Annotated in this window: 54 protein-coding genes (2 of these 54 only partly in view); 27 read left to right on the top strand and 27 right to left on the bottom strand. The window is 73.0% G+C overall.

The genetic code is table 11. The features are described from left to right. Positions 1-1,117, bottom strand: the beginning of a protein-coding gene (locus P3T37_RS22365) for an ATP-dependent DNA helicase (protein ID WP_280725556.1). 2,183 nt of this gene lie to the left of the window's left edge; the window shows 1,117 of its 3,300 coding nt (coding positions 1-1,117); it begins with the start codon at positions 1,115-1,117; its stop codon lies beyond the left edge, outside the window. 137 nt (positions 1,118-1,254) lie between these two features. Beyond that, positions 1,255-1,623 (bottom strand): MGMT family protein, encoded by a 369-nt coding sequence (locus tag P3T37_RS22360; RefSeq protein ID WP_280725555.1) that lies wholly within the window; start codon positions 1,621-1,623, stop codon positions 1,255-1,257. Between the two features lie 144 nt (positions 1,624-1,767). Between P3T37_RS22360 and P3T37_RS22355 the strand changes: the two genes are divergently transcribed. After that, positions 1,768-4,440: a lysylphosphatidylglycerol synthase transmembrane domain-containing protein gene (locus tag P3T37_RS22355; RefSeq protein WP_280725554.1), complete on the top strand. Its 2,673-nt coding sequence runs from the start codon at positions 1,768-1,770 to the stop codon at positions 4,438-4,440. A gap of 73 nt (positions 4,441-4,513) precedes the next feature. Here the strand turns inward: P3T37_RS22355 and moeZ are convergent, their stop codons facing one another. The 5 genes from moeZ to P3T37_RS22330 form a co-directional block, all read right to left on the bottom strand. Further along, a complete protein-coding gene (gene moeZ / locus P3T37_RS22350) occupies positions 4,514-5,692 on the bottom strand; it encodes an adenylyltransferase/sulfurtransferase MoeZ (RefSeq protein ID WP_280725553.1) in 1,179 nt (392 codons plus the stop codon). Positions 5,693-5,855: 163 nt separating this feature from the next. Next, positions 5,856-6,809, bottom strand: a complete 954-nt coding sequence (locus P3T37_RS22345) for an NAD(P)-dependent oxidoreductase (RefSeq protein ID WP_280725552.1) — start codon at positions 6,807-6,809, stop codon at positions 5,856-5,858. 79 nt (positions 6,810-6,888) lie between these two features. Further along, positions 6,889-7,779 (bottom strand): hypothetical protein, encoded by an 891-nt coding sequence (locus tag P3T37_RS22340; protein ID WP_280725550.1) that lies wholly within the window; start codon positions 7,777-7,779, stop codon positions 6,889-6,891. Beyond that, positions 7,779-9,452, bottom strand: coding sequence for a DUF3492 domain-containing protein (locus P3T37_RS22335; RefSeq protein WP_280725549.1), 1,674 nt, complete (start codon positions 9,450-9,452; stop codon positions 7,779-7,781). The genes P3T37_RS22340 and P3T37_RS22335 overlap by 1 nt, the downstream gene beginning before the upstream one ends. Before the next feature lie 438 nt (positions 9,453-9,890). Continuing rightward, complete coding sequence (locus P3T37_RS22330; protein WP_280725548.1) at positions 9,891-10,886, bottom strand: alpha/beta hydrolase; 996 nt, start codon at positions 10,884-10,886, stop codon at positions 9,891-9,893. A 224-nt stretch (positions 10,887-11,110) separates the two neighbouring features. Between P3T37_RS22330 and P3T37_RS22325 the strand changes: the two genes are divergently transcribed. From P3T37_RS22325 to P3T37_RS22315, 3 genes are all read left to right on the top strand, one after another. Continuing rightward, the gene (locus P3T37_RS22325) at positions 11,111-11,791 is read left to right on the top strand and encodes a TetR/AcrR family transcriptional regulator (RefSeq protein WP_280725547.1); all 681 of its coding nucleotides are present in this window, start codon (positions 11,111-11,113) and stop codon (positions 11,789-11,791) included. A 122-nt stretch (positions 11,792-11,913) separates the two neighbouring features. Next, a complete protein-coding gene (locus P3T37_RS22320; protein ID WP_280725546.1) occupies positions 11,914-12,141 on the top strand; it encodes a DUF3107 domain-containing protein in 228 nt (75 codons plus the stop codon). A 148-nt stretch (positions 12,142-12,289) separates the two neighbouring features. Then, positions 12,290-12,586, top strand: coding sequence for a hypothetical protein (locus tag P3T37_RS22315; protein WP_280725545.1), 297 nt, complete (start codon positions 12,290-12,292; stop codon positions 12,584-12,586). 10 nt (positions 12,587-12,596) lie between these two features. Here P3T37_RS22315 and P3T37_RS22310 read toward each other — a convergent pair whose 3' ends face one another. Further along, positions 12,597-13,328, bottom strand: a complete 732-nt coding sequence (locus tag P3T37_RS22310) for a ferritin-like fold-containing protein (protein WP_280725544.1) — start codon at positions 13,326-13,328, stop codon at positions 12,597-12,599. A 635-nt stretch (positions 13,329-13,963) separates the two neighbouring features. On the opposite strand from P3T37_RS22310, the gene P3T37_RS22305 reads away from it, so the two are divergent. The 6 genes from P3T37_RS22305 (at position 13,964) to P3T37_RS22280 (ending at position 20,161) form a co-directional block, all read left to right on the top strand. Next, positions 13,964-16,210 carry a DEAD/DEAH box helicase gene (locus P3T37_RS22305; RefSeq protein ID WP_280725585.1) on the top strand — a complete coding sequence of 749 codons (2,247 nt, stop codon included), beginning with the start codon at positions 13,964-13,966 and terminating at the stop codon, positions 16,208-16,210. Between the two features lie 131 nt (positions 16,211-16,341). After that, positions 16,342-17,220, top strand: a complete 879-nt coding sequence (locus P3T37_RS22300) for an alpha/beta fold hydrolase (protein ID WP_280725543.1) — start codon at positions 16,342-16,344, stop codon at positions 17,218-17,220. Positions 17,221-17,558: 338 nt separating this feature from the next. Then, entirely contained in the window at positions 17,559-17,705 is a 147-nt protein-coding gene (locus tag P3T37_RS22295) for a hypothetical protein (protein ID WP_280725542.1), read from the top strand. Positions 17,706-17,954: 249 nt separating this feature from the next. After that, positions 17,955-18,593 (top strand): DUF6758 family protein, encoded by a 639-nt coding sequence (locus tag P3T37_RS22290; protein ID WP_280725541.1) that lies wholly within the window; start codon positions 17,955-17,957, stop codon positions 18,591-18,593. 52 nt (positions 18,594-18,645) lie between these two features. Further along, positions 18,646-19,530, top strand: coding sequence for a PHP domain-containing protein (locus P3T37_RS22285; protein WP_280725540.1), 885 nt, complete (start codon positions 18,646-18,648; stop codon positions 19,528-19,530). A gap of 16 nt (positions 19,531-19,546) precedes the next feature. Next, entirely contained in the window at positions 19,547-20,161 is a 615-nt protein-coding gene (locus P3T37_RS22280) for a MarC family protein (protein WP_280725539.1), read from the top strand. A 6-nt stretch (positions 20,162-20,167) separates the two neighbouring features. Here P3T37_RS22280 and P3T37_RS22275 read toward each other — a convergent pair whose 3' ends face one another. From P3T37_RS22275 to P3T37_RS22265, 3 genes are all read right to left on the bottom strand, one after another. Beyond that, a complete protein-coding gene (locus tag P3T37_RS22275; protein ID WP_280725538.1) occupies positions 20,168-20,815 on the bottom strand; it encodes a suppressor of fused domain protein in 648 nt (215 codons plus the stop codon). A gap of 20 nt (positions 20,816-20,835) precedes the next feature. After that, positions 20,836-21,681 (bottom strand): DMT family transporter, encoded by an 846-nt coding sequence (locus tag P3T37_RS22270; RefSeq protein ID WP_280725584.1) that lies wholly within the window; start codon positions 21,679-21,681, stop codon positions 20,836-20,838. A gap of 221 nt (positions 21,682-21,902) precedes the next feature. After that, on the bottom strand, positions 21,903-22,448 hold the full coding sequence (locus P3T37_RS22265) for a hypothetical protein (protein WP_280725537.1): 546 nt from the start codon (positions 22,446-22,448) through the stop codon (positions 21,903-21,905). Positions 22,449-22,564: 116 nt separating this feature from the next. Between P3T37_RS22265 and P3T37_RS22260 the strand changes: the two genes are divergently transcribed. Genes P3T37_RS22260 through P3T37_RS22250 form a run of 3 tightly spaced genes read left to right on the top strand, consistent with a single transcriptional unit; the run spans position 22,565 to position 25,751 of the window. After that, on the top strand, positions 22,565-23,875 hold the full coding sequence (locus P3T37_RS22260; RefSeq protein WP_280725536.1) for a CBS domain-containing protein: 1,311 nt from the start codon (positions 22,565-22,567) through the stop codon (positions 23,873-23,875). Then, positions 23,865-24,533 (top strand): DUF1003 domain-containing protein, encoded by a 669-nt coding sequence (locus P3T37_RS22255; protein ID WP_280725535.1) that lies wholly within the window; start codon positions 23,865-23,867, stop codon positions 24,531-24,533. The genes P3T37_RS22260 and P3T37_RS22255 overlap by 11 nt, the downstream gene beginning before the upstream one ends. Before the next feature lie 57 nt (positions 24,534-24,590). Further along, on the top strand, positions 24,591-25,751 hold the full coding sequence (locus tag P3T37_RS22250) for an Mrp/NBP35 family ATP-binding protein (protein ID WP_280725534.1): 1,161 nt from the start codon (positions 24,591-24,593) through the stop codon (positions 25,749-25,751). 51 nt (positions 25,752-25,802) lie between these two features. On the opposite strand, the gene P3T37_RS22245 is transcribed toward P3T37_RS22250, so the two are convergent. The 4 genes from P3T37_RS22245 to sigE form a co-directional block, all read right to left on the bottom strand. Beyond that, entirely contained in the window at positions 25,803-26,501 is a 699-nt protein-coding gene (locus tag P3T37_RS22245) for a hypothetical protein (protein WP_280725533.1), read from the bottom strand. A 136-nt stretch (positions 26,502-26,637) separates the two neighbouring features. Next, positions 26,638-27,078, bottom strand: coding sequence for a sec-independent translocase (locus P3T37_RS22240; RefSeq protein ID WP_280725583.1), 441 nt, complete (start codon positions 27,076-27,078; stop codon positions 26,638-26,640). 198 nt (positions 27,079-27,276) lie between these two features. Then, positions 27,277-28,134, bottom strand: a complete 858-nt coding sequence (locus P3T37_RS22235) for a zf-HC2 domain-containing protein (RefSeq protein ID WP_280725532.1) — start codon at positions 28,132-28,134, stop codon at positions 27,277-27,279. A 113-nt stretch (positions 28,135-28,247) separates the two neighbouring features. After that, positions 28,248-28,985 carry an RNA polymerase sigma factor SigE gene (gene sigE, locus P3T37_RS22230; protein WP_280725582.1) on the bottom strand — a complete coding sequence of 246 codons (738 nt, stop codon included), beginning with the start codon at positions 28,983-28,985 and terminating at the stop codon, positions 28,248-28,250. A 341-nt stretch (positions 28,986-29,326) separates the two neighbouring features. Here sigE and P3T37_RS22225 point away from each other — a divergent pair, with 341 nt between their 5' ends. Further along, complete coding sequence (locus tag P3T37_RS22225; protein WP_280725581.1) at positions 29,327-29,971, top strand: class I SAM-dependent methyltransferase; 645 nt, start codon at positions 29,327-29,329, stop codon at positions 29,969-29,971. Positions 29,972-30,081: 110 nt separating this feature from the next. Here P3T37_RS22225 and P3T37_RS22220 read toward each other — a convergent pair whose 3' ends face one another. Next, positions 30,082-30,249 (bottom strand): DUF3117 domain-containing protein, encoded by a 168-nt coding sequence (locus tag P3T37_RS22220; RefSeq protein ID WP_083976644.1) that lies wholly within the window; start codon positions 30,247-30,249, stop codon positions 30,082-30,084. 371 nt (positions 30,250-30,620) lie between these two features. Here P3T37_RS22220 and P3T37_RS22215 point away from each other — a divergent pair, with 371 nt between their 5' ends. Next, positions 30,621-31,421, top strand: coding sequence for an enoyl-CoA hydratase-related protein (locus P3T37_RS22215; RefSeq protein ID WP_280725531.1), 801 nt, complete (start codon positions 30,621-30,623; stop codon positions 31,419-31,421). Positions 31,422-31,454: 33 nt separating this feature from the next. On the opposite strand, the gene P3T37_RS22210 is transcribed toward P3T37_RS22215, so the two are convergent. Continuing rightward, positions 31,455-32,021: a DNA-3-methyladenine glycosylase I gene (locus tag P3T37_RS22210; protein WP_280725530.1), complete on the bottom strand. Its 567-nt coding sequence runs from the start codon at positions 32,019-32,021 to the stop codon at positions 31,455-31,457. Further along, positions 32,018-32,467, bottom strand: a complete 450-nt coding sequence (locus P3T37_RS22205) for a DivIVA domain-containing protein (protein WP_280725529.1) — start codon at positions 32,465-32,467, stop codon at positions 32,018-32,020. The genes P3T37_RS22210 and P3T37_RS22205 overlap by 4 nt, the downstream gene beginning before the upstream one ends. A 169-nt stretch (positions 32,468-32,636) precedes the next feature. On the opposite strand from P3T37_RS22205, the gene folP reads away from it, so the two are divergent. Further along, positions 32,637-33,449, top strand: coding sequence for a dihydropteroate synthase (gene folP / locus P3T37_RS22200; RefSeq protein ID WP_280725580.1), 813 nt, complete (start codon positions 32,637-32,639; stop codon positions 33,447-33,449). 4 nt (positions 33,450-33,453) lie between these two features. Here folP and P3T37_RS22195 read toward each other — a convergent pair whose 3' ends face one another. Both P3T37_RS22195 and dapE read right to left on the bottom strand, forming a co-directional pair. Next, positions 33,454-34,293 (bottom strand): TIGR00730 family Rossman fold protein, encoded by an 840-nt coding sequence (locus tag P3T37_RS22195; RefSeq protein WP_280725528.1) that lies wholly within the window; start codon positions 34,291-34,293, stop codon positions 33,454-33,456. Between the two features lie 79 nt (positions 34,294-34,372). Further along, a complete protein-coding gene (gene dapE, locus P3T37_RS22190; protein WP_280725527.1) occupies positions 34,373-35,461 on the bottom strand; it encodes a succinyl-diaminopimelate desuccinylase in 1,089 nt (362 codons plus the stop codon). 144 nt (positions 35,462-35,605) lie between these two features. Between dapE and P3T37_RS22185 the strand changes: the two genes are divergently transcribed. Further along, the gene (locus tag P3T37_RS22185) at positions 35,606-36,637 is read left to right on the top strand and encodes a hypothetical protein (RefSeq protein WP_280725526.1); all 1,032 of its coding nucleotides are present in this window, start codon (positions 35,606-35,608) and stop codon (positions 36,635-36,637) included. A 332-nt stretch (positions 36,638-36,969) separates the two neighbouring features. After that, positions 36,970-37,812 (top strand): hypothetical protein, encoded by an 843-nt coding sequence (locus P3T37_RS22180; protein WP_280725525.1) that lies wholly within the window; start codon positions 36,970-36,972, stop codon positions 37,810-37,812. Between the two features lie 73 nt (positions 37,813-37,885). Here the strand turns inward: P3T37_RS22180 and dapC are convergent, their stop codons facing one another. Beyond that, the gene (dapC, locus tag P3T37_RS22175; RefSeq protein ID WP_280725523.1) at positions 37,886-39,031 is read right to left on the bottom strand and encodes a succinyldiaminopimelate transaminase; all 1,146 of its coding nucleotides are present in this window, start codon (positions 39,029-39,031) and stop codon (positions 37,886-37,888) included. A 20-nt stretch (positions 39,032-39,051) separates the two neighbouring features. Further along, positions 39,052-39,381: a ferredoxin gene (fdxA, locus tag P3T37_RS22170; RefSeq protein ID WP_280725522.1), complete on the bottom strand. Its 330-nt coding sequence runs from the start codon at positions 39,379-39,381 to the stop codon at positions 39,052-39,054. A gap of 126 nt (positions 39,382-39,507) precedes the next feature. Here fdxA and P3T37_RS22165 point away from each other — a divergent pair, with 126 nt between their 5' ends. Next, the gene (locus P3T37_RS22165; RefSeq protein ID WP_280725521.1) at positions 39,508-40,536 is read left to right on the top strand and encodes a GNAT family N-acetyltransferase; all 1,029 of its coding nucleotides are present in this window, start codon (positions 39,508-39,510) and stop codon (positions 40,534-40,536) included. Between the two features lie 93 nt (positions 40,537-40,629). Next, on the top strand, positions 40,630-41,514 hold the full coding sequence (locus tag P3T37_RS22160) for a transglutaminase-like domain-containing protein (RefSeq protein WP_280725520.1): 885 nt from the start codon (positions 40,630-40,632) through the stop codon (positions 41,512-41,514). 18 nt (positions 41,515-41,532) lie between these two features. Here P3T37_RS22160 and P3T37_RS22155 read toward each other — a convergent pair whose 3' ends face one another. The 5 genes from P3T37_RS22155 to P3T37_RS22135 form a co-directional block, all read right to left on the bottom strand. Next, positions 41,533-42,162 carry a response regulator transcription factor gene (locus P3T37_RS22155; RefSeq protein WP_280725519.1) on the bottom strand — a complete coding sequence of 210 codons (630 nt, stop codon included), beginning with the start codon at positions 42,160-42,162 and terminating at the stop codon, positions 41,533-41,535. Further along, complete coding sequence (locus tag P3T37_RS22150) at positions 42,159-43,430, bottom strand: histidine kinase (protein ID WP_280725518.1); 1,272 nt, start codon at positions 43,428-43,430, stop codon at positions 42,159-42,161. The genes P3T37_RS22155 and P3T37_RS22150 overlap by 4 nt, the downstream gene beginning before the upstream one ends. Positions 43,431-43,438: 8 nt before the next feature. Beyond that, positions 43,439-44,161, bottom strand: coding sequence for an ABC transporter permease (locus tag P3T37_RS22145; protein ID WP_280725517.1), 723 nt, complete (start codon positions 44,159-44,161; stop codon positions 43,439-43,441). Then, positions 44,158-45,096: an ABC transporter ATP-binding protein gene (locus P3T37_RS22140; RefSeq protein ID WP_280725516.1), complete on the bottom strand. Its 939-nt coding sequence runs from the start codon at positions 45,094-45,096 to the stop codon at positions 44,158-44,160. The genes P3T37_RS22145 and P3T37_RS22140 overlap by 4 nt, the downstream gene beginning before the upstream one ends. A gap of 116 nt (positions 45,097-45,212) precedes the next feature. Further along, positions 45,213-47,348, bottom strand: a complete 2,136-nt coding sequence (locus P3T37_RS22135; RefSeq protein WP_280725515.1) for an alpha/beta fold hydrolase — start codon at positions 47,346-47,348, stop codon at positions 45,213-45,215. Between the two features lie 282 nt (positions 47,349-47,630). On the opposite strand from P3T37_RS22135, the gene P3T37_RS22130 reads away from it, so the two are divergent. The 7 genes from P3T37_RS22130 to P3T37_RS22100 all read left to right on the top strand — a co-directional run. Continuing rightward, complete coding sequence (locus P3T37_RS22130) at positions 47,631-47,825, top strand: DUF2304 family protein (RefSeq protein WP_035798256.1); 195 nt, start codon at positions 47,631-47,633, stop codon at positions 47,823-47,825. 223 nt (positions 47,826-48,048) lie between these two features. Further along, positions 48,049-48,927, top strand: coding sequence for an N-acetyl-1-D-myo-inositol-2-amino-2-deoxy-alpha-D-glucopyranoside deacetylase (gene mshB / locus P3T37_RS22125; RefSeq protein ID WP_280725513.1), 879 nt, complete (start codon positions 48,049-48,051; stop codon positions 48,925-48,927). Then, the gene (locus tag P3T37_RS22120) at positions 48,924-49,355 is read left to right on the top strand and encodes a DUF6113 family protein (RefSeq protein WP_280725512.1); all 432 of its coding nucleotides are present in this window, start codon (positions 48,924-48,926) and stop codon (positions 49,353-49,355) included. Before mshB ends, P3T37_RS22120 begins: the two co-directional genes overlap by 4 nt. A gap of 230 nt (positions 49,356-49,585) precedes the next feature. Next, a complete protein-coding gene (locus P3T37_RS22115) occupies positions 49,586-52,039 on the top strand; it encodes a hypothetical protein (RefSeq protein WP_280725511.1) in 2,454 nt (817 codons plus the stop codon). A 561-nt stretch (positions 52,040-52,600) separates the two neighbouring features. Further along, a complete protein-coding gene (locus P3T37_RS22110) occupies positions 52,601-53,626 on the top strand; it encodes an ABC transporter permease (RefSeq protein ID WP_280725510.1) in 1,026 nt (341 codons plus the stop codon). A 130-nt stretch (positions 53,627-53,756) separates the two neighbouring features. Continuing rightward, entirely contained in the window at positions 53,757-55,523 is a 1,767-nt protein-coding gene (locus P3T37_RS22105; protein ID WP_280725509.1) for an ABC transporter substrate-binding protein, read from the top strand. Between the two features lie 159 nt (positions 55,524-55,682). Next, positions 55,683-56,039, top strand: the 5' portion of a protein-coding gene (locus tag P3T37_RS22100; RefSeq protein WP_280725508.1) for an ABC transporter permease. It continues 627 nt past the right edge of the window; only the first 357 of its 984 coding nucleotides appear in the window; its start codon is at positions 55,683-55,685; the stop codon falls past the right edge of the window.

The following is a 56,039-nucleotide window of genomic DNA, read 5'->3' as shown; positions in this document are numbered from 1 at the left end:
CGGCGATGCTCTCCAGCTCGGTGCCGGGCGTGGGGTAGCTGTAGACCTCGACCCGGCCGCCGCCCTCGCGGGCCGGCAGCAGCGCCCGGTGCTGCGCCAGCTTGTCCGAGGGCAGCCGGCCCATCGGCATCCGGCGGGCCAGCTCGCGGGAGGCCGCCAGCAGCACGGGCGCCGAGCGCCGCGAGACCCGCAGCACCTTCACCTCGGCCGGACGGCCGTCCGCCTGCCGGAACTGGTCGGGGAAGTCCAGGATCCCGTTGATGTCCGCGCCGCGGAAGGCGTAGATCGACTGGTCCGGGTCGCCGACCGCCACCAGGTCGCGCCCGCCGCCGGCCAGCTGGTGCAGCAGCCGCACCTGGGCCGGGTCGGTGTCCTGGTACTCGTCCACGAAGACCACGTCGTAGCGGTCGCGCAGGTCCACCTCGGGACGCTCGGCGAGCAGCACCGCCCGGTGCACCAGCTCCGCGTAGTCCAGCACCCCGCGCAGGTCCAGCACGTCCAGGTAGTCGGCCAGGAAGTGCGCGGCGGCGGCCCAGTCCGGACGCTGCACGCCGTCCGCGAACCGGGCGAGCTCGGCCTCCCCCAGGCCCAGCTCCCGGCTGCGCGCCAGCACCGCGCGGACCTCGTCGGCGAAGCCGCGGGTGGTCAGGCAGGCTCGCAGGTCGAGCGGCCAGCTGATCCTCCCCACACCCAGCGCGGCGTCCTCGGCGTCACCCGCCAGCAGCTCGCGGACCATCACGTCCTGCTCGGGACCGGAGAGCAGCCGCAGCGGCTCGGCGTACTGCTCCGGCTCCTGGTGCGCGCGCAGCAGGGCGTAGCAGAAGGAGTGGAAGGTGGTGGTCTGCGGAGCGCTGCCGAGCCGGACGGCCATCCGGTCGCGCAGCTCCATGGCGGCCTTGCGGCTGAAGGTCAGCACCAGGATCCGCTCCGGGTCGGTGCCGCGCTCGATCCGCCGGGCGACCGACTCCACCAGCGTGGTGGTCTTGCCGGTGCCCGGCCCGGCCAGCACCAGCAGCGGCCCGCCCACGTGCTCGGCCACGGCCTGCTGGTACGGATCCAGCACGGGCGGGGCGGGCGGCGTGAGCGGGCTGCGCACCAAACGGTAGGGAGAGGTCACCGGGGTCCTGGGGGAGAGTTCGGACCACCGAGCCTACGAGACCAACCGGCGTGCGCCGGACGGGGTGCGCCCGGTCACACGAATGAGTGCACTCTGACCGGCGCAGGATACGCACTGTGTCCGTGCAACTACTTCCGTTACCGCCCGTCCCAGCGGGCCAGTTTGAGATCGACCCGCGGCAGGCTCTCGGCCGCCCGCGATCCGGCGGCGGGGCCCCGGCCGACGCGCAGCGGCGTACCCTCGACCCGGTAGGCGGCCAGCGCCCGCTGTTCGTGACCCGGCAGCAGCGCACCGTCCGCACGCACCACGCGCCACCAGGCCACCGCGCCGCCGTACAGGGCCAGCACCCGCCCGACCTGGCGCGGGCCACCCTGCTCCAGGTACTCGGCGACATCCCCGTAGGTCATCACCCGGCCCGGCGGGATGCGCTCGATCAGGTCGAGCACCAGCTCGGCGAACGGGGGCAGCTCACCGCCCGGGACACGGTCCTCGTTGGTCGACGTCACCTCCGGCATTCTTCCGCATCCGGTCGGGCGGCGGGCCCGCGAGGGCCGGATTCGCCGCGCCCAGTACGGCCCCTGTCCAGCAGCGGGCGACCCGGCATGCCACCATCTTCGAGGCGGTGAGTGGTGATACGAGGACAAGACCAGATGACCGGGACGGCTGACGTGGACGTGGACGAGGGCTCAGAGGAGCCCACCACCGCTCTACCCGTCGTCGGCGAGCCGAAGGTCTCCCTGGTGAAGCCGGTCCGGTCGGCCGTGCCCGCACCGAGCGCCCCCGAACCGAGCCCCCCCGAGCCCAGCACCCCCGAGCCGAGCCACCCGCACTGGGAGCCCGAGCCCGAGGGCGAGGACCTCGCCGTCGACGAGCCGCTGCTCGCGGCGCGCGCCCACCGCCCCTCCGACCTGATCCGCCTGCTGGCCGGCCTGCTCGGCATCATCGCCCTGTTCGTCCTGGCCGGCATCGCCAAGTCGACCACCAGCGGCATCGCCAGCGACATCAACGTCAACATCAAGCACATCCCGGCCTGGCTGAGCACGGTCGGCAGCCTGGTCTCCAGCATCGCCGTGCTGGCCGTGCCGGTGGCCTTCGCGGTCGAGCGGCTGATCAAGCGCGACGGACTGCGGGTCGCCGACGGCGTGCTCGCCTCGGTGCTCGCCTACGGTGTCTCGCTGGCCGTCGACTGGTGGGTGGCCGAGGGTGCCTCGAACGCCATCAGAACCGCGCTGACCCGGCTCCCGGAGACCGGCAACGGCTCGCTCACCGATCCGGTGCACGGCTACCTCGCGCCGGTGATCGCCTATATGACGGCGGTCGGGATGGTCAGTAGACCGCGCTGGCGGGTCGCCCTGTGGATAGTGGTCGTCCTCAGCGGCGCCACCGAGCTGATCAGCGGCTACACCACCCCGCTCTCCCTCCTGCTGACCGTGCTGATCGGCTGGTCGGTGGCGTACGGGACGCTGTACGCGATCGGCTCGCCCAACATCCGCCCAACCGGCCAGCACCTGATGCTGGGCCTGCGCAAGGTCGGCTTCGCGCCCAGCGGCGCGCACCGCGCCCCCGACGCCCCCGGCGGGACGCGGCGCTACTACGTCAACCAGAACGAGGGCCCGACCCTCGACGTCCACATCATCGACCGCGAGCAGCAGGCCTCCGGCTTCTTCTACCGGGTCTGGCGTCGGCTGCTGCTGCGCTCGGTGGCCGTGCGGCGCAGCCCGCAGTCGCTGCGCCAGGCGCTGGAGCAGGAGGCCCTGATCGCCTACGCGGCGGCGGCGGCCGGCGCGCACGCCCCGCAGCTGGTGGCCACCTCCGAGCTCGGCCCGGACGCGGCCGTCCTGGTCTACGAGAAGGTCGAGGGCCGCACCCTCGACGAGCTGCCGGACAGCGAGATCACCGACGAGGTGATGGCCTCCTTCTGGCAGTCGATGGCCGTGCTGCACCAGCGCCGGATCGCGCACCGCCGGCTGACGGGCGAGTCCCTGCTGGTCGTGGACGAGAAGACCGGCGCGCTGGTCAACCTCTCCGGCGGCGACATCGCGGCCGGCGACCTGACCCTGCGGATCGACACCGCCCAGCTGCTCACCACCTTCGCGCTGCGGATCGGCCCGGAACGGACGGTGGCCACCGCCAACCGGGTGCTGGGCCCGGACCGGGTGGCTGTGGCGCTGCCGCTGCTGCAGCCGGTCGGGCTGAGCCGGCAGACCCGTGCGGACCTGGTGCGGCTGACCAAGGAGCGCAAGGCCGCGGCCCAGGCGCTCGCGCTGGAGCAGGTGGCGGCCGGCGAGCGCACCCAGGAGGAGGCCGAGGAGGACATCGCCGCGGCCGGCGAGGACCTGCTCAGCCGGATCCGCGCGCAGATCCTGGAGATCGTGCCGGAGGCGCCGCTCGCTCCGGCCAAGCTGGAACGGCTCAAGCCGAAGAGCCTGATCATGGTGATCGCGCTGGCCTTCGCGGCCTACCTCGCGGTGACCACCATCCAGCCCGGCCAGCTCAAGCTGTCCCAGATGAACTGGGGCTGGGCCTCGGTCGCGCTGGCCGCCGCTGCTGCCAGCTACGGCGCCGCGGCGATGAGCCTGACCGGATTCGTCCCCGAGAAGCTGCCGTTCGGCCGGACGGTCGCCGCCCAGCTGGCCGGCTCCTTCGTGAAGCTGGTGGCTCCGGCGGCGATCGGCGGCATCGCGCTGAACACCCGCTACCTGCAGAAGTCCGGCATCCGACCGGGCCAGGCGGTGGCCAGCGTGGGCGCCTCGCAGCTGGCCGGCCTCGGCGGCCACCTGCTGCTGCTCTTCGGCTTCGGCCTGATCACCGGCAGCCAGGCCAACGGCGACCTCGGCAGCCAGCGGGCGGTGATCATCGGCGTGCTGACGGCCGCCGTGCTGGCGCTGGTGATCGCGGCGGTCGCGCCGCTGCGCCGCTTCGTGGTGACCCGGGTCCGCTCGCTCTTCTTCGGCGTGGTGCCCCGGATGCTCGACCTGATGCAGACACCCAGCAAGCTGGTCACCGGCTTCGGCGGCATCCTGCTGCTGACCCTGGCCTTCACCGCCTGCCTGGACGCCTCGGTGCGGGCCTTCGGCGGGTCGATGAGCTACGCGACCGTCGCGGTGATCTTCCTGACCGCGAACGCGGCCGGCTCGGCCGTGCCGACCCCGGGCGGGATCGGGCCGGTCGAGATCGCCCTGATCGGTGCGCTGGGCCTGGGCGGGCTGCCGGCGGCGACCGCGACCTCGGCCGTCTTCCTCTACCGGGCGCTCACCTTCTGGCTCCCGGTGCTGCCGGGCTGGATCGCCTACACCTTCCTGCAGCGCAAAGGCGCGATGTAGCCGGACGCCGAACGGCCGCGGGCCGGGCCCCCGCGAAGGGGCCCGGCCCGCGGCCGTCGTACTGCGGAAACGCTTAGTAGACCGGCTTGTGCGGCTCGATCTGGTTGACCCAGCCGACCACACCGCTGCCCACGTGCACGGCGTCGGAGAAGCCCGCCGCCTTCAGCACGGCCAGCACCTCGGCCGAGCGGACGCCCGTCTTGCAGTGCAGGACGATCTTCCGGTCCTGCGGCATCCGCTCCAGCGCGTCACCCATCAGGAACTCGTTCTTGGGGATCAGCGTGGCACCGGGGATGTTGACGATCTCGTACTCGCCGGGCTCGCGGACGTCGATCAGGAAGATCTTCTCGTCGTTGTCGAGCATCTCCTTGAGCGCCCGGGGCGTGATGGTCGACCCCATGGCGGCCTCCTGGGCCTCCTCCGAGATCGCGCCGCAGAACGCCTCGTAGTCGATCAGGCCGGTGACCGTCGGGTTCTCGCCGCAGAGCGCGCAGTCCGGGTCCTTGCGGACCTTGACCTGGCGGTAGTTCATCTCCAGGGCGTCGTAGATCATCAGACGGCCGACCAGCGGCTCGCCGATGCCGGCCAGCAGCTTGATCGCCTCGGTGACCTGGATCGAGCCGATCGAGGCGCAGAGCACCCCGAGCACGCCGCCCTCGGCGCAGGAGGGGACCATGCCTGGCGGCGGGGCCTCCGGGTAGAGGCAGCGGTAGCAGGGACCGTGCTCGGCCCAGAAGACGCTGGCCTGGCCGTCGAAGCGGTAGATCGAGCCCCACACGTAGGGCTTGCCGAGCAGCACCGCGGCGTCGTTCACCAGGTACCGGGTGGCGAAGTTGTCGGTGCCGTCCACGATCAGGTCGTAGCCGGCGAAGATCTCCATGACGTTGTCGTTGTCGAGACGCTCGTCATGCAGGATCACGTTGACGTAGGGGTTGATCTCCTTGACCGAGTCACGCGCGGACTCGCCCTTGGAACGGCCGATGTCGGACTGGCCGTGGATGATCTGGCGCTGGAGGTTGGACTCGTCGACGGTGTCGAACTCCACGATGCCCAGCGTGCCCACGCCGGCCGCAGCCAGGTACATCAGCGCCGGGGACCCGAGGCCGCCGGCGCCGACACAGAGCACCTTGGCGTTCTTCAGCCGCTTCTGCCCGGCCATCCCGACATCCGGGATGATCAGGTGGCGGGAGTACCGGCGGACCTCGTCGACGGTGAGCTCGGCAGCCGGCTCGACCAGGGGTGGCAGCGACACGGGGACTCCGATGGTCGTCAGTTCGGTGGTGACTACTACGCCAACAGTGTCACGCGCTCGCGTTATTCCGAGACAGCAGGTCCGACAGGCGAGACGCGTCGCGCCGGATCGTGGGACCTGCGGAGACGGACCGCAGCCGCCACCGGTCGCCCGCCCCGGTGGCTCACACCCGGCAGGCCGTCTCCAGCCAGACGTCGCCGAGCGATTCCTCCAGTGGCGTGCAGGCCCGCCAGCCGAGCCGCTCGCGCGCCGTACGGACGTCGGCCTGCCGCCAGGGCACCGGCTCGGCGAGCGGCCGGGGCTCGGCGGGCACCCGCTCGGAGCCGCCGAGATCGCCGACCGGCTGGGCCGGCAGCAGCACCGTCCTGGTCTCCTCGGCCAGCGTCCCCTCGAAGCCCGAGGCCCGGACCAGCAGGTACGCCGCGTCCCTGGAGCGGACGGCGTGGCCGCTGCCGATGTTGATCACTCCGGTGGCCGCCGAGACCGCCGCCGCCCGGACCGCCAGCGCGACGTCCCGGACGTCCACGAAATCGCGGAACGCCGAGAGGTCCGGCATCCGGACCTGGTTCTCCTGCTGCTCCAGCGCCCGGCGCAGCCCCTCGGCCAGCCGGCCGAAGAGCGAGGCCGCCGGAGCGCCGGGGCCGACCACGTCGAAGACCCGCAGCACTGCGGCGTCCAGCCCGGAGGAGGTCACCAGCTCCGTCCCGGTCAGCTTGGAGACGCCGTAGGGCCCGACCGGGCGCGGCTCAACGGTCTCCGAGATCGGCGCGCCGGGCTGGACCGGGCCGTACTCCGCCGCGGACCCGACGTGCACCAGCCGGGCCGGCTGCCGGCTGCGCCGGATCGCCTCGCAGACCGTCGCCACCGCAAGGGCGTTGGCGCGGATCAGCGCCCGGGAGGTGCCGTAGGTCGCACCGGCGCAGTTGATCACCACCTGCGGCGCCACCGCGTCCAGGAAGCGGGCCAGCGCCCCCGGGCTGCCGGCCGACAGGTCGAACCGGATGTCGGCCGAGTCGCGTCGGCCGAGCACCGTGACCTGGAGGTCCTGGTCCAGCAGCAGACGGTCGGCGACCCGACGGCCGATATAGCCGTCGGCACCCAGCAGCAGCACCCTCATCGGGGGTGTCCTTCCACGAGACGGGGAACGAGATGCGGAACGAGACAGGGAACACGGGAGTGGCACAGCTCGGCGGACCTCATGGGTAGCCGCCGGGTCGGCCGAGGACGATCCAGGCGTACGGCAGCAGCACGGCGGCCACGGCACCGGCCGCGTACGCGCTCGCCGCGCCGGGCGCCACCGCCCAGCCGGGCAGCAGACCGCCCGCGCGCAGCAGCACCCCAGCCGCCGACAGCGCGTCGGCTGCCAGCAGCCCGGCCAGCGCCGCGCCGCCCTGGCCGCAGCAGCGCAGCACCGCGGTCGGCCCGAGCAGCAGCCCGAGCGCGGCCTGCGCGCACCACTGCGCGACCCCGGCCTGCTGGAGGACGACGTGCAGCAGACCGCCCGCGACGGCCGGACCCGGGCGCGGGGCCACCGCGGTGAGCACGGCCAGCGCGGCGAAACTCGTCACCGCGAGCAGCACGAGGTAGAGGCCGAGCGCGACCGGCAGGACCGGCCGCATCCTGGCCCGGAACTCGGCGATCGTCACGGCGGTCCGCAGCTGGACCCGCCCGGTGTGCCGCACCCAGCGCGCCGGGTAGCGCGCCGCTCCGCTCGCGGCGCCCGCCGCCAGCACCAGGGCGACGGCGGAGCCGCCGGGCCCGGCCGGTGCGGCGCCGGCCAGCGGCAGGAGCAGCACCCCGAGCAGCGCCAGCGCGGGTTTCAGGCGGGCGGCCGCCGACGCGGGCGGGGCCGCCGGGCCCACCGGGAGCCTGCGGTCAGTGGCCGGCGGGCCGTCGCCCGGCCTGCGGGGCACCCGGGCGAACATCTCCTCGGCGAGCGAGAAGACGTCGCCGTGCCGGTAGCGGCCGGCGGTGGCCGCACCGATGCCGGCCTCCTCCAGTGCCGCCGCGATCTCCAGCGGGTGGCACGCCTGCTCACAGACCGCCTGGTGAGCGGCCATCAGCTCGCGCACCGGATCCCCGGCCATCAGAGGGCCTGCGCCATGGCCTCGGCCGGCGCTCGGTCGCCGCCCGACTCGGTGTCCGCCCCCGGCTCGGCAGCGGCCTCCGCCGCGCCCTCCGGTCCCTCCGCGCCCTCGGCGGCCGCCGCAGCTTTCGCGACCGACCGGCCCGCGACCCAGAACTCGGCGGGCCGGGCGAAGGGCCGCGGCACGGCGCCCGCTCGCCGGACGGCGGCCGGGAAGGCCGGCCAGCGCGAGACCACCTCCAGGTAGATCTCCCGAAACGCCGTCACCGCAGGTTCCACCGCGAATCGTTCCTGCACTCGCAGCCGGCCCGCCAGGCCGAGCCGTGAGCGCCGCTCCTCGTCCCCCAGCAGGGCCAGGCAGGCCACCGCGAGGCCCTGCGGGTCGCCGGGCGGGAGCACCAGCCCGGCCGGCCCGACCACCTCGCGCAGCACTCCGACGTCGGTGGCCAGCACCGCGCGGCCGCTGAGCATCGCGTCGACCGGCAGCCGGGGCCCGCGGTGCGCCCGGGCCGAGAAGACCACCAGCGTGCCGCTCGCCCAGGCCTCGGCCGGGGAGGCCGGACGCCCGGCGAACAGCACCGCGGGATCCTCGCCGCCCGCCGGCGGGACTTGCCCGGGCCGAACCGCCGTGCTCAGCCCCAACCGCCTGGCGACCGCCAGGCAGTGGTCGCGGTAGCCGGGCGGACCCTCGACCCCGTACATCCGCAGGCGGGCCTGCGGCAGCTCGGCCCGCACCCGCGCGAACGCGTGCAGCATCAACTCCGGGTCGCTCCCGGGCTCCAGCGTCCCGGCCCAGACCAGGGTGGGGTGCTCCGGCTCCGGCCCGGCCGGCGGTCTGTCCACCGCGGCGGTGCCCTCGTAGACCACCCGGATCCGCTCCGGGGCGGCGCCGCAGCGGCGCTGCCACTCCTGGTCGTAGGAGCTGCCCGGGGTGAGCACCGCGGCCTGCCGGTAGGTCTCCTCCGTCAGGAGCCGGAAGAACGCGAGGAGCAGGGCACGCACCGGCCAGCGGTAGGGCGCCTGCCGGTAGCCGAGATACTGCTCGCGCAGGTGCAGGCCGCGCTCGGTGAGCACGAACGGCACCCCGTACAGCCGCTTGGCCAGCAGCGCGGGCAGCGCGGCCGGGCCGCCGCCCAGCACGTGGCACAGGTCGACGTCGCCGAGCCCGCCGGGGCCGGCGGCGTACCAGGCGGCCGACAGCGGGCGCAGGCACTGCTCCAGCAGATCGCCGGCCACCAGGACGTCCCGGACCAGGGGTTGGCCGGCCGCGGTGTCGGCGCCGGGCGAGCGCCAGGCCTTCTCCAGCACCCGCTGGGCGGCCCCGGAGGCCAGGAAGGCCGGCAGCGCGCCGTCCTCCCGGGCCAGCTCGGCCAGCCGGTACAGCCCGACCGTGAACGAGGCCCGGTCGCGCGGCACGACCAGCGAGCGGACCAGCTGCTCGTACGCCGTGACGTACTGCCGCCGGCGCACCGCGCCGGGCCCGCGCCCGGCCGGCCGCGGGCCGCGCAGAGCCAGCGTGCGCACCCCCGGCTCCTCCTGCGCCGGCGGCGGTCCGGAGAGCAGGGCGTAGCGCTGGAACTCGTGCTCCGGCAGCCCCTCGGCCAGCCGACCGGGCCAGCCGCCGGCACGCTGCGCGTACGATTGAGTGCCCTCGGTGAGCAGAGCGATGCGCACGACGACCTCCAGAAGCAGAGTGAACGGAACAATCCGATACGAGTCCCGGACCGGAGCAGAGCTGAGCTGACCTGAAGAAGCGGCGCCGCACCGACCGCGACCTGCGCGGATCGCGCCACGGTCAGGCCGGTCGAGCAGCCCGCACGGAGTTCACGGGGCGCCCCCGCGCCCCGCCGTGCGGCCGACCCCCCGGACCTGTCGGTCCACGCTCCGGCCGCACCACCGGGTGATCACCCGGCCTCGACGGGACGACCCCGCCCAACGCGCACATCTCACACACCCCTGGGCACCCGCCCCGGCACGCGGCGGTCACGCCCCCACATCTGTTCGGTCCGACACCACGAAGGTAGGGCCGAATCCGCGCCGCCATCGCTCACATGCCTGCCTGCCACCTGAACGAGTGAACCCCCGTAACCTCGGGAATCCCCCGCCGTTGCGTCACTGCTCGGCGAGCGGCTCCCGCGCCGACCCCTCCAGCTCGCGCAGGAACTCCCGCACCGAGCGCGCGACCTGCTGCGGGTGCTCCATCATCGCCACGTGCCCGGACTCCGGCAGCACCAGCAGCCGGGCGTCCCGGAAGGCCGCGCAGGCCCGCGCCGCCGAGCGGTAGGACACCAGCTTGTCGCGCAGCCCGTAGACCAGCAGCACCGGCACCTCGACCCGCGCCGCCTGGCACCAGAGCGCCTGGTCGCCGCGCTCGGTGTACGCCGAGACGATCCCGCGCGCCGACCCGACCAGCACCTGCAGCGCGTACGGCAGCGCCATCCGCCGCCGGTACTCGGCGACCGCCTGCTCGCGGCGCGCGGCGGAGACCGCCCGGGCGTTTCCGTAGACCAGGTCGAGCAGTCCGTCGGTGGCCTGTTCGACGCTGCGCCCGCCGGACGGGATGCGCTGGATCAGCCGGGTCGCGCCGGGCACCGCCAGCAGTCCGGTGGGCAGCGCGGTGCGCTGCGGCGGCAGCTCGGGCAGCGCCGGGGAGATCAGCGTGAGGCTGCGCACCAGGTCGGGGCGGAGCGCGGCGAGCCGGACGGCGACGGCGCCGCCGAGGGAGTTGCCGAACAGGTGCACCGGCCCGCGACCGCTCGACTCCAGGTAGCCGATCACGGCCCTGACGTGCCCGGACACCGAGAGGTTGCCGTCCACCGGCGGCGCCGACCAGCCGAAACCGGGCAGGTCGAGGGCCTCCCCGCGGACCTCGCCGGCCAGCTCCTCCATCAGCTCGGCCCAGTTGTCCGAGGAGCCGCCGAGCCCGTGCACGAAGAGCGCCTCGGGCAGCCCGGCGGACCCGTCGGCGGTCGGACCGGTGACCGCGAGGACGGCTCCCGGGACCTGGACCGTGCGGGTGTCCCAGCGTCCGGCCGGCCGCGCAGCGGGCCCCTCGGCCGTCTCGGCCCGCTGCCCCGACCCGGCCGTCTCCTGCTGCTCAGTGCTCATGGGAGAAGATGGTAATGAGACTCTGGCCTCCGGACGGGCCGCGCGCCGTATTGTGGGCACCCGACAACCCGAGAGCTGCGGTTTTTCTCGGCTCAGCCGGGCGCAGACGGGGTTACCCGAAAGTAGAATCAGTCCCCTTGCCAGCCATGCACGGTCCCGCCCGCGGGACGCCGACCGGACCCGGTCGGGGCCCCCGTGCAGCCGACCGTGAAGTGAGGAGCGCCGTGACGGCCATCCAGGAGGCGCAGGACCGCCCACGCGGCGCCCGTCTGCCGCGAAGCGCCCGCCGTGAGCAGCTGCTCGGCGCCGCGCAGGAGGTATTCGTCGCCCAGGGCTACCACGCTGCGGCGATGGACGACATCGCCGAGCGGGCCGGGGTCAGCAAGCCGGTGCTCTACCAGCACTTCCCCGGAAAGCTGGAGCTGTACCTCGCACTGCTGGACAAGCACTGCGACGCACTGGTCGAGGCCACCCGGGCCGCGCTGGACGCGACCGTGGACAACAAGCAGCGCGTGGCCGCCACCATGGAGGCCTACTTCCGGTACGTCACCGGCGAGTCCGGCGCGTTCCGGCTGGTGTTCGAGTCCGACCTGACCAACGAGCCCGCGGTGCGGGAGCGCGTGGAGCGGGCCGCCGACCTGAGCGCCACCCTGGTCAGCAAGGTGATCGCGGAGGACACCGACCTGCCCGAGGCGGAGGCCAAGCTGCTCGCGGCGGGCGTCTGCGGGCTGGCCCAGATCACCGCCCGCTACTGGCTGTCGCAGGGCAGCGACATCCCGCGCGACGAGGCGGTCCGGCTGGTCGCCAGCCTGGCCTGGCGCGGCCTCAAGGGCTTCCCGATGCACCCGGGCGAGCAGGCCCAGGGGCAGGAGAACGACCAGGACCAGGCCCCGGCTACCGACTGATCCGCCGCGCACACGGGTCGTTGCTCTATGGTGAAGCCGTACGGTGCGGTAGCCGCGAACGCCTGTTCCCAGGTGGGCCGGATGCCGCACACGGAGAGCTGCAACCCGGAGGGACGGAAGCCGTGGAGGTCAAGATCGGCGTGCAGAACGCGCCTCGAGAGATCGTTCTCGAGAGCCCGCAGACTGCCGATGAGGTCGAGAGCGCGGTCGCCAAGGCGCTGGAGGGCACCTCGAAGCTCTTCTCGCTGACCGATGAGCACGGCCGCCGCGTCATCGTCCCGGCCGAGCGCCTGGCGTACGTGGAGATCGGCGAGCCGAGCCAGCGCAAGGTCGGCTTCGGCACCATCTGACGCTCAGGCGTCCGAGACCGGTCGGTCCGAATGCCCACCGCTCCCCCGGGAGCGGTGGGCATCGCCGTGTCCAGGCGTAGAGCCGCAGCCCTGCGGGTATGCAGCTGCCACAGCGGATCACGCGTGGACCCACCCCGGGAGGCCGGCCGTGCCTTTGCCCGTCGCAGCGATCGTCTTCGCGTTGATCGGCCTGCTCGTCGGCTACGGCGCGCTCACGGTGCTGCCCGAGTACTTCCCGATGGCGCGCGGCCTGACCATCGGCACGGCGCTGGTGTCCGCCCAGCTCAGCGGCCTGATCACGCGGTACGCGCTGAACACCGTGACGCCGGCTGTCTGCGTGGGGCTGACCATCCTGTGCACCGGGCTGATCACCTCGGTGCTGGCCCGGCCGGACCTGGCCGCGGCCCGGCACGGCAGCCATCGCCGCCGCCACCGGTCCGCCTGACGCCGGTCGCTCAGGAGGCCAGACCGAGCGCGGCCATCCGCCGGGTGTGCGCCTCGGTGATCCGGTTGAACATCTTGCCGACCTCGACCAGGTCGAAGCCGCGCACCTCGGCGCCGCCGACCAGCAGGTTGGACAGCGCGTCGCGCTCGGCGACCACCCGCTGGGCCTGGCTGAGCGCCTCGCCCATCAGACGCCGCCCCCAGAGCGCGAGCCGCCCGCCCACCCGCGGGTTCTCCTCGATCGCCTGGCGCACCTTGTCCACCGCGAACTGCGCGTGGCCGGTGTCGCTCATCACACGCAGCACCAGGTCCCGGGTGTCGTCGTCGAGCCGGACCGCCACCTCGCGGTAGAAGTCCGTGGCGATCGAGTCACCGACGTACGCCTTGACCAGGCCCTCCAGCCAGTCGGACGGCGCGGTCATCCGGTGGAAGAACTCCAGCGGCTCGACGAACGGGGTCATCGACTCGGTCGGGTCGGCGCCGATCTCGGCCAGCCGGTCGTGCAGCAGCTGGTAGTGCTGGAACTCGGCGGAGGCCATCCGGGCCAGCGCGGCCTTGTCGGCCAGGCCCGGCGCGAACTTGGCGTCGTCGGCGAGCCGCTCGAACGCGCTGAGCTCGCCGTACGCGAGGGCTCCGAGCAGGTCCAGCACCGCGGCCCGGTAGTCCGGGTCGGCCGAGCAGGTCGTCCAGTCGCCGATCGAGCCGATCGCTTCGACCTCGCCGGCGTCGCCATGAGTCTCCATGGACCGTCACTCTAGACCGCGTCGCCGCAGCCCGGCGGACCCGAGCCGCAGCGGGCCCGGGGACGGAGTCACACGCGTCACGTGTTCGAGTGGTCGGCTGACTGTACAGTGGTACAGAGGCCCGTAGTGCCCGCACGGTTCGCAGACCGCGCGGGTTCGGTTCGTCCGGACGATTCCGGCGCGAAACACAGGCGCTCAGTACGCGGATGCCCGGTCGGAGACCCGATCGGCTCCGACCTTGGCTTGGACCTCAAGCCAGGCACCGCATCAGTGGCCGAGCGAGGGCCGCCGCGGACCGCGCCGCACGGCGCCGGTCCCGCGCCGAACCCCTCACGGGACATCTCCCCCACGCCACGGGACGACGCCGCCCATCCGGGCCGGCCCTCCCGGACGCCGCAGGGACCGGCGCGGTCGTGCACGACCACGCAGCTGTCGACAGGGCCGATCCGGCCCGGGCGCGGCCGCGAGGCTGCCCGCCCGTCCTCTCGCTCTCGGCCCGCCCACATGGAAGAGGCAGCACCCTGTCCACCACGACTGAACCGACGAAGACCACCTTCCGCGAACTCGGGATCCTCCCGGAGACCGCCGAGGCGCTGGAAGCGGTCGGCATCATCCACCCGTTCCCGATCCAGGAGATGACCCTCCCGGTCGCGATGACCGGGCACGACGTCATCGGCCAGGCGAAGACCGGCACCGGCAAGACCCTCGGCTTCGGCCTCCCGCTGATCGAGCGGGTCGTCGTGCGCGCCGACATCGACGCCGGCCGGGCCACCGAGGCGCAGCTCTGCGAGAGCCCGCAGGCCCTGATCGTCGTCCCCACCCGCGAGCTCTGCACCCAGGTCACCAACGACCTGCAGACCGCCGGCAAGGTCCGCGACGTACGGGTACTGGCCATCTACGGCGGCCGGGCCTACGAGCCGCAGGTCGAGGCGCTGAAGAAGGGCGTCGACATCGTCGTCGGCACCCCCGGCCGCCTGCTCGACCTGGCCGGGCAGAAGAAGCTCGACCTGTCGCGGGTCAAGGCCCTGGTGCTCGACGAGGCCGACGAGATGCTCGACCTTGGCTTCCTGCCCGACGTCGAGAAGATCCTCACCATGCTGCCCGCCAAGCGGCAGACCCTGCTCTTCTCGGCCACCATGCCGGGCCAGGTGATCAGCCTCGCCCGCCGCTACATGAGCCAGCCGACCCACATCCGGGCCGCCGCACCGGACGACACCGGCCACACCGTCGCCTCGGTCAAGCAGCACATCTTCCGCGCGCACTCGCTCGACAAGGTCGAGATGGTCTCGCGGATCCTGCAGTCCGAGGGCCGCGGCCTGGCGATGATCTTCTGCCGCACCAAGCGCACCGCCGCCGACGTCGCCGACCAGCTCACCCAGCGCGGCTTCGCGGCCGGCGCGGTGCACGGCGACCTCGGCCAGGGCGCCCGCGAGCAGGCGCTGCGGGCGTTCCGCGCCGGCAAGGTCGACGTGCTGGTCTGCACCGACGTCGCGGCCCGCGGCATCGACGTCGAGGGCGTCACGCACGTCATGAACTACCAGTGCCCCGAGGACGAGAAGACCTACCTCCACCGGATCGGCCGCACCGGCCGGGCCGGCGCGTCCGGCACCGCCGTGACGCTGGTGGACTGGGACGACATCCCGCGCTGGGCGCTGATCAACAAGGCGCTGGAGCTCGGCTTCGGCGAGCCGGAGGAGACCTACTCGACCTCCGCGCACCTGTACGAGCTGCTGAACATCGCGCCCGGGACGACCGGCGTGCTGCCGCGCTCCGAGCGCACCCGGGCCGGCCTGGGCGCCGAGGCGGTCGAGGACCTCGGCGAGACCGGCGGACGCGGTTCGCGCTCCGGCGGCCGGGGTGCCGAGCGGGGCGGCGAGCGCGGCGCAGACCGTGCGCGCGGCGGACGGGCCGGGGCCGAGCGTCCCGCCGGCCGGCGCGGCGCTCCGGCCGGCGAGGCCGTCGAGGCGGTCGCGGAGGAGCGTGCGCCGCGCGAGCCGCGGGCGCGTCGCCGCACCCGCGGGGGCTCGGCCGGGGCGGACGCTCCGGCGGTCGCCCAGACGGTCGCGCCCACCGGCGCACCGGCCGACGCCGCACCGAGCGGCGAGGGCGAGGGCGCACCGCGCCGTCGCCGTCGTCGGCCGCGCAGCGGCGGTGCGGGTGGCGAAGGCGCCGCGGTCGTGGCGAGCCCGGTCGAGAGCGCCGCTCCGGCGGTGGCCCAGGCTGCCGCACCGGTCGCCGCCGAGCTGCCGACGGTCGCCGTCGTGCCGGCCCAGGCGACGAAGCCGGTCTCGGACGGCCCGGTGACCACGCAGCGCAAGCCCGTCCAGCGCGCGCCCCGGAAGATCCCGGACATCACGGCCGCCTACGTCCCGGTGACCGAGGCTCCGGCCGTCGAGGTCGTCGCGCCGGCTCCGGTCGTCGCGCCGGTCGCACCGGTGGTCGAGGTCGTCGCACCCGTCGAGGAGGCGCCGGTCGCCAAGGCGCCGCGCAAGACGGCTGCCAAGCGCACCACCAAGAAGGCCGCCGCCAAGGCTCCGGTCGAGACGCCCGCCGAGGCACCGGTCGCAGTCGAGCCGGCCGCCGAGGAGGCACCGGTCAAGGCTCCGCGCAAGGCCGCTGCCAAGCGCACCACCAAGAAGGCTGCTGCCGCCGCCGTCGCCACCGAGGCGCCGACCGAGGCACCGGCCGTGGTCGAGGAGGCGCCGGTCGCCAAGGCGCCGCGGGTCCGCAAGACCGCCGCCAAGAAGACCGCCGCCAAGGCCCCGGTCGAGACGCCCGCCGAGGCGCCCGCCGCCGAGGCCGACGGTGCCGAGGCCCCGCGCCGCCGCACCCGCGCCCGCCGCCCGGCCGCCACGGCCGAGGAGGCCCCCGCGGTCGGCTGACGATCAGCCAGCCAGCAGCCCGAGGGCCGGTCCGACGCACCAGCGTCGCGCCGGCCCTCGGGCGTTTCACCTCTGCCACGCCCTAGGCTCGGAATCGATCACGTCCCAGCACCCCCGGAGGAGTTCCCCCGATGAGCACGCCCCGCTTCCTGACCCTCCCCGGCTGTGCCCGCGCCGAGCGGCTGCACACCGCGCGCGGCGACTTCGCCGCGCTGGTCGCCGAGCCGGCCGGGCCGGCCCGCGGCACCGCGCTGCTGGTGCCCGGGTTCACCGGCAGCAAGGAGGACTTCGTCGCCCTGCTGGAGCCGCTGGCCGCCGCCGGGTACCGGGTGGTCGCGGTGGACCAGCGCGGCCAGTACGAGAGCGGCGGCCCGGCGGACCCCGCCGCGTACGCGCTGCCCGAGCTCGGCCGGGACGTCCTGGAACTCACCCGGACGCTGGGCGGCGACGGCACCCCCGTCCACCTGCTGGGGCACTCGTTCGGGGGTTTGGTGGCCCGTGAGGCGGTGCTGGCCGCCGGGCCCGTGCTGCCCTGGGCCTCGCTCACGCTGCTCTCCAGCGGGCCCGGCCCGATCGATCCCGCCGAGGCCGCCAAGACGAAGCTGCTGATGGACGCCCTGGGCTCGATGGACCTGCAGTCCATCTGGGAGGTCATGCAGGCCATGGCGGCCGAGAGCGAGGACCCGGCCGAGGCGCTGGCACCCGAGATCGCCGACTTCCTGCACCGGCGCTGGCTGGCCAACGTCCCCGTGGCGCTGATCGCGATGGGCGAGCGGCTGCTCGGTGAGCCCGACCGGACCGAGCAGCTGGCCGCGGCCAGCCTGCCGATCCTCGCCGTCTCCGGCGTGCGGGACTACGCCTGGCCGGTCGAGGAACAGGCCGCCACTGCCCAGCGGCTGGGCGCCCGCTACCTGGCGGTGGACGGCGCCGGGCACTCCCCCAACGCCGAGGAGCCCGCCGCGACGGCTGCCGCCCTCACGGAGTTCTGGTCCTCGGTGGCGCTCGGCTGACCCGCTCGACCCCGACGGCACCTGGACAACGCCTGGCCATCATGTGGACACGCACCGGCAAAAAATCGTTAGCTCGGGTAATATTTGATTCAGACCGGGAATGAACGACCCCACGAGCGCGGTTCAACCCCGAGAGCGCCGAAAACGGAAACCTGGACTTCACGGGCGGGCAACCGCAGGGAATCAGCCCGGCGCCACGCTGGTGATCGAGGGCCCCTGCGGCCCCGCGCCTCGGCCGCAGGGGGGGAACCGTGACACAGACAGACGTACCGGGACCGGTACAGACGAGCAGCACCCCGCAGCCTCAGCAGCGCCTGAGGACAGAAAGGGAGACGCCCATGCGTTTCGAGATCCAGCGACTTGACCACCACCAGGACCCCGCCACCGACCCGCTGATCGCCGACGCGGAGACCGTCCGCGCACTCGTGGAGGCCGCCGCCCGCACCGGCGAGCGCCTCTACATCCGCCCGTGTCCGATCGCCTGACGGCCCGCCGGGCCGCGCACCCCGGCCGCCGCGACGCCCGCGACGGCGACTGACGCCCTGTCACCGACTTCTCGGCGACGGGGCGTCAGCATGTCCGGCGCGCCCCCGCCGACGTTTGCCGCAGACCTGAGCGGGACATCCCCTAGCCGGGGCCACCGCCGCCGCCCGGCTCTGCCGGCGGCACCCGACGCACTCCGAACGGGTGATCGTCCTTGACGCGGCGCTCCAGAGGGAGGAGCGTTGTCGGCTATGAGGGGCGAGCCAAGTTGTCCGAGGTGCGCCGGTCGGGTGCGTGCCCCCGGTCTCTTCTCCGACACCTGGCAATGCGATCGGCATGGCGCCGTCCACCCGATGCAGCCGGTACTGCCGCCGAGTGTCGAGGCGCTGACGGTCGCGGTGGCGCGCTCCCAGGTGCCGGTCTGGCTGCCCTGGCCGCTGCCGGTCAGCTGGCTCTACACCGGAATCGCCCACGTGGGCGATGACGTCTCGGGCGCCCGCGCCACCGCGGTAGCCTGTTCCGGGCCGGCCCCGCTGGGTGGCTTCGGAGAGCTGATCCTGGTCGCCGAGGAACTCGGCGTCGGCCTTGGCGCGCGGTACGCGGGCCTGCCCGGGCCCGACCCCGGTGAGTCGATCTCGCTGCACAAGCCCGCCGACACCAAGCTGCTGGCCGCCGGTCGGCCGACCCCGATGTGGCATGTCGCCAGCGCCCCGGACGACCGTGCGGTCTTCGTCGGCGAGGCGTTGGGCCTGTGGCTGTGGGCGATCGCCTGGCCCGAGCAGTCCGCACTGCTGATGTACGACGAGCTGGTCCTCACCGACCTGCGGGACGCCGGCGCCGAGCTGGAGCTGCTGCCCTGCGGCGCCCTCTCGCCGCGGCTGCTGGGCTGACTATCCTGGGCTCCTGCCCGACGCCCGCCCAGGAGCCCAGGAGCCCAGCACCGTGCGCATCGACCTGCACGCCCACAGCAACGCCTCCGACGGTACCGACAGCCCGGCCGAGCTGGTGGCGGCCGCGGTGGCGGCCGGGCTCGACGTCGTCGCGCTGACCGACCACGACACCGTCTCCGGCCACGCCGAGGCCGCGGCGGCCGTCCGCGCGCTGCCCGAGGGCACCTCGCTCACCCTGCTGCCCGGCGCCGAACTGTCCTGCCGGGTGGAGGGCATCAGCATGCACCTGCTGGCCTACCTCTTCGACCCGGCCGAGCCGGCCTTCGCCGGCGAGCGCGAGCTGGTGCGCACCGACCGGTTCCGGCGCGGCCGGGCCGTGGTGGAGCGCTGCCGGGCGCTCGGCGCGCCGATCAGCTGGGAGCAGGTGCAGCGGATCGCGGGCGGGGGTTCGGTGGGCCGACCGCACATCGCCAGCGCCCTGATGGAGGCCGGCGTGGTGGCCACCGTCTCGGACGCCTTCACCGCCGACTGGCTGGCCAACGGCGGCCGGGCCGACGTGCCCAAGCACGAGACCGACCCGGCCGAGGCGGTCCGGCTGGTCCGGGCGGCCGGCGGGGTGCCGGTCTTCGCCCACCCGGGGGCGTCCAAGCGCGGCCACACCGTCTCCGACCAGGTGATCGCCGACCTGGCGGCGGCCGGCCTGGGCGGCCTGGAGGTCGACCACATCGACCACGACGAGGAGACCAGGAAGCACCTGCGCGGTCTGGCAGCGGAGTTGGGCCTGTTCACCACCGGCTCCAGCGACTACCACGGCTCGCGCAAGACGGTCGCCCTGGGTGAGTACACCACCGACCCGGCGGTGTACGAGCAGCTGCTCGCGCAGGCCACCGGCATGCGGCCGATCAGCGCGCTCCGGAGTGCGTCCGAGGTGTCGTAACCGGACAATTCGACGCATGGGCTTCTTCGACGCGACGACGTTCGGGTCGCTCTTCCTCACGCTGTTCGTGATCATGGATCCGCCGGGCACCATCCCGATCTTCCTCGCACTGACCTCCGGCCGGGCCCACAAGGTGCAGCGCCGGATGGCCTGGCAGGCCGCGGCGGTGGCACTCGGCGTGATCACCACCTTCGGCCTGTTCGGCCAGCAGATCCTGGACTACCTGCACGTCTCCATCCCGGCCCTGCAGGTCTCCGGTGGCATCCTGCTGCTGCTGATCGCGCTGGACCTGCTCACCGGCAAGATCGAGGAGCCCACCCAGACCAAGGACGTCAACGTCGCCCTGGTGCCGCTCGGCACGCCGCTGCTGGCCGGGCCGGGCGCGATCGTCGCGGTCATCCTGGCCGTGCAGAAGGCCGACACGGGAGCGCAGGAGTTCGCGGTCTGGACGGCGATCGTGGTCATGCACGTGGTGATGTGGCTGACCATGCGGTTCTCGCTGGTGATCATCCGGATCATCAAGGAGGGCGGCGTGGTGTTGATCACCCGGCTGTCCGGCCTGCTGCTCTCGGCGATCGCCGTGCAGCTGGTGGCCAGCGGGGTGTACGGCTTCATCCACAACTACAAGTAGCCGGGGTCAGTCCAGCGGGACACCGCGGCGCTGCGGGTCGCGCAGGTCCGTCCGGTTCTTCAACCAGCGCTCCTCCAGCGCGCCCGCCCCCTGGACGCGCTTGTGCGCTGCCTCGTTCGGGGTCATCGGCAGCAGCGGCAGGAAGCGGACCGGGTCGGCCGGCGCATCCAGCTCCAGGTCCTCGACCAGCCCGCCGGGTTCGGCGGCCAGCACCGAGGTGAACGGCGCGCCCTCCCACAGCGGCGCACCCAGGTCCAACGACGTCCCCGGCGCCACCACCAGGCCCTCGACCTGCGGAGTCGCGGCAAAAGTGGCCAGCGTGCGGAGCACGTCGTCGCGCCCGCCGCGCACGGTGAGCAGCAGCTCGACGCGAGGGCCGCGCACCGGGTCGACGACGGCGGACGTCGGGTCGGCCATCGGCGCGGCGGCCATGCCCAGCGTCGCGTACCGGACCAGGTCCTGGCCGTCCGGTCCGAACCGCAGCACCTCGATCCGCTCGGCGCCGAGGAAGGTGACCGCGGCCCGGCCGCTGGGCTCGCCGAAGGTGCTGACCAGCCGGGCCTCGACCGCGCTCAGCACATCAGCGCGAGTGGGGCCCTGGGGGCCGTGCGGCTGCGAGGAGGGATCACCGAAGAGCGGGAAGTCGTGCGCCATGCCGCGAGCGTACCGGGCCCTCAGCGGCGGCCGCCGCGGGCCACCAGGACCAGGCCGGCCAGGATCAGCACCAGCGCCGGGTAGGCCCAGACCGACGGCAGCTGGCCCAGCCAGACGGCGGCGATCAGCGCGGCGCCCGGCGTCTCCAGCAGGATCGCCGTCGAGGTGACGGACGGGCCCAGGGTGCGCACCACCCGGTTGCTCAGCGAGTGGCCGAGCAGCTGGGCGGCCACCATCAGCAGCGCGATCTGCCCCCACACCCCCGCGGACCAACCGGACATGGTGGTCCCGGTGGCCAGGCAGATCACCAGCAGGACGACGGCCGTGGTGGTGTAGCAGACCACGGTGTAGGCGGTGGTGCTGACGGTCCTGCGGACCTCCGCGCCGAGCAGCATGTACCCGGCGGCGGCCAACCCGGCGCCGAGCGCCAGCGCGTCGCCGGCCAGGGCCCTCGGCGCGAGCGTCAGGTCGACGCCGGTCAGCACCAGCACGCCGGCGAAGGCCACACAGGTGCCGATCCAGACCAGCCGTGGCGCCCGGCGGCCGAACAGCCGCATCAGCAGGATGGTCCACAGCGGCGTGGTGGTGACCAGCGCGGTCGCCGAGGCCACCGAGGTCATCCGCAGGCTCGGCATCCACAGCGCGAAGTGCACGGCCAGCAGCGCGCCCGCGCCGATCGCCAGCAGCAGCGCCCGGCGGCCGATCGTGCGCAGCTCGTCGCGGTGCCGCAGCAGCGCGTACGGGCCGAGCACGCCGACCGACATGACGTTGCGCCAGAAGGCGATGGCCAGCGCCGGGGCGGCGGTGGCGGTGATCAGCGGAGCGGAGAGCGAGATGCCCGCGATGGAGACCGCGAGCAGCACCAGGTCGGCCTTCGGGAGCTGCGGGGCCTTCGGCTCGGTGACGGCGGCGCTGGTGGTAACGCTGGCGCTGGCGGGCACGACGGTGTCGGGCACGGCGCTCCTCGGGGCTGGGCTGGACAGGGCAGACGGCTACCACGGTAAGGCCCATGGCAGCTGGTCGGCACTGTCGCCCGCATGGCGGAACGGCCGCGCGGGCACAGCCCGTGCGGCTCGGACCGACCGGATCAGCCCTTGCGGCGCAGTCGGCCCAGGACCAGCTTCGGCAACCCTGCCGGGATCGGCAGGCGGGTGGTGGCCGGGCTCGCCATCGGCGCGGCCGCATGCGAGACGTCCGGCATCGACCCCGGCTGCTCGGTCGGCGCGCCTACCGGCTCCAGCCGCAGCACCCGGCACTCGGCGGCCCAGCGGTCCGCGATGGTGTCGGTGTCGGGGGCGTTCAACCGCTTGCCCTTGAGCTCCTCGACGGCGCCCTCCCAGGCCTCCGAGCGAGGCTCCAGCGCGGACACCTTGGCCTGCCAGCCCAGCAGGCGGCCCCACTTGTCCTTGCTGCGCACGGTCACCGCCGCCACCGTGCCCTCGCTCAGCCCGTGCAGCGGCTGCTCGCCGCCGTCGCCGACGACCACCACCGCCCCGTCGTGCCAGGCATGCCAGACAGGTCGGCTCTGGTCCGTGCCCGGGGCCTGGACCCAGAGCAGGCCGGACTTCTTGGCGGACTCCTCGACCAGTGCCCGGTCGAAGAAGTCGTCAGCAGTTGCGGTCATACCGTCCATGGCGCACAGCGTACGGGGCGCGGCCGACGGGCGGGCAGCTCCCCGGTCACTGCGCAGCGGCACGTCGGCACCGCGTACTTCGATAGCCTGTGCGCGACGACGGAGGAAGGAAGTCCATGGCAGGGGCAGGTACCCGGGTCTTTATCTCCCACCTCGCAGGCATCGCCGTCTTCGACCCGAACGGGGACCAGGTCGGCCGGGTGCGCGACGTTGTCGTCTCACTGCGGATCGGCGGCCGGCCGCCCCGCGTGCTCGGACTGGTCGTCGAGGTGGTCGGCCGGCGTCGGATCTTCCTGCCGATGACCCGGGTGACCAGCCTGGAGTCCGGCCAGGTGCTCACCACCGGTGTGATCAACATGCGCCGCTTCGAGCAACGCGCCGCCGAGACCCTGGTCCTGGCCGAACTGCTGGACCGCAGGGTGACCGAGACCGGCACCGACTCCGAGGTCACCGTGCTGGACGTCGCCATGGTGCAGAGCAGACTGCGCGAGTGGGAGATCAGCAAGGTCTTCGTGCAGCGCGGCAAGCCGACCAGGCTGCGCAAGAGCAAGGGCGAGGCGGTCACCCTCGACTGGTCCGCGGTGACCGGCTTCTCGCTGGCCGAGGAGGGCCAGGGCGCCGCCAACCTGCTGGCCACCTTCGACCAGCTGCGCCCCGCCGACCTGGCCAACGTGATGCACCACCTGTCCGCCAAGCGCCGCGCCGAGGTGGCGGCCGCGCTGGACGACGAGCGACTGGCCGACGTCCTGGAGGAGCTGCCCGAGGACGACCAGGTCGAGATCATCGGCAAGCTGAAGGACGAGCGCGCGGCCGACGTCCTGGAGGCGATGGACCCGGACGACGCCGCCGACCTGCTCTCCGAGCTGCCCGGCGAGGAGGCCGAGCGCCTCCTCCAGCTGATGGAGCCGGAGGAGGCCGCCCCCGTGCGCCGGCTGCTCGCCTACCAGGAGGACACCGCCGGCGGTCTGATGACCACCGAGCCGATCGTCCTGGAGCCGAACGCCACGGTCGCCGAGGCGCTGGCCCGGGTCCGGGTCTCCGACCACAAGCCGGCCCTGGCCGCCCAGGTCTACGTCTGCCGCCCGCCGAACGAGACGCCGACCGGCAAGTACCTGGGCACCATCCACTTCCAGCGGCTGCTGCGCGAGCCCCCGTACACCCTGGTCGGCTCGATCGTCGACGGCGACCTCGACCCGCTGCCGCCGGACACCCCGCTCTCGCTGATCACCAGTTACCTGGCCACCTACAACATGGTGGCCGCCCCGGTGGTGGACGAGGCCGACCACCTGCTGGGCGCCGTCACCGTCGACGACGTCCTCGACCACCTGCTGCCGGAGGACTGGCGCGAGGCGTCACTGCACGACGGCGAGCCGCACGGCACCCCGCACGACGAGGTCTTTGAGAGCGAGGCGACCCATGGACGGTGAGCGCAAGGGGCGACGCGACGGGCGCGACGAGGCTCCGCGTCAACGCCAGCGGCTCCAGGGGGAGTTGCGCCAGCTGCGGCAGCTGCGCGAGCTGCGGGTCCGGGAGGGCAACCGGACGGTGCGGGTCGAGACGGCGCACGGCGCGGTGGTCCGCTCCCGGCTCGACCAGCCGCGCACCTCCCGGCCCGGCCTCTTCTCGCTGCCCACCTACGACCCGGAGGCGTTCGGCCGGCTCTCCGAGCGGATCGCCCGCTTCCTGGGCACCGGGCGGTTCATCGTCTGGATGACGGTGGTGGTGGTCGTCTGGATCGGCTGGAACACCCTGCTGCCGCCCAAGGTCCGCTTCGACGAGTACCCGTTCATCTTCCTCACCCTGGTCCTGTCGCTGCAGGCTTCCTACGCCGCGCCGCTGATCCTGCTCGCGCAGAACCGCCAGGACGACCGGGACCGCGTCAACATGGAGCAGGACCGGGCCCGCAGCGATCGCAACATCGCCGACACCGAGTACCTGACCCGCGAGGTCGCGGCGCTGCGCAACGGGCTGGGCGAGGTCGCCACCAGGGCCTTCATCTCCGGCGAGCTGTCCGTCATCCGCTCCGAACTGCACAGCCTGCTCAAGGAACTCGACGAACGCCGGGACTCCGCCGAACTGCTGTGACCCGCGGCACGCTACCGGCCAGTCAACCGGCCTCTCGGCGCGCCGTACCATCAAGACATGGCCAATGAGACAGAGGTCGCGACCGGTGTGACGGAGGATTCCGTCCGCCAGGCGCTGTCGACCGTGCAGGACCCGGAGATCAACCGTCCGATCACCGATCTCGGCATGGTGAAATCGGTGCGGATCGGCGACGACGGTGCGGTGCACGTCGCGGTCTACCTGACCGTCTCCGGGTGCCCGATGCGCGAGACCATCACCAGCCGGGTGCAGGACGCGGTCGGCGCGGTCGCGGGCGTCACCGCGGTCGAGGTCGAGCTCGACGTGATGAGCGACGAGCAGCGCAAGGAGCTCTCCACGCTGCTGCGCGGCGGCGCGCCCGAGCGGGAGATCCCGTTCGCCAAGCCCGGCACGCTGACCCGCGTCTACGCGGTCGCCTCCGGCAAGGGCGGCGTCGGCAAGTCCTCGGTCACCGTCAACCTGGCCGCCGCGATGGCCGCCGACGGCCTGAAGGTCGCGGTCGTGGACGCCGACATCTACGGCCACAGCGTGCCGCGGATGCTGGGCGTCGAGGGCCGGCCCACCCAGGTCCAGGACATGATCATGCCGCCGTCCTCGCACGGCGTGAAGGTGATCTCGATCGGCATGTTCACCCCGGGCAACGCGCCCGTGGTGTGGCGCGGCCCGATGCTGCACCGCGCGTTGCAGCAGTTCCTCGCCGACGTCTACTGGGGCGACCTGGACGTGCTGCTGCTCGACCTGCCGCCGGGCACCGGCGACATCGCGATCTCGGTGGCCCAGCTGGTCCCGAACGCCGAGATCCTGATCGTCACCACCCCGCAGATGGCCGCCGCCGAGGTGGCCGAGCGGGCCGGCACGATCGCCCTCCAGACCCACCAGAAGATCGTCGGCGTGATCGAGAACATGTCCGGCATGCCGTGCCCGCACTGCGACGAGATGGTCGACGTGTTCGGCTCCGGCGGCGGCCAGACCGTGGCCGACGCGCTGACCCGGGCGACCGGCGCCACCGTGCCGGTGCTCGGCAACATCCCGATCGACGTCCGACTGCGCGAGGGCGGCGACGACGGCACCCCGGTGGTGCTGGCCGCGCCGGACTCCCCCGCCGGAGCCGCGCTGCGCGCGGTGGCGGGCAAGCTGGGCGGCCGTCAGCGCGGGCTCTCCGGGCTCTCGCTGGGGCTCACCCCGCGCAACAAGTTCTGACCTGGCAGACCGAAGGAGGAGGTGCCCGCGGGCGCCTCCTCCTTCGGCGTGTCAGCGCCCGGTGTAGGCCGTCAGGTCCGGGATCGTGCTGAAGCCGATGCCGTACGCGCTGACACCGCGGCCGTACGCGCCGATCAGCACCCCGGGCGCCTCGCCGGCCAGCACCCAGCCGTACGCGGACTCGCGGTAGCGGAACGGCTGCGGCAGGCCGTTGACCGGCAGGGTGAGCGGCGACCAGCCGGGACCGGCCAGGTCGTCCGCGAGGTCCCAGGCCAGCGCGCTCTGCTGGTCCAGCCAGTCCTGGCGCAGCGCGCGGTCCAGCTGCCCCGGCCAGGCGGCCGCGAGCAGCCCGGAGCCGGCCAGCCAGGCCGCCGAGGAGGCCGAGGTGGCCTCCAGCATGCCGGTGCCGTCCGCACTGCGACGGCCGGGGCGGCGGGCCACCGTGACCACGACGGCGAACCGGCCGCCGTTCCTGGCCTGGTGCTGCATCGGCAGCTCCTCGCCGTGCCCCACCGAGCCGTAGTCGATGGCGCGCGGCTGGGCGGTGGGCCGGGTGCTGCCGGCCGCGCCGGCCTGGAGCAGCCAGCGCCGGCCCGTCCAGCCGTCGTCCAGGCCGTACCAGGGGAAGTCGGCCGCCAGGTAGGGCGCCAGCGGGTCGGCGGGCGGCGCCGCCCGCCGGGCCGGCACCTCCACCTGGGCCCCCGCCTGTGCGGTTCCGGCTCCCACCGCACCACTGCTCGTCGCGTCCATCCCGGGCCTCCTCAGCACACCTGTCGCCCCTGCCCGAGCCCCGCTGGGGCCGGTTCCCAGCACAATAGCCGCGCAGACGACGGCACCCCGTCCGGCGGCGTGCCGGACGGGGTGTCGGGGTGTCGTGGACGCCCGCTCAGGTGGCGTCGAGGTCGTACGGCGGGCGCTCACCGCTGGCGAGCGGCTCGCCGGTGGAGGCGGCCTTGGCCATGTTCACGGTGGCGACGGCCGGCGTCTTGGTGGTGGAGACCGTGCCGGTCGGGGCCTTGTCGTCCAGGGCCGACTTGAGGTCCATCGTGGTGTCGCGGAGCTCCTTGAAGCCCAGCGGGTCGTCCTCGCCGCCGAGCAGGCTCTTGCGCACGAAGGTCTTCGGGTTGAGGTCCTCGAACTCGAAGTCCTTGAAGTTCGGCCCCAGCTCGCTGCGGATGTCCTCCTTGGCACTGTCCGCGAACGAGCGCACCTTGCGGATGAAGCCCATGGTGTCCTGGATCAGCTTGGGGAGCTTGTCCGGCCCGAAGATCACGATCGCCATCACGACCAGGGTGACCATTTCGAGTGGGCCTATGTCGAAGAACACGTAAGCTCCCATGATCCTGAAGGACAGACCCGGCTCGGCCCGCGACACCGGTTCCGTACAGCGTAATGGCCACCGGCGGGTCTGTGGCCCACCAGGCCATGAAGCCGTGGTAAAGACCAGCCGGTGGCCGGGAGCAACGCCGCCCTACGGGTGATTTCGCCCCGCGAACGGGTGATGCGGGCCCTGACGCCCTACGTGCTACGGCATGAGCCGGTGACCGTTCACCACCGTGACGCCCGCGCCGCTCGACGGCGCGGGCGTCATCAGATTGAACCGCTGCACGGCCCCGGAGTGGGCCGGGTAGTCCACCGGGAGCTGCGCGGTCAGCGGGACCGCTTGATCGCCGCCCGGCACCCGGGGCACCACGGCGCTGCCGTGCGGGTCGTCGATCGGGGTGTCGCCGGCGACGGAGGCCAGGCCCAGGCTGCCGAAGCCGCCCAGGGTCACCGCGGCCACCGAGAAGGCGCCGGCCGCGGCGAAGACCAGCCGCCTACCGCGCGTCGCGGGGGGCCGTGAGATCGGCTGCACGGCCGGCGGCCTGCTGGGCGCCGAGACCGAGCGGACGGGCCCGCGACGGCCCGTCCAGAGCCGGGTGTCCGGTCCGCGACCGGCCCGCGGGTCGATGCCGGGAACCGGCGTGTCCGCCCCCAGGGCACCGCCGCCGAACGTGGAGCCGGCACCGCGGCCGAACAGGCCGCCGGTCAGCCGGCTGCCGCCGAGGGTGACCGCTGGCACCGTCGGACCACCGCCGGACCTGCTGCCGGGACCGCCCGGGCCGTCCACCTCGCTGTCCGGCAGGGCGGCGACCGCCATCAGCCGGGACATCAGCAGCGCGGACGGGCCGACCACCTCGGTCGCGGTGAGCAGCTGCTTGACGGCTCGGCCCTCGTCCGCCTCGGCCAGGCACTGGGCGCAGGTCGCCAGGTGTGCCTGGACCCGCTCGCGAGCGTCGTGCCCGAGTTCGCCGTCCAGATAGGCCGTGAGCCGCTCCCCGAGATGGTGCTCCTCGGCGGGTGCCGACGGGTCGGGCTGGCGCACGCTGATCGGGCGCAGCACGGGGACCTCCTGACAGGTGTTCGCGTCCCCTGCGGGAAGTGCCTCCCCGAGGGGCTTGGACACCGAACGATGACCGGACGCCGAGCGCCCGGAAGCTGACCGGCCTGAGCCGCTCACGATCGCCTCCGTCCGCTCCCGCCCGGCGCACCGGTGCCGGGCTCGCCGACGGCCACGACCGCGGGCACCGGCTCCAACTGCTCCGAGCCGCCTCGGCGGATCCGCCCGGGGGCGGTGCCGGGGGCGCGGTGCTTGAGCGCGGCGCGCAGGTGCGAGCGGCCGCGGTGGATCCTGCTGCGGACGGTGCCGAGCTTGACGCCCAGGGTGGCGGCGATCTCCTCGTAGGAGAGGCCCTCGATGTCGCAGAGCACGACGGCGGCCCGGAACTCGGGGGCCAGCGTGTCCAGCGCCTGCTGGACGTCGGCGTCGAAGTGGGTGTCGCTGAAGGCCTGGGCCGGGTTCGGCTCGCGGCTGGGCAGCCGCTCGGCCGCGTCGTCGGCCAGCGAGTCGAAGCGGATCCGCTGCCGTCGCCGGACCATGTCCAGGAAGAGGTTGGTGGTGATCCGGTGCAGCCAGCCCTCGAACGTACCGGGGGTGTAGGTGGACAGCGAGCGGAAGACCCGGACGAAGACCTCCTGGGTGAGGTCCTCGGCGTCGTGCTGATTGCCCGTCAGGCGGTAGGCCAGGCGGTAGACCCGGGCGCTGTGCGCCTCGACGATCTCCTCCCAGCTGGGGGGCGTCCAGCCTTGCGCGTCGGGCCCCTCGGCGAAGGTCGCCAGCGCGGCGGGGGCCGAGGGCTCGGCGGCGGTGCCGTCGGACGACTGGTCCAGGGGGGTGTGCGCAGACTGGTTCATCACGGGCTTCGGCGTACGGGCCGACGAGGTGCCGCGGAGATGCCGCCGCACAGGGACGTCGCCCTCGGCCACACCTCCTCGGTTGGCTCTTCTGCCCAGCAGGGCCACCACCATATCCACCTCACCCGTCAGTTCTGGATAAAAGTGTGCTCATTCGTCGGGCCGAACCGCGCGCGACCTCCAGCGACATCCCGCGACCACTCTCACCGGAAGAACGGCCCGCCACCGGACGCGGTTCCCACCCGGCCAGTAATCTGTGGCTGGAAATATCGACATCCCTCGGCACCGCACCGGGACCACCGGTCCCGCCGGGTACAACCGCCCAGCTCAGCCCCCTACTCCTGAGGGACCACATCATCGACTTCGGGCCCACGGCCGCGACCCTCGCCGACACCTACGTCGACGAGGACGCCGTGCTGACCTACGCCCGGGCGCAGTCCGCCCGGACCGGCGTGCGGGCCGTCGGGCCGAGCGGCGGGGCCGCGCTGCGGCTGCTGGCCGCCGCCCTGGGGGCCAAGGCGGTGGCCGAGATCGGCACCGGCACCGGGGTCTCCGGGATCTACCTGCTGCGCGGGATGCGGCCGGACGGCATCCTGACCACCGTCGATTCCGAGCCGGTCCGGCAGGGCTTCGCGCGCGAGGCCTACCTCGCGGCGGGCTTCGCGGCCAACCGCGCGCGCTTCATCCCCGGGCGCGCCCTGGACGTGCTGCCGCGGCTGGCGGACGGCCAGTACGACCTGGTTTTCTGCGATGCGGACGCCGCCGAGTCCCAGGCGTATCTTGCAGAATCGTTGCGGCTGCTGCGGCCGGGCGGGATGGTCTGCTTCGAGGGGGTCTTCCAGGAGGGCCGGCTGACCGATCCGGCCCTGGACGACCCGCGCACCCGCGCGGTGCGCGAGCTGGTGCAGGCGGTGCGCGAGAGCGATCTGCTGCTGCCCGCGCTGCTGCCGGTCAGTGACGGGCTGCTCTGCGCCGTACGCCGCTAGGAGACGTCGGGAAAGTCGGGAAAAGGGAGCGGGGCCCGTTCCGGTCGACGTCTCGTCGATCCGAAGCCGGGCCCCGCACGCATCTCAGGAGATGCCAAGCCTCGCGGGAGTCAGCCGCAGGCCTGCTTCAGAGCCTCACCAAGGGCGCTTGCCTCGTCCGGAGTGAGCTCCACCACCAGGCGCCCGCCGCCTTCGAGCGGGACGCGCATGATGATGCCCCGCCCCTCTTTGGTGACCTCGAGCGGGCCGTCACCCGTCCGCGGCTTCATGGCCGCCATGCTCGTTCCCCTTCCTGCAACCGCGCAGCTACGTACCAGCAGTCCGTCCACCGCAGGTATCGAACGCATTGATCGGAAGCCATTATCCCGCATTCAGCGCCCCGATGACCAACGTCACTCTCTCCGCACCAGTGACCACACCCTCCCAGACCGGCTGATTACCGCTCAGAAACACCATGGCCGCGGCGGACGAAGCGGCATCAGATGCCGCGCCCGGCCTGCCCCTGCCGGGATGCGCGGCCCCGCGCGGCCCCGCCGGGGCACGGTGGCGCGACGCGCCGAAAGGTGCGCTACCTCACACTCCCGCAGCCTCCCGCGCTCCGGCATGCTGACTCGGGTCCGCCCATCGACCGAAACGGGAGCCCTCCACGATGTCCGACTCCGTGCTGTACGAGCTCGACGGCGGCCTCGCCGTCATCACCATCAACCGCCCGGACGCGATGAACGCGCTGGACGTGCCCACCAAGGTGGCGCTGCGGGACACCGTCATCCAGGCCGCCGGCGACCCGGCGGTCCGGGCGGTGCTGCTCACCGGCGCGGGCGACCGGGCGTTCTGCGTCGGTCAGGACCTCAAGGAGCACCTGGGCCTGCTGAAGCGCGCCGAGGAGACCGGTGAGGCGCCGCTGAAGACCGTCTCGGAGCACTACAACCCGCTGGTGCGCGCGCTGACCGGGATGCGCAAGCCGACGGTGGCCGCGGTCGGCGGGGTGGCGGCCGGGGCCGGCGCCTCGCTCGCCTTCGCCTGCGACTTCCGGATCGTCGCCGACACGGCCGGCTTCAACACCTCGTTCGCGGGCGTGGCACTCACTGCGGACTCGGGCGCGTCGTGGACGCTGCCCCGGCTGGTCGGACACGCCCGGGCCACCGAGCTGCTGATGTTCCCGCGGACCGTCAAGGCCCCCGAGGCGCTCGCCCTCGGGCTCGCCACCCGTGTCGTCCCGTCGGCCGAACTGGCCGCCACCGCACGCGCGTTCGCCCAGCAGCTGGCCGAGGGCCCGACCGTCGCGTACGGCGCGATCAAGGCCGCGCTGGACTTCGGCGCCTCGCACTCGCTGAGCGAGACGCTGGACAAGGAGGACGAGCTGCAGAACCTGGCGGGCGCCAGTGAGGACCACCGGATCGCGGTGCGCGCCTTTGTCGCCAAGGAGCAGCCGAAGTACGTCGGCCGCTGAGCCCCCGGGCTGCCGCGCCTGGGGGCCACCGGCTCAACGGGCGTGGCAGCCCGCCAGATGGTCGTTGACCAGCCCGCAGGCCTGCATCAGGGCGTAGGCGGTGGTCGGGCCGACGAAGCGGAAGCCGTTGCGCTTCAACTCCTTGGCCAGCGCCGTCGACTCCGCGGTGACCGCCGGGACGTCGGCCAGGGTCTTCGGCGCCGGGCGCGTCGGGTCGCCGGCGAACTGCCAGACCAGCGCGTCCAGGCCGCCGTCCAGCGCCTGCGCGGCGTGGGCGTTGGCGATCGCCGCCTCGATCTTCAGCCGGTTGCGGATGATGCCGGCGTCCTGCAGCAGCCGCTCGGTGTCCGCCGGGCCGAAGGCCGCCACCTCGTCGATCCGGAAGCCCGCGAAGGCGGCCCGGAAGCCCTCCCGGCGGCGCAGGATGGTGATCCAGGAGAGCCCGGACTGGAACGCCTCCAGGCAGATCCGCTCGAACAGCGGGTCCTCACCGTGCACCGGGCGGCCCCACTCGGTGTCGTGGTACTCCCGGTAGTCGTCGGAGGCGTTGCCCCAGGGGCAGCGCAGCAGGCCGTCGGGGCCGGGCTGAAGGGCGGTCACTTCTCCACGGCCTGCGGGTCGGCGTGGGCGGCCGTCCCCTGGGCGGTCGCGGCGGTCGCACCGGCCGGGGCCGCCACCGCGTCGACCACGCCGGCGAAGTCCTCCAGGCCCGGCAGCGGCTCGGAGCCCGGCAGCGCCGTCTCCCCCGCCTGGGCGCCGCCCTGCACGGCCACCGCCGCCTCCAGCTCGGAGATCCGCTGGTCCCGGTAGGCCAGCTCCGCGCCGAGCCGGTCGAGGACGTCGTCGACCTCCTCCATCCGGTAGCCGCGGACGGCCATCGGCAGCCGGATCTCGTCCACGTCGTGCCGGTTCAGCGGCCGCTCCTGCGGCAGCCGGGCGGCGATCCGGTCCTGCACGGCCTCCGGCAACGAGCCACCGCCGCCCAGCGCCACCAGCGCGGCACCGCCGACCACCACGGCCATCGCCACCACGATCACCCAGAACACGAGCTGTCCTCCCGACACTGAGAATGCGGCCGCGTGAGGGATCATGGTGTCCCTGGGAAGGCCGGGGCCCCATCATCGCACCAGGGCTCCCGCGGATCGATACCTGAAGGAGCGACGGGTGGCACTTCGGCTGGGACCACGTGAGTTCGGCGAGGACGAGCTGGTCATCATGGCCATCGTCAACCGCACCCCCGACTCGTTCTTCGACCGTGGTGCGACCTTCGCCGACGAGGCCGCCTTCGCCGCCGCGGACCGCGCGATGGCCGAGGGCGCCGCGATCCTGGACATCGGCGGGGTCAAGGCCGGGCCGGGCGAGGAGGTGACGGTCGAGGAGGAGCTGCGCCGCACCGTCCCGTTCGTCGCCGAGCTCCGCGGGCGCCACCCGGAGGCCGTGATCAGCGTGGACACCTGGCGGCACGAGGTCGGCGAGGCGGTCTGCGAGGCCGGCGCCGACCTGCTCAACGACGCCTGGGGAGGGGCCGACCCGAAGCTCGCCGAGGTCGCCGCCCGCTACGACGTCGGCCTGGTCTGCACCCACGCGGGCCGCGCCGAGCCGCGCACCCGCCCGCACCGGGTCGGCTACGCCGACGTGATGGCCGACATCCTGGAGGTCACCGTCGGGCTGGCCGAACGGGCCGCCGCGCTCGGGGTGCGGCGGGATGCGCTGATCATCGACCCGGGCCATGACTTCGACAAGAACACCCGGCACTCGCTGGAGGCCACCCGGCGGCTGCCGGAGATGACCGCGACCGGCTTCCCGGTGCTGGTCTCGCTCTCCAACAAGGACTTCGTCGGCGAGACGCTCGACCGGCCGGTGGACGAGCGGCTGCTGGGCACGCTCGCCACCACCGCCGTCTCGGCCTGGCTGGGCGCCCGGATCTACCGTGCGCACCAGGTGGCCGAGACCCGGCAGGTGCTCGACATGGTGGCGTCGATCCGCGGCACCCGCCCCCCGGCGGTGGCCCGCCGGGGACTCGCGTAGTCCGCTAGATCCCGCCGTTCGGGCGGCGGCACTCGGCCAGGATCTTCAGCACCTCTTCCAGGTCGTCGGTGACGTGGAACAGGTCGAGGTCGGCCTCCGAGGCCTTGCCCTGGGCGACCAGGGTGCTCCGCAGCCAGTCGACCAGGCCGCCCCAGTAGGCGGTGCCGAAGAGGATCACCGGGAACCGGGTGACCTTCTTGGTCTGCACCAGGGTCAGCGCCTCGAACAGCTCGTCCAGCGTGCCGAGGCCACCGGGCAGCACCACGAAGCCCTGCGCGTACTTCACGAACATCGTCTTGCGGACGAAGAAGTAGCGGAAGTTCAGGCCGAGGTCGACGAACTCGTTGAGCCCCTGCTCGAACGGGAGCTCGATGCCGAGGCCGACGCTCAGCCCGCCGGCCTCCGAGGCACCGCGGTTCGCGGCCTCCATCGCGCCGGGGCCGCCGCCGGTGATCACCGCGAAGCCGGCCTCCGCCAGGGCACGGCCGATGGCCACCCCCGCGGCGTACTCGGGCGAGTCGACGGCCGTCCGCGCGGAGCCGAACACGCTGACAGCGGGCGGGAGTTCGGCGAGCGCGCCGAAGCCCTCGACGAACTCCGAGGTGATCCGCCAGACCCGCCAGGGGTCGGTGTGCAGCCAGTCGGTCGGACCCGTGGTGTCCAGCAGCCGCTGGTCGGTGGTGCTGGTGACGACCTGGTCCCGACGCAGCAGCACCGGGCCCTTCTGCTTCTCCGGAACGCTCTTCTTCGCCGGCTCCGAACCGAACTCGGGGCTCTCCACCAACTCCGGCCCGTGGCCGAAGTGCCGTCCGTCTGCGCCGTCGTGCGCTGATTTCCCTGTCATGGCGAAACACTACGCCCGCCGCACCCGTATCGGGGGGAACGGCGGGCGGGCGGTCCGGTGACCGGCAGGCGAACGCGAGTCAGTCGGTGGCGCTGAGCCAGTCGCGCAGCCGCTGCTCGCACTCGGCGATCGCCGCCAGCGAGCAGTGCTCTTCGCGCTTGTGGGCGAGATTCGGGTCGCCGGGGCCGTAGTTGACGGCGGGGACACCGAGCGCACTGAAGCGCGCGACGTCGGTCCAGCCGTACTTGGCGCGGGCGGTGCCGCCGGTGGCGGCGAGGAAGGCCTGGGCGGCGGGCTGGGCCAGGCCCGGCAGGGCGCCGGGGGCGGCGTCGGTCACCTCGACCGGGAAGCCCTGGAACACCTCGCGCACGTGCGCCTCGGCCTCGGCCTCGCTGCGGTCGGGCGCGTAGCGGAAGTTGACGGTCACCACGCACTCGTCCGGAATCACGTTCCCGGCCACCCCGCCGCGGATGTCGACCGCGTTGAGGCCCTCGCGGTACTCCAGTCCGTCGATCTCCACCCGGCGCGGCTGGTAGGCCGCGAGCCGGCCGAGCACCTCCGCGGCGTGGTGCACGGCGTTGTCGCCGAGCCAGCTGCGGGCCGCGTGGGACCGGACGCCGGTCAGCGTGATCTTCACCCGCAGGGTGCCCTGGCAGCCGCCCTCCACCACCGCGCCGCTGGGCTCCATCAGCACGGCGAAGTCGGCCGCCAGCCAGTCGGGGTGCTGCCGGGCGAGGTGGCCGAGGCCGTTGCGGGTCGCCTCGATCTCTTCGCAGTCGTAGAAGACGAAGGTGAGGTCGCGGTTGGGCTCGGCCAGCGTCGCGGCCAGCCGCAGCTGGACGGCGACGCCGGACTTCATGTCGGAGGTGCCGCAGCCGTAGAGCAGGTCGCCCTCGACGTACGAGGGCAGGTTGTCCGCGATCGGCACGGTGTCCAGGTGGCCGGCGAGCAGCACCCGCTCGGTGCGGCCGAGCTGGGTGCGGGCCACCACGTTGTTGCCGTAGCGGTCGACGGTGAGGTGCGGGTAGCCGCGCAGGGCGGCCTCCACGGCGTCGGCGAGGGCCTGCTCGTCCCCGCTGACCGAGGGGAAGTCGACGAGCTGCGCGGTGAGCGCACCGCCGTCCAGGGTGAGGTCCAGGGCGGCCGGTGCTCTGTTCGGGCTCGTCATGGTCGTCAAGCCTAGCGTCAGCGGCCGTAGCGGCTGGTCGCCGGGCGGCGCGGCCGCGCTGCGCAACCGCATCACACCGCACAGTCGTCCGAGTTTGTGGTGACTGAGTACGGTGTGCGGTAACAACGCGAGGTGAGAGGGGCCGTGGTGGCCATCGACGAGGAAGCGACCGGTCGACGGCGACGGCGACGGCCGATCCGCTGGGTGCTGACGGTACTGCTGCTGGCCACGGCCGTGGTGGCGGGTCTGCTGATCTGGAACCGGCAGCAGGCGGCCGTGGCGCCCGAGGGCTGCGCCGTCACGCCGGCCGGCGGCAAGCCGGTGACGATGGACATCGAGCAGGGCTCGAACGCGGCGACCATAGCGGCGGTCACCATCTCCCGCGGGCTGCCCGAGCGGGCGCTGACCATCGCGCTGGCCACCTCGCTGCAGGAGTCCAAGCTGCGCAACCTGGAGGGCGGCGACCGGGACTCGCTCGGGCTCTTCCAGCAGCGGCCCTCGCAGGGCTGGGGCACCGCCCAGCAGATCCAGGACCCGGTGTACTCCACCAACAAGTTCCTGGACGCGCTGGTGAAGGTGCCGGGGTACGCGCGGCTGCCGCTCACCGACGCCGCCCAGGCGGTGCAGAAGAGCGGCTACCCGGACGCCTACGCCAAGCACGAGGCCAACGCCGACATGCTCGCCTCGGCGCTGACCGGGCGCGCGCCGGCCTCCTTCACCTGCACGGTGCACCAGTTCTCCACGGCGGACAGCGCGCCCGCCGCCGACAGCGTCAGCGCGTCGCCCAGCCCGTCGGCGCCGGGCGCCGGTGCGGCCCAGCTGGTCACCGACCGGGTGCGCCGCGAGTTCGGCCGTGCGGTGAGCGCCGCGCCGGTCACCTCGACGGGCGCGGCGACGCCCTCGGCGGACCCCGGGGCCTCCGCCGCCGACACCCTGGCGCTCACCCCGGCCCCGAACGCGAGCACCGACGCCGGGGCCGACGCGCAGTTGCAGAGCGGCTGGGCGGTTGCGCAGTGGTCGGTGGCGCACGCGCAGGAGCTGGGCATCGGCTCGGTGGCCTTCGACGGCAAGGCGTGGCGGGTGGACCGCTCGGCGGACGGCTGGAAGGCGCTGCCGTCCGCGACGGCGACGGACCGGGTGCTGGTGACCGTCGGCATGCCGACGGTCAAGCACTGAGCGGGCGTCACTGCACATTGACGAACACGCGGACGACACCCCTCCGAGTGGGTGAACCGCGTCAAGCCGACCGGACGCACCGTGCCCCCTCCCGGGGCCCGGTCGTCCGGCTCGGCGCCCGCGGCGATCGGCCTGCCGACCTCTTGCACGGCAAGGGAAGTGACGTTTCGGCAGGGCTTCGACCAAGTGGTGAAATGTCCGCTATGTCAGAAAACAGATCATGCGATCTTTAGAGAGTCTTTGCCCGAAGCGGCCGAAACCTTCTCGCTCCTCAAGCGGTAAACACGACGTCCGCCCGCCGGACTGTCCTGTCCTCACCTCATAGGAGCACCATGTCTCTCCCCCTCACACGTCGGATCGCCCAGGCCGCGCTGCTCGTCGCGGCCGGTGCGACGCCGCTGCTCGTCGCCGGGTCGGCGTCCGCCGCCGAGCTGGTCCCGCAGCACACCGACCTCGCCTCGGGGGTCAGCAAGCTGGACGGTGTCACCTCGGACTCGAACCTGAAGACCGAGACCCACCAGGTGGGCCAGGCACTCGGCAAGACGGGCGCGCTCGCGGTCGGCACCATCGTGCCCGCCGCCGCCGACACCACGGGCACCGCCGCCACCACCGCCCTGCCGCAGAGCGACAAGAGCCTCGGCGACCTGACGCCGCAGAACTCCACCAGCAACGCCACCGGCGTCGCCAACCTGCTCGCCAGCCCGGCGACGGCCTTCGCCCAGGCCGCCCCGACGCTCGCCGGCCTGCTGGCGCCCGCCGCCGTGCACCGGGGGATGCCGACCGGTGCGATGAGCAACCTGCCCGGACTGCCCACCGTGAGCGGGGTGGACAAGGTGGTCAACGCCGACACCGTGAGCAACCCGCTGGCCGCCACCACGCACCTGACGGACTCCGTCCCGGCCACCAGCCAGCTGAGCGGCACGCTGCCCGCCGCCACCGACCGGATCGGCGGCGCCCTGCCCACCGGCGACACGCTCGGCGGGCTGCCCGTGGTCGGCGGCCTCTCGCACGGCCTGCCCGGCACCGGCTCGCTGCGACTGGAGGAGCTCGCCGGTCACCCGACCGACGCCACCCACCGCCTGAGCAGCCTGCCCGACCTGGGCGACACCAACCCGGTCGCCCCGCTGCTCGGCAGCCTGACCGGTGCGCTCCAGCACCCGCCGACGGTCAGCTGACACGTCGAAGGGGGCGGGTCGGGAGCACGTAGCTCCCGACCCGCCCCCTTCGTCGTACCGGTCGTACCCGCCGTCAGGCCTTCAGGCGGGCCACCGCCGACGCCACCCGCTCGTCGGTGGCGGTGAAGGCGACCCGGACGAACCGGTCGCCCGCGGGCCCGTAGAAGTCGCCCGGCGCCACCAGGATGCCCAGCCGCGCCAGGTCGGCCACGGTGTCCCAGCAGGGCTCGTCCCGGGTCGCCCAGAGGTACAGGCTGGCCTGCGAGTGCTCGATCCGGAACCCGCTGCCCTCCAGCGCCTCGCGCAGCGCCGCCCGGCGCGCCGCGTACCGTGCGCGCTGCACGGCCACGTGCGCGTCGTCGCCGAGCGCGGCGATGGTCGCCGCCTGCACCGGCGCGGGCACGATCATCCCGCCGTGCTTGCGGATCTCCAGCAGCTCCCGCACCACCACCGGGTCGCCGGCCACGAACGAGGCCCGGTAGCCGGCCAGGTTGGACCGCTTGGAGAGCGAGTGCACGGCCAGCAGGCCCTCGTGCGAGTCGCCGCAGACCTCGGGGTGCAGCACGGAGACCGGCTCGGCCTCCCAGCCCAGCTCCAGGTAGCACTCGTCGCTGACCAGCAGCACCCGGTGCTCCCGGGCCCACCGCACGGCGTGCCGCAGCTGGTCGGCCGTCAGCACCCGCCCGGTCGGGTTGGAGGGCGAGTTCAGCCAGAGCAGCCGCACCCGCGCGGGGTCGAGTTCGTCGACCTCCTCGTACGCCACCGGCTCGGCGCCGCAGAACCGCGCGCCGACCTCGTACGTCGGGTAGGCGAGCCGCGGGAAGGCCACCTGGTCGCCCGGGCCGAGGCCGAGCTGCCCGGGCAGCCAGGCCACCAGCTCCTTGGAACCGATCGTCGGCAGGACCGCCTGCGGACCGATGTCGGCGCCCACGCGGCGCCGCAGCCAGTCGGCGACGGCCTCGCGCAGCGCCAACGGGCCCCAGACGGTGGGATAGCCGGGCGTGTCGCTCGAGCCGGCCAGCGCCTGCTGGATCAGCTCGGGGACCGGGTCCACCGGGGTGCCGACCGAGAAGTCGCAGAGCCCGTCGGGGTGCGCCAGCGCGGTGGCCTTGTACGGCTCCAGCTTGTCCCACGGGAAAGTGGGAAGAAGGTCGGATACGCGGCGCGCCGCTCCCGGGTGGCCCGGGAACGGCGCGCGCACGGCATCTTTGGTGCTCACAGCTCAGCTTCCGCCGATCGTCAGTGGTCGCCCTGGTTCTGCGGCGGGAGTGCCTCGATGAAGGGGTGGTCCCGCTCGATCAGCCCGAGCTTGGAAGCACCACCGGGCGAACCGAGCTCGTCGAAGAACTCGACGTTCGCCTTGTAGTAGTCCTTCCACTCCTCCGGAGTGTCATCCTCGTAGAAGATGGCCTCAACCGGGCAGACCGGCTCACAAGCACCGCAGTCGACGCACTCATCCGGGTGGATGTAGAGGGAGCGTGCCCCCTCGTAGATGCAGTCGACCGGGCACTCTTCGATGCATGCCTTGTCCTTGACGTCGACACAAGGCTGCGCGATGACGTAGGTCACGCTGTCGTTCCTCCTCGGAAGGGCTGGCTGCCCAAAGTATTTCCTGCGTGCGCGGGTGAGCGCGGCGTCGTCGATGCCCGCCCCTAGTATCGCGGGTCAGGGACGACAAATGCACAGGAGGTTCGCTTGAGGAAGTTGGGACCCGCCGCCGAGGCCCGCCCCGAGGTCCGGATAGACCGCTCTGACGTGGGACGACGCGTGTCCGTACGGTCGCTGGACGCAGTCCGCGACACCGCCACGGGACGCCCGGTGTTCCGCGATGTGATCGGCCTGCTCACATCCTGGGACGATCATGGGCTTACCGTGGTCCGCCGCGACAACACGGTCGCCGAGATCGCGGACGCCGCGCTGGTCGCGGGCAAGGTCGTGCCGCTCTTCCCGGCCCGCCGCGCGCCGCTGCCCGAGGCCACTCCCGTCGAGCTCCAGCGGATCGCCGCGCGCGGCTGGCCCGCCGTCGAGCAGGAGCCGCTCGGCGAGTGGACCCTGCGCGCCTCGGCCGGCTTCACCCGGCGGGCCAACTCCGTCCAGGCGCTGGGGGACCCGGCTCTGCCGCTGCCGCAGGCACTGGACCGCGTCCGGCAGTGGTACGCCGACCGCGGGCTGCCGGCCCTGATCGAGGTCACCTCGCCCGGCTCGCCCGAGGGGCTCGTCGCCGAGCTGGAGAGGCTCGGCGCCGGACTCGACCAGACCCTGGTGCGCACCGCGCCGATCGCCCCGCTGACCAAAGTCGGCCGTGCGCCCGAGCGGGTCCGGCTCTCCCGCACCGCGGGCCCGCGCTGGCTGTCCGCCTACCGGCGGGCCGGCGGCGACCCGGCGCTCGACGCCGCCGCGGCCCAGGTCCTGCACGGCGGGCCCTCGGTCTGGTTCGCCACCGTCCCGGCCGCCGACCCGGACGACACCCCGCTCGCGATCGGGCGCGGCGTGATCGACGGCGCCTGGGCCTGCTTCGCTGCGATCGAGGTCCAGCCGGCGGCCCGCCGCCAGGGCCTGGCCGGCTCCGTGATGGCCGTGCTGGCGGCCCGCGCCGCCGAGGAGGGCGCCACCGGCGGCTACCTGCAGGTGGAGGCCGAGAACGCGGCGGCGATCGCGCTCTACGACGGACTCGGCTTCACGACCAGTCACACTTACCACTACGCCCGGCTTCCCCGGTCGTAGCATCCCGCGTAGGTTCCAGCCCATCGCCATGCACGAGAGCCCGCACGAGAGCCCGCACGAGAGCCCGCACGCACGAAAGCCGCCACAGCCACCGTGACCGAGCAGAGCAGAGCCCGTTTCCGTACCGAGGCCAGGTCCGAGCACCCCGATCCGGTGCTGCTCTGCCTGCTCGCGGCCGCCGAGCACACCCTGGCCGACTCCGCCTACACCGAGGACGGTCGGCTGGAGCCCGCCCCGACGCTGGACGCCCTGTCGGCGGCCTGCCAGGCCGCCCTGGACCGGCATGCGACCGCGGTCCGGCTGGCGGTCGCCGAACGCTCCCCCGCGACGCCCGAGGAGACCGCGGCGCTGCTGGCGGCCGTGCTGGGCGGGCGCGAGCGGTTCCACGGACAGCCGTCCGACTACCGCCGGTTGGAGTCCTCGCTGCTGCCGGACGTGCTGCGGCGCCGCCGCGGGCTGCCGATCATGCTGTCGCTGGTCTGGACGGCGGTCGCCGCCCGGGCCGGGCTGACCGTCCACGGGGTGGCGCTGCCGGGCCACTTCATCGTCGCGGTCGGCGGTCCCGAGCGCGACGACCAGTACGTGCTGGCCGACCCGTTCCATGGCGGGCGGCTGCTCTCCCCGCCGGACGCGGCCGCCCTGGTGACCGCCTCCGGCCATCCCTTCTCGACCGAACTCCTGACCCCGGCCCCGCCGTTGGACATCGTGCTGCGGGTCCTGGGGAACATCCGCAGCTGGGCGGCCGAGCGGCCCGAGCACGCCAGGACGCAGCTCTGGGCCACCGAGCTCTCCCTGCTACTCCCCCGCCACCCCGCCCAGTTGCGCCTGGAGCGCGCCGAACTGCTGGTCCGTACCGGCGACTTCCTGGCCGGCGCGGCCGAGATGGACGCCTACGCCGAGATCCTGGACGTCTTCGACCCGGAGTCCGCCGCCCGGGTCCGCCAGGAGGCCAAGGCCGCCCGCCACCGCCTCAACTGATCTGTCGAAGGGCGGTGTTCAGAGCCAGCCCTTCTCCCGGGCGACCCGCACCGCCTCGGTCCGGTTGCGCGCGGCGGTCTTCTGGATGGCCATCGAGAGGTAATTGCGCACCGTCCCCTCCGACAGGTGCAGCCGGCGCGCGATCTCGGCGTTGACCGCGCCGTCCGAGGCCGCCGCCAGCACGTCCCGCTCGCGCCCGGTCAGCGGGTTGGCGCCCTCGGCCAGCGCGGCGGCCGCCAGCACCGGGTCGATCACCCGCTCGCCGCGCAGCACCCGCCGTACCGCCTCGGCGAGTTCGGCGGCCGGCGCGTCCTTGACCAGGAACGCGTCCGCGCCGGACTCCATCGCCCGGCGCAGGTAGCCGGGGCGGCCGAAGGTGGTGGCGATGACGATCTTCGTCTGCGGGCTCTCCCGGTGCAGCAGCGCGGCCGCCTCGATCCCGGTCATCCCCGGCATCTCGATGTCCAGCACGGCGACCTGGACGTCATGGGCCAGCACCGCCGCCAGCACCTCGTCACCGCGCGCGACCTGCGCGACCACGTCGATGTCGCCCTCCAGCCCGAGCAGCGCGGCCAGCGCCTCGCGGACCATGCCCTGATCCTCGGCGAGGAGAACCCGGATGGCGGTCGAACTCTGATCGTCGCTCATACCTCCGACGATAGTGCCCGGTCCTCGGCGCTCTCCGAGGCGGTGGCGGCCAGCGGGACCAGGGCGCGCAGCCGGAAGCCGCGGCCGGACGCGCCCGGGCCGCGCTCCAACCGGCCGCCGACCAGGCCGAGTCGCTCCTCCAGCCCCGAAAGGCCGTTGCCCGGGCCGGACTTGCCGGGCCCGCGGCCGTTGTCGGTGATGTCCAGGACGGCGAACCGCGCGCCGTCGGCGTCCCAGGTCTCGTCCATCGCCACCGTGCAGACGGTGGCGCCCTCGGCGTGCCGGACGATGTTGGTGACCGCCTCGCGCAGCGTCCAGGCCAGCGCGCCGGCCTCCGCCTGCCCGAGCTCCGGCCTGCCCTCGGCCACCGATGGCGCGGCGTCCAGGCTGACCCCGGCGGTCGCCAACGCGCTGCGGGCGGCGGCCAGTTCGACCGGCAGGGTGGGTCGGCGGAAGCCGCTGACGGCCTCCCGCACGTCGATCAGCGACTGCCGGGCCACCTGCTCGATCTCGGCGACCTGGATGCGTGCCGCCGCGGCCTTGTCGGCGTCCATGAAGCGCCCGGCCAGCTCGCTCTTGAGCGTGATCAGCGAGAGCGAGTGGCCGAGCAGGTCGTGCAGGTCGCGCGCCATCCGCAGTCGCTCCTCGGCCGCCGCCAGGTGCGCCACGGTCTCCCGGGCCTCACGCAACTCCCGCATGGTGCCGATCAGTCGCTGCAGGGCGGTCATCGCCAGGCCGCTCAGGAAGGTCGGCAGCAGCAGCCCGGCCAGCGCGTCGCTGCCGGTATGCGTCAGCAGCGCGATCACCGTGGTCAGCACCCCGGTCGCCAGCACCCCGCGCACGGCGTACCGGATCGGCAGGACCGCGCCGATGACCACCGAGGTGTAGGTGAACAGCACGATGAAGGCCGGGCTGAAGGCGAACGAGGTGGCCGTGGCGATGGCGATCAGCGCGCCTACCGACGGGTACGTGCCGCGCCACCCCTGCGCTCCGCGCGCCGAGCGGAACGCCACCAGCAGCACGTAGCCGGTCAGGAAGGCGGCCAGCGCCAGCCAGCCCACCACGGTCTGGCCCGTCGAGTACCCGCCGTGCAGCAGGTCCTGGATCGGGTAGAGCAGGTAGAGCATCCACACGCTCATCCAGCAGAGCTTGATCACCAGTTGGCGGCGGTTCTCCACCGGCGCGCCCGGTTGCATACGCCCGACGACACGCCCCCAGACCCCCTCCCGCGACTCGTCGGGGCGGTGGTCCAGTGGCGTCTCGGGCATGGCGGCCATCATGCCTGCCTGGTGTCCTTGCGGTACAGGAAGGCGGCTGCGGCGACGAAGACCACCAGGAATCCGGCCAGCCCGGCCGCGGCGGCGGTGTCCAGCGCGTTGCCGGGGTGGATGAAGCCAGCCAGCTGGTTGTACAGGTACACCGGGTTGAACCGGGCGAAGTTCCGCATCGAGCCGCTGATGGGGTACCAGGTGCCGCCGAAGGCCGCCATCAGCATGTAGACGATCATCACGATCGGCTGCACCGCGCTCGGCTCGGCCGCGTACCCGAGCGCCACACCGAGCGCCGCGAAGACGAAGCTGCCCAGCCAGAGCACCGCCAGCAGTCCGAGCCACTGCCCCGCGCCCAGCCGGACGCCCTCGACCGCGCCCAGCGCGAAGACCACCGCGATCGCGGGCAGCGTGGTCGCCGCGCAGGCGGCGATCTTGGCCAGCGTGTACGCCCGCCCGGGCAGCGCGGTCAGCCGCAACTGGCGGACCCAGCCGCTCTTGCGCTCCAGCGAGATCCGCTGCGCGCTGCCGGTGAGCACCGCGCCGACAGCGCCGAAGGTGGCCATCGAGACCATGAAGTACGACTTGGCGCTGACCCCGCCCGCGACGCTGCCGCCCTTGTAGATGCTGACGAAGAAGAAGTACATCAGCGCGGGGTAGAGGACCGTGAAGAACAGGTACCGCCGATTGCGCAGACTGCGCAGGATCTCCAGCCGGATCAGGGTGATCATCGCGCGCTCTCCTCGGCGTCGTGTTCTTCGGTGATGGTCAGGAAGGCCTGCTCCAGGCCCAGACTGCCGACCTCCAGGCCGCGCGGGTACAGCCCGGCCCGGTAGAGGCCGGCCACGTCGCCGTCGGCGTCGGTGCTGCGGATCCGTACCGTCCGCACGCCCGCCGCGTGGCCGCCGACCTCCAGCGACACCACGCCGGGCAGCGCGCGCAGCGCCGCCTCCTCGAACGGGCCGTCCGCGGCGTGCAGTTCGAAGCTGATCCGGCGGGCGCCGGCCTTGGCCTTGATCTCGGCCGAGGTGCCGTCGGCGATCAACCGCCCGCGGTGCAGCACGAGCACCCGGTCGGCGATGGAGTCCGCCTCCTCCAGGTAGTGGGTGGCGAAGAGCACGGTCCGGCCGGCGTCCGCCTGCGCGCGCATCGTCGCCCAGAACTGCTGGCGGACCGAGACGTCCATGCCGGTGGTCGGCTCGTCCAGAACAATCAGGTCGTTGGCGCCGGCGACGGCCAGCGCGAAGCGGACCCGCTGCTCCTGGCCGCCGGAGAGCTTGTCGACCCGGCGGTCGGCGATCTCCTCGATCCCGGCGTTGCGCAGCACGTCGGCGGGGCGGTGGCCGCGCGGGTGCACGTCGCAGGCCAGCTGGACCAGCTCACGGACCAGCACATCGGTCATCAGCCCGCCGCTCTGCAGCATCGCGCCGACCCGGCCGGCCTCGATGGCGGCCCGCGGCGCGCCGCCGAAGAGCGTCACGCTGCCCTGGTCGGGCTCGCGCAGTCCGAGCAGCAGGTCCAGGCTGCTGGACTTGCCGGCGCCGTTGGGGCCGAGCAGCGCCACCGTCTCGCCCGGGCGCAGCACCAGGTCCAGGCCGCTCACCGCCCTGACCCGCCCGTAGCTCTTGCTCACCTGCCGGAAGGCCGCAACCTCTTCGCCGCTCATCCCCAGTCCTCTCTCGCGCCTTGTGACGCTCAAGATTCCCGCGAGCCGGGGTACCGGCGGCAGTGTGCGCGATCGTGCTCTCGGCATGACGGATGTCATGCCGAGAGCACGAGGATTCACAGGCCCAGCGAGGTCTTCAGGAAGTCCACCTGGAGCAGCAGCAGGTTCTCCGCGACCTGCTCCTGCGGCGTCATGTGGGTGACGCCGGAGAGCGGCAGCACGGTGTGCGGGCGACCGGCGGCGAGCAGCGCGGAGGACAGCCGCAGGGTGTGCGCGGCCACCACGTTGTCGTCGGCCAGCCCGTGGATGATCATCAGCGGGCGCTCCAGCTTGGGCGCGTCCGCGATCAGCGAGTTGGCCTCGTACACCTCGGGCCGCTCGGCCGGGTGGCCGAGGTAGCGCTCGGTGTAGTGCGTGTCGTAGAGCTGCCAGTCCGTCACCGGCGCGCCGGCGACCGCCGCGTGGAAGACGTCCGGGCGGCGCAGCACGGCCAGCGCGGAGAGGTAGCCGCCGTACGACCAGCCGCGGATGGCGACCTTGCCGAGGTCCAGCGGGAACTCCTCGGCCAGCGCGTGCAGCGCCTCGACCTGGTCGTCCAGGGTGCTGCCGGCGAAGTCGAAGGCCACCGCCTTCTCCCAGGCCGGGCTGCGGCCGGGGGTTCCGCGCCCGTCCGCGACCACGACGGCGAAGCCCTGGTCGGCGAACCACTGCGAGGACAGGTGGGCGTTGTGCGCCTGCACGACCAACTGCCCGTGCGGGCCGCCGTACGGGTCCATCAGGACCGGCAGCAGCCCGTCGCGCTCGCGGTCGTAGCCGGTCGGCAGGATGACGGCGGACGGGATCCGCCGGGCGCCGGCCAGCCGGAACTCCGGACGCGTGGTCAGCACCGGCGTCTGGGCGTACGAGGTGACGACCGCGATCGTCTCCTCGCCGCGCAGCAGCTCGGCCAGCCGGCCCGGCCGGTCCAGCGCGGAGCTGGAGAGCAGCGTCAGATCGCCGCTGCGGACGGCGTCCAGCGCGCCGGCCCGGCGCAGCAGGACCGTCCCCGAGCCGTCCAGGGCGGCCCGGTGCAGGCCGACCAGGCCCGGCGCCGCGTCGGTGTCGCCCTCGCCGGCACTGGCCGTGAAGAGGATCGACTGCGCGTCGATCGAGAGCACCGCGCGCACGTGCAGCGTGTCGTCGGTCAGCTGCTGCTCCCCGACCAGCAGGGCGCGGTGGCCCGGCTCGTCGCTGATCCGCACCAGCCGGCCGTCCGGCGTCCAGGCCGGCGCGCCGCTGAAGAGCTCCAGCCAGGCGGCGTCCTGCTCGGCGACCAGCGTGCTGGTCTCGCCGGTCGCGGTGTCCAGGGTGAGCAGCAGCTGGCTGCGCTGGTCCCGGGCCTGCACGAGCAGCAGCGGCGGGCCGCCGGCCGACCAGTGCACGCGGGCCAGGTAGGGGTGGGCCGCACGGTCCCAGCGGACCTCCACGCGCGAGCCGTCCAGGCCGAGCACCCAGAGCGTGACGTCGGCGTTGGGCGTGCCGGCGGCGGGGTAGGCGATCTCGGCGGGGACGCTCTCGGGGTTGGCCGGGTCGGCGATCCACCAGCGCTGGACGGGCGCGTCGTCGGCGCGGGCGGCGAGCAGCAGGTCGCTGTCGGGGGACCACCAGAAGCCCCGGTCCCGGCTCATCTCCTCCTGGGCGATGAACTCGGCCTGACCCCAGGTCACCCCGTCGCGCTCCGGCTCGGCCAGGGCGCGGTCGCCGCTGCCGTCCGCGCCGATCAGGCGCAGCTGCCCGGAGGTGGTCGGGTACGCGACGTGCCGGCCGTCCGGCGAGGGGCGCGGGTCGAGCAGCGGACCGGCGGCGGGCAGCTCGCGGACCGTGCCGACGGCCGTCAGGTCGGCGGCGAAGAGCCGGCCGGAGAGCGCGAAGGCGGCCAGCGCGCCGGCGGCGTCCAGGCCGTACCCGACGATCCCCGCCGAGCCCTCGCGGCTGCGCTCGCGCCGGGCCCGCTCGGCCGGCGAGAGGTCCTCCTCGCCGCCGCCGAGCAGCGCCGACGGGTCCGCGGCGATCCGCTCCGCACCGGTGGCCGGGTCGAGGGTCCAGAGCAGGTTGGCCCGGTCGCTGCCGGACCTGGAGCGCAGGAAGACGACCCGCGAGCCGTCAGATGCCAGGGCGAAGGATCGGGGCATGCCGACGGTGTAGCGCAGGGTCCGCGCGTACTGCCGGGGGAAGGTGTCCGCAGGGGTGGTGGCGGCGGCTTCAGTGGTCATGGCATCGAACACTACGGCCTCGCCTGACCCGCGATCACTCTTTCGGCGTACGCCCCACAAGTGCCCCGAACGGCCCCCCGCACCCCCTCCGACCGGGGCATGCGCCCCCTGAACGCCTCCGTGACCCGACACATCCGGGCTCACAGAAAGTAATGCAATCACCACTGATCGGGTATTCCTAGATCAGCGGATCCGGACGAGGGCTGTCCGGTTCGCTGCCTGTCCCACGGTCCCGACCGCCGCCCGTCCCGGGCGGCGCACCCGAGAGGGGTGTGAGCCGTCATGGCTTTGTCCATCTCCGCAGCCATGCTGATGCTGGTCATCGTGGTGGTGCTGATCCGCCGATCCGGGCTGAAGATGGCCCACGCGATCATCTGCGCCCTGCTGGGCTTCTACCTGGCCTCCAGCTCCATCGCGCCGTCCATCACGCAGGTGACCAGCAACCTCGCCGGGATGATCAATGGCCTGAAGCTCTGACCGCCACCGCGGTCCAGGGCCTGTGCGGTGGATATCTCCGGGCCCACGACCCCGGGCATCCCGGCTGGACGCACGCCCGAATCGCCCAAGTACGATCCAGTACGAGGACGACTCGGGCGCACGCCCAGCCAGGGGCCCCTCCTGCCCGGCGGGGGCAAGGAGGGAGCCCAACGCCGCGGGCTGATCCGAAAATATCCACCGCACAGGCCCTAGGCTGCTCCCCATGACCACCACTGCCCCCGACCGCCGGCTGCTGCTGGTGCACGCCCACCCCGACGACGAGTCGATCGGGAACGGCGCGACGATGGCCCGCTACGCCGCCGAGGGCGCCCAGGTCACCCTGGTGACCTGCACCCTCGGCGAGGGCGGCGAGGTGATCCCGCCTGAGCTGGCCCGGCTGACGGCGGATCGGGAGGACGCCCTGGGTGACTTCCGGATCGGCGAGCTGACGGCCGCGATGCGGGAAGTCGGCGTGGCCGACTTCCGGTTCCTGGGAGGTCCCGGACGCTACCGCGACTCCGGGATGATGGGCGTGCCCGACAACGACCGGCCCGACTGCTTCTGGCAGGCCGACCCGCAGGAGGCCGCCGGGCACCTGGTCGCGGTGATCCGGGAGACCCGGCCGCAGGTCCTGGTCACCTACGACGAGAACGGCGGCTACGGGCACCCGGACCACATCCAGGCGCACCGGGTGGCGATGCTGGCCCGCGAGCTGGCCGCCGACCCGGCCTTCCGTCCCGAGCTGGGTCCGGCCTGGCGGATCGTCAAGGTCTACTGGAACCGTGTGCCGCGCTCGGCCCTGCTGGCCGGCCTGCGCGAGGCCGCCGCGCACTACCCGGCGGTCGCCGCCCCCTCGGACGTCCCCGGCGTGGTCGACGACGAGCTGATCACCACCGTGCTGGACGGCACGAAGTACGCCGACCGCAAGGCCGCCGCGATGGCCGCGCACGCCACCCAGATCACCGTCTCGGGCCAGTTCTTCGCCCTCAGCAACCACCTCGGCCAGCCGCTCTCAGCCACCGAGTGCTACCAGCTGGTCGACGGCGAGCCGGGCCCCGAGCGCCCGGAGACCGACCTGTTCGCCGGAATCGAGGCCCGATGAGCACTCCCCTGCACTACCTGTTCGGCACCCGCGCGCAGCGGCTGGCCGAGCCGCTCCCGTCCCGGCGGGCACGGATCACCGGCTACGCGGTGCTCTTCCTGCTGGGCATTCTGGTCGCACTCTGCGGGTGTTTCGTGCAGACCCTGTGGAGCCCCTGGGGACTGCTGATCGCGCTGGCCGCCAACCTGGCGCTCTTCTACGGCGGCCTGCGGCTGACCGGGACCAAGCTGGGCGCGGGGGTCCCGCTGATCGGCTGGTTCCTGATGCTGCTGATCCTGATGGCGCCTCGGCCGGAGGGCGACTTCGTCCTCGCGGCCGGCTTTGACTCGTACGCATACCTGCTGATCGGCGCGCTGACCGGGGTGATCTGCGCCACCCTGCCCACCCGCTCGGCCTTCGCCTTCGGCATCCCCCGCCAGCGGGACTGAGGGCGGCTGGGCCTGCCCGCGCACGACGGGCAGTCAGGGCCACCCGCCCGTAGTGTCGTCGGTGAGGAACCGGACGTATCGGCTACTAACGGAGGCGGTTCCCCACTCAGTCGTTCCCAGTATGGTGGTGCCGCAGCATCGTCGGACGGGCCGACCGGCCGACCGGACGCCCCAGCAACCCGCGGCCTGTGGCCCGACGGCCACGACCGCGAACCCGGAGCAGAGCAGCATTGAGCAGCCGCGAATCTGACAACGCCTACCCGCCGCCCCGCCGCGGGGGCACCCCGAGCCGGCGGCCGGGGGAGGGTCCCGACGCCTACCCGTCCGGCACGCCGCCCTACGGCACGCCGGGGGTCGCGAACGGCTACGGCACGGGTGCGCCCCTGCCCGGCAACGACCCGTTCCAGCGGACCGGCCCGGCGACCGACGGCGCCGCGGGGGCGGCGGAGCCGGACGTCCCGAAGACCGAGACCACCCTGACCACCCGGATCTCGATCAACATCCCTGGCTCGCGCCCGATCCCGCCGGTCGTGATGCGCAGCACCGTCAAGCCGGAGGAGGCCGAGGCCGCTCCCGCCGAGCAGCCCGGGCCGACCGGGCCAAGGCACCGCTCGGGTGCGCCGGCCTCGCCGGTGCTCGGGGTGATGGAGTCGGGCGCGCGCGGTGCTGCGCCGCTGAACCTGCCGCCCGAGTGGCAGACGCCGCCGAGCGCGCCCGAAACCAGCGAGTCCGAGTCGACGGGCGAGTGGTTCCGGCCGCGCCAGAAGAACCGGCCCGAGCCTGCGGCGGCTCCGGCCGCACCCGCCCCGGCCCCCGCACCCTCGCAGGCTTCGGCCGGCGCCCCGGCCAGGTCCGGTCCGGCCGCGGGCTCGCCGTACGAGGCGAAGCCCTACGAGTCGCAGCCGTTCGAGTCCCAGCCGTTCGAGTCGAGCGAGCGCCGGCAGCCGGCTCCGCAGTTCTCGGCGGAGTCCACCCAGCAGATCCCGGCGCCGCGGCCGACCGGCGCACCGGCCTCGCCGTTCGCGCCGACCTCGGCGTTCGGCGGCGGCAACGAGCCCGCGCCGGCCCCCGACCAGGGCTACCCGTCCGGTGGCGGTCAGCAGTTCGGCGCGCCGCAGGGCGGCTACCCCGCCGACCCGTACGCGGCCGGCGGAGCCGAGCCGTACCCGAGCGGTGCGGCGCGCGACCCGTTCACCCCCCGGGACCCCTTCGCTCGCTCCGCGGAGGCGCCCGCGCCCGCGCCGGACCCGTTCGGCACCGGCCCGGCGGCCCCGCGCCGGCCTCAGGGGCAGGGCACGCCGGGCCGGTTCGCCCGCTCGCAGCCCCCGGCCGAGCCGTTCCCCCCGACAGCGGCGGCCCCGCCGGCGCCGTCGGGGCAGTCGACGCAGGCGGCCTTCGCCGAGGGCCGGTTCGCCACCGAGCAGAACGGCGACGCGGAGGACACCCAGATCGGCGGATTCCGCCCGATCACCGACGACATCCCGCCGGCCGGCGCCATACCGGGCCTGCCCGTGACAGGTCTGTACGGCGCCCAGGGCGGGCCGCGGCTGGCCGGTACCGCCACCACGCCGGCACCCGCCGGTGCGCGTCCAGCCGGCCCGCCGCCGCCCGGCCCGCTCGCCGGACCTGGCGGCCCCGGCGGCCCCGCCGGCAGCCCGATGCCTCCGCTCCCCGAGGCGCCCGCCGCGCCCGGCCCGGCCGCCCCCAAGCCGGCCGCGGCCGCCAAGCCCAAGCCCCGCCCGCGGGCCCAGAAGCTGCTGGTCTACGCCGTCGGCGGCGCCCTGTTCGTCGGGTCGGCCGCCTACGGGACCGGCCTGATGCTCAACCAGGCCGACGTCCCGCGCGGCATCACAGTGCTGGGCACCGAGATCGGCGGCGACAGCCGCGACCAGGCGATCCACCAGCTCGACGCCACCGTCGGCAAGATCGGTCAGCAGCCGATACAGCTGAAGATCGGCGACCAGGCGCTGACTCTGGATCCGGCCACCGCCGGCCTCAGCTTCGACACCACCGCCACCGTGGACGGGCTGACCCAGCACAGCTACAACCCGCTGGACGTGATCGGTTCGCTGACCGGCGGCAGCAAGGCCGTGCCGCCGCAGGTCCGGGTGGACCAGGCCAAGCTCAAGGTCGCCCTGGACCTGCTGGCCGGCTCGTCCGCGCAGGGCCTCAAGGAGGGCTTCGTCCAGTTCAACGACCCGGGCGACCCGAGCGTGGTCCCCGGCCAGGCCGGCCAGGTGGTGGACGGCAGCGCGGCCGTCAACCAGGTCCAGCAGAGCTACCTGGACCGGGCCGCCGGCAAGAACGACCCGCCGATCGCCCTGGCCGTGACAGCCGCTCAGCCCAAGGCCACCACCCAGGCCCTGCAGGCGGCGGCCGACGGCCTCGGCAAGCAGATCGTCAGCGGGAAGGTCACGGTCCTGGCGGGCGGCAAGCGCTTCGTCTTCACCAGGACGACCGCGAGCAAGACGCTGACGCTGGCCCCGGACGCCTCCGGAACGATCGGCCCCAAGTGGGATCTTGACCAGCTGAGCAGCGCCCTGGGGAACACCTTCGACCGGATCAAGTTCCGTAAGAGCGACGGCACGACGGCCCTCATCACGCCGCAGGATGTCGCGGACGGAATCGCCTCCGTCTTCGACAAGAACACCGATACGGAGCGCACCTTCAAGTTCCGTTCGTGACATGTCAAAAATCCCCGTTCGAGCCCCGGAGAGCAACTCTCTCCGGGGCTCGAACGTCTTTCCCGGCGACATCCCGCCAGTGGCGTGTAACTGACACATCGCACGGGCAGCACCACTCCGGATGGATTCCGGATGCCGCTCGAATGCCTGACGAATAGTCGCCGCTGGCGGTATCCCGCCAAATCCGTCCGATAACCGGACGCAGAAAACCGGCGAGTAATGCCCTCAATGACGGGCAAAACGGACACCCTTATCTACGCGCGTCGACCTCCTACGGCCCCCTGAAGCCCGGAGCGTCGCGTTCACATACCGGTGCTACTAAGTCCTCGTTACGAACTCGTGAACGAGATATGGGAGAAAATGTCCGTTTTGTTGCGTCTCGCCTGATGCCTGTCAAGTAGCTGAAAGCTACAACCTGATGGACATTCCAGAACGAAGCCAAAACCTAGTGCCCAGGCACTCAGAAACTCTTGACGTTCGATAAACGAGTTGCGAGAGTCCGTTCGACCAACTTCTTTCATCGTTGCTGCTGCACAGACCACCGGCGGGAGCTTTCGCACCATGACGACGCCAACTGAGGACACGACAGAGACCGAACCGGTCCTCGTCGCGTCCGCTACGGACCTCACCGGCGACAAGCCGGGCGAGTTCCTTGGGCGCACCCCGGGCCAGATTGCCTGGAGCCGCTTCAAGCGCAACCGCATCGGTGTGCTCTGCGCCGGTATCGTGATCTTCTACATCCTGGTCGCGATCTTCGCGCCGGTGATTGCCTCGCTGTACGGGAAGTCGCCGTACATCCCCTACGGCAGCCGCTCCATGAGCCTGCTGGACGACTCCGGCGTCCCGATCGGCGCCGGCGGCGGGATCAGCAGCGAGTTCTGGTTCGGGCTCACGCCGATCACCGGGTACGACATCTTCACCAAGCTGATCTACGGCATCCGGACCTCGCTGGGCATCGCGCTGCTGATCACCATCGTGTGCTCCGTCCTGGGCATCGTGATCGGTGTGGCGCAGGGCTACCTGGGCGGCCGCTTCGACTACCTGGTCGGCCGCTTCTGCGACCTGCTGCTCGCGATGCCGAGCCAGCTCTTCTTCATCGCCTTCACCCCGGTCGTGCTCAACCTCTTCGTGCCGGCCCAGGACGCCACCCCGGTCTACGTCCGGGTCTGCGCGATCGTCCTGGTCCAGGCCGTGCTCGGCTGGATGGCCACCGCGCGTCTGCTCCGCGGTCTCTCCCTCAGCATGCGGGAGCGCGAGTACATCGAGGCCGCGAAGATCGCCGGTGCCTCGTCCTGGCGGATCATCTTCAAGGAACTGATGCCGAACCTGGCCACCACCATCCTGGTGCAGGTCACCCTGCTCCTCCCGCTGATGGTGACCGCCGAGGCCGGCCTCTCCTTCCTCGGCGTCGGCATGGTGGAGCCCACCCCGGACTGGGGCCTGATGTTCCAGGACGCGGCGAACAGCTACCAGAACGACCTGACCTACCTGTTCTTCCCGGGTGTCTCCCTGACGGTCTTCGCCGTCGCGTTCAACCTCTTCGGTGACGCGGTCCGCGACGCACTCGACCCGAAGACCATCCGCTAACCGCTCCACCCCCCAAGACGCTCCACCCCCGCGCACCACCTGCTCAGCCCCCAGTCCGGCCCACCGGGGCAACGCCGCCTCGCCGGTCCGCACTGGCCGACCACCATGACCAGTGAACAGGTAGGAACCAATGAGACTTCGCAAGGCAGCAATCGTGCCGGCGCTCGTGGCCGTCAGCGCCCTGACGCTGACCGCCTGTGGCGGGGGCAGCGGCAAGGCAGCAGCCCCCAAGGCCAACGCGTCCGCCAGCACCCAGAGCGTCACCCTGGGCACCGCGGCCGACGCGCAGGGCCCGGCGAAGCCGACTCCCGGTGCCAAGTCCGGTGGCACCATCACCGACCTGGAGCCGACCGGGCTCGACTACCTGGACCCGAGCCAGATCTACGAGAACCAGCTGCAGGCCATCAGCGCGCTGTACAGCCGCCAGCTGACCACGTACAAGACCGACCCGACCACCGGCAAGACCATCCTGGTCGGTGACATGGCGACCGACACCGGTACGTCCTCGGACGGTGGCAAGACCTGGACGTTCACCCTCAAGGACGGCCTGAAGTTCGAGGACGGCACGCCGATCGCCTCGAAGGACGTCAAGTACGCCGTCGAGCGCCTCTACGCGCCGTACCAGACCAGCGGCCCGCTCTACCTGCAGCAGTGGCTGTCGGGCGCGAACTACCGGACGGTCTACCCGGGTCCCTACGGCGGCCAGTCGCTGCCCGACTCGGTCATCGCCACCCCGGACGCGAAGACCATCGTCTTCCACTTCCAGCAGGCGCACTCCGACGCCCCTTACGCGATGGCGGAGCAGGACGCGACCGCGATCGAGGCGTCGAAGGACGACCAGCAGTCGTACAACAACCACCCGGTCTCGATCGGCCCCTACAAGATCCAGTCGTACCAGAACGACAAGGAGCTTGTGCTGGTCAAGAACCCCGAGTGGGACCCGAGCACCGACGCGGTGCGCCACCAGTACGCCGACAAGTGGGACATCCAGCTCAGCGTTCCGCAGCCGCTGCTGACCCAGCGCCTGATCAACGGCTCGGGGCCGGACAACACCGCGGTGTCCTTCTCCTCCAACGCCGACTCGACGCTGATCGACCAGATCCAGGGCAACCCGCAGCTCAAGGCGCGGACGGTCAACCAGTTCGAGCCGTTCGTCGACGTCTACAGCATCAACACCACCCGTGTCACCGACGTCAACGTCCGCAAGGCGCTGGCCGCGGCGTTCCCGGCCGCTCAGGTGATCCGTCAGCTCGGTGGCGCCGCCACCACTGAGATCTCCGGCAACCTGATGAGCCCGACGATGTCCGGCTGGCAGAAGACCGACCCGCTGGGCATCGCCGCCAACCCGACCGGCGACATCGCGAAGGCCAAGCAGATCCTGACGGCCGCCGGCAAGCTCGGCTACCCGATCACCATCGCCTACGCGAACACCACGAAGTGGCAGAACATCACGGCGGTTGTCGTCGACCAGCTCAACCAGGCCGGTTTCAAGGCCCAGAGCAAGGACCTCGACGCCACCAGCTACTACACGATCATCGGCAAGGCGGACAACCAGTTCGACCTCTACCGCACCGGGTGGGGCGCCGACTGGCCGATCGGTTCGACGGTCATCCCGCCGACCCTGGACGGCCGACTCGTCGCTGACGGTTCGAACAACTACTCGCACCTGAACGACCCGGCGATGGACACCCAGATGGACCAGATCGGCGCCGTCACGGACATCAACCAGGCCGCCCCGCAGTGGATGTCGCTGGCTGACAAGATCCTCGCCACCGATGTGCCGCAGATCCCGTACGCCTACGACAAGCTCTTCACCCTCTACGGTGCGGGCCTGGGCGGCGTGACCTACAACCCGGGCACCGGCGCGCTGGACCCGTCCAGCATGTTCGCCAAGTAAAGACCGGACTCGGAGCGGTCCTCCGGACCGCTCTCCCGGGTAGGGCCACCCGCACCGGGTGGCCCTACCCGGGCCACGTGCCGATCACCCGCAACCCGGGTGTCGCACGGTCCATGACGTGGCCGCCGCAGGCGCCCTCACTCGGAAGAGCTCATCCATATGTTCCGATTTCTCGTCCGCCGGGCGCTCGGCTCGATCGTCATCCTCTTCTTGTTGATCGCGCTGACGTACTTCGCGTTCTTCGCCCTCCCGGCCGACCCGGCGCAGCTCGCCTGCTCCAAGACCTGCACCCCGCAGTTGCTGGAACAAATCAGGATCAACATGCACCTGAACCAGCCGCTCTACGTGCAGTTCTGGGACTACCTGAGCGGCCTGGTCTTCGGCCACAACTACGGCGCGGACATCGGCCAGTGCGCCGCGCCCTGCTTCGGCTACTCGTACAACGTGCACCAGTTCGTCTGGCCCCGGATCGCGTCCAACTACCCGGCGACCTTCGTGCTGGCCGTCGGCGGCGCC

Origin of the sequence: Kitasatospora sp. MAA4, from assembly GCF_029893355.1 — a bacterium.
Classification (GTDB): domain Bacteria; phylum Actinomycetota; class Actinomycetes; order Streptomycetales; family Streptomycetaceae; genus Kitasatospora.
Note: the sequence above shows the minus strand (reverse complement) of the source record. Positions and strands in the feature narration are given on the sequence as shown.

Excerpts from the sequence above, each read along its gene's own strand:
- P3T37_RS22340 (WP_280725550.1), bottom strand. The coding sequence starts at position 7,779 with ATGGCCGGGGATCCGGTGCGCGAGCTGATGGCCGCTCACCAGGCGGTC.
- P3T37_RS22280 (WP_280725539.1), top strand. The coding sequence starts at position 19,547 with ATGGGCTTCTTCGACGCGACGACGTTCGGGTCGCTCTTCCTCACGCTG.
- mshB (WP_280725513.1), top strand. The coding sequence starts at position 48,049 with ATGACCACCACTGCCCCCGACCGCCGGCTGCTGCTGGTGCACGCCCAC.
- P3T37_RS22120 (WP_280725512.1), top strand. The coding sequence starts at position 48,924 with ATGAGCACTCCCCTGCACTACCTGTTCGGCACCCGCGCGCAGCGGCTG.
- P3T37_RS22250 (WP_280725534.1), top strand. The coding sequence starts at position 24,591 with ATGGCCAATGAGACAGAGGTCGCGACCGGTGTGACGGAGGATTCCGTC.
- dapE (WP_280725527.1), bottom strand. The coding sequence starts at position 35,461 with ATGACGAGCCCGAACAGAGCACCGGCCGCCCTGGACCTCACCCTGGAC.
- P3T37_RS22220 (WP_083976644.1), bottom strand. The coding sequence starts at position 30,249 with ATGGCGGCCATGAAGCCGCGGACGGGTGACGGCCCGCTCGAGGTCACC.
- P3T37_RS22265 (WP_280725537.1), bottom strand. The coding sequence starts at position 22,448 with ATGGACGGTATGACCGCAACTGCTGACGACTTCTTCGACCGGGCACTG.
- P3T37_RS22310 (WP_280725544.1), bottom strand. The coding sequence starts at position 13,328 with ATGGAGACTCATGGCGACGCCGGCGAGGTCGAAGCGATCGGCTCGATC.
- P3T37_RS22300 (WP_280725543.1), top strand. The coding sequence starts at position 16,342 with ATGAGCACGCCCCGCTTCCTGACCCTCCCCGGCTGTGCCCGCGCCGAG.
- P3T37_RS22135 (WP_280725515.1), bottom strand. The coding sequence starts at position 47,348 with ATGACCACTGAAGCCGCCGCCACCACCCCTGCGGACACCTTCCCCCGG.
- P3T37_RS22110 (WP_280725510.1), top strand. The coding sequence starts at position 52,601 with ATGACGACGCCAACTGAGGACACGACAGAGACCGAACCGGTCCTCGTC.
- P3T37_RS22215 (WP_280725531.1), top strand. The coding sequence starts at position 30,621 with ATGTCCGACTCCGTGCTGTACGAGCTCGACGGCGGCCTCGCCGTCATC.
- P3T37_RS22180 (WP_280725525.1), top strand. The coding sequence starts at position 36,970 with ATGTCTCTCCCCCTCACACGTCGGATCGCCCAGGCCGCGCTGCTCGTC.
- P3T37_RS22195 (WP_280725528.1), bottom strand. The coding sequence starts at position 34,293 with ATGACAGGGAAATCAGCGCACGACGGCGCAGACGGACGGCACTTCGGC.
- P3T37_RS22260 (WP_280725536.1), top strand. The coding sequence starts at position 22,565 with ATGGCAGGGGCAGGTACCCGGGTCTTTATCTCCCACCTCGCAGGCATC.
- P3T37_RS22305 (WP_280725585.1), top strand. The coding sequence starts at position 13,964 with ATGACCCTCCCGGTCGCGATGACCGGGCACGACGTCATCGGCCAGGCG.
- P3T37_RS22295 (WP_280725542.1), top strand. The coding sequence starts at position 17,559 with ATGCGTTTCGAGATCCAGCGACTTGACCACCACCAGGACCCCGCCACC.
- P3T37_RS22275 (WP_280725538.1), bottom strand. The coding sequence starts at position 20,815 with ATGGCGCACGACTTCCCGCTCTTCGGTGATCCCTCCTCGCAGCCGCAC.
- P3T37_RS22245 (WP_280725533.1), bottom strand. The coding sequence starts at position 26,501 with ATGGACGCGACGAGCAGTGGTGCGGTGGGAGCCGGAACCGCACAGGCG.
- P3T37_RS22130 (WP_035798256.1), top strand. The coding sequence starts at position 47,631 with ATGGCTTTGTCCATCTCCGCAGCCATGCTGATGCTGGTCATCGTGGTG.
- P3T37_RS22355 (WP_280725554.1), top strand. The coding sequence starts at position 1,768 with ATGACCGGGACGGCTGACGTGGACGTGGACGAGGGCTCAGAGGAGCCC.
- folP (WP_280725580.1), top strand. The coding sequence starts at position 32,637 with ATGGCCATCGTCAACCGCACCCCCGACTCGTTCTTCGACCGTGGTGCG.
- P3T37_RS22105 (WP_280725509.1), top strand. The coding sequence starts at position 53,757 with ATGAGACTTCGCAAGGCAGCAATCGTGCCGGCGCTCGTGGCCGTCAGC.
- P3T37_RS22345 (WP_280725552.1), bottom strand. The coding sequence starts at position 6,809 with ATGAGGGTGCTGCTGCTGGGTGCCGACGGCTATATCGGCCGTCGGGTC.
- P3T37_RS22290 (WP_280725541.1), top strand. The coding sequence starts at position 17,955 with ATGAGGGGCGAGCCAAGTTGTCCGAGGTGCGCCGGTCGGGTGCGTGCC.
- P3T37_RS22330 (WP_280725548.1), bottom strand. The coding sequence starts at position 10,886 with ATGAGCACTGAGCAGCAGGAGACGGCCGGGTCGGGGCAGCGGGCCGAG.
- P3T37_RS22145 (WP_280725517.1), bottom strand. The coding sequence starts at position 44,161 with ATGATCACCCTGATCCGGCTGGAGATCCTGCGCAGTCTGCGCAATCGG.
- P3T37_RS22155 (WP_280725519.1), bottom strand. The coding sequence starts at position 42,162 with ATGAGCGACGATCAGAGTTCGACCGCCATCCGGGTTCTCCTCGCCGAG.
- P3T37_RS22150 (WP_280725518.1), bottom strand. The coding sequence starts at position 43,430 with ATGCCCGAGACGCCACTGGACCACCGCCCCGACGAGTCGCGGGAGGGG.
- P3T37_RS22140 (WP_280725516.1), bottom strand. The coding sequence starts at position 45,096 with ATGAGCGGCGAAGAGGTTGCGGCCTTCCGGCAGGTGAGCAAGAGCTAC.
- P3T37_RS22255 (WP_280725535.1), top strand. The coding sequence starts at position 23,865 with ATGGACGGTGAGCGCAAGGGGCGACGCGACGGGCGCGACGAGGCTCCG.
- sigE (WP_280725582.1), bottom strand. The coding sequence starts at position 28,985 with ATGAACCAGTCTGCGCACACCCCCCTGGACCAGTCGTCCGACGGCACC.